This window comes from Cesiribacter sp. SM1 (genome assembly GCF_020178975.1).
In the GTDB taxonomy this organism is placed as follows: Bacteria; Bacteroidota; Bacteroidia; order Cytophagales; family Cyclobacteriaceae; genus Cesiribacter.
Window position 1 is genome coordinate 1 of sequence record NZ_JAHXBU010000016.1, and the last position, 42,503, is coordinate 42,503.

The 42,503-nt window shown below is 49.0% G+C and carries 37 protein-coding genes and 1 pseudogene; 27 read left to right on the plus strand and 11 right to left on the minus strand.

Annotated elements, in window-relative coordinates:
- Positions 1 to 433: 433 nt before the first annotated feature.
- From KWJ01_RS03510 to KWJ01_RS03520, 3 genes are read right to left on the minus strand one after another with little or no spacing between them, the layout of a single operon-like run.
- Positions 434 to 2,104, minus strand: a complete 1,671-nt coding sequence (locus tag KWJ01_RS03510) for a response regulator receiver domain (protein WP_224995026.1) — start codon at positions 2,102 to 2,104, stop codon at positions 434 to 436.
- 2 nt (positions 2,105 to 2,106) lie between these two features.
- Complete coding sequence (locus KWJ01_RS03515) at positions 2,107 to 5,019, minus strand: ATP-binding protein (protein WP_224995028.1); 2,913 nt, start codon at positions 5,017 to 5,019, stop codon at positions 2,107 to 2,109.
- Positions 4,985 to 6,088, minus strand: a complete 1,104-nt coding sequence (locus KWJ01_RS03520; RefSeq protein WP_224995030.1) for a DNA cytosine methyltransferase — start codon at positions 6,086 to 6,088, stop codon at positions 4,985 to 4,987. Before KWJ01_RS03520 ends, KWJ01_RS03515 begins: the two co-directional genes overlap by 35 nt.
- A gap of 521 nt (positions 6,089 to 6,609) precedes the next feature.
- Here KWJ01_RS03520 and KWJ01_RS03525 point away from each other — a divergent pair.
- Positions 6,610 to 7,041 (plus strand): very short patch repair endonuclease, encoded by a 432-nt coding sequence (locus KWJ01_RS03525; RefSeq protein WP_224995031.1) that lies wholly within the window; start codon positions 6,610 to 6,612, stop codon positions 7,039 to 7,041.
- Positions 7,034 to 7,780, plus strand: a complete 747-nt coding sequence (locus KWJ01_RS03530; protein ID WP_224995041.1) for a DUF3427 domain-containing protein — start codon at positions 7,034 to 7,036, stop codon at positions 7,778 to 7,780. Before KWJ01_RS03525 ends, KWJ01_RS03530 begins: the two co-directional genes overlap by 8 nt.
- Before the next feature lie 202 nt (positions 7,781 to 7,982).
- Here the strand turns inward: KWJ01_RS03530 and KWJ01_RS03535 are convergent, their stop codons facing one another.
- Positions 7,983 to 8,285, minus strand: coding sequence for a helix-turn-helix transcriptional regulator (locus tag KWJ01_RS03535; RefSeq protein ID WP_224995043.1), 303 nt, complete (start codon positions 8,283 to 8,285; stop codon positions 7,983 to 7,985).
- A 1,077-nt stretch (positions 8,286 to 9,362) separates the two neighbouring features.
- Here KWJ01_RS03535 and KWJ01_RS03540 point away from each other — a divergent pair.
- From KWJ01_RS03540 to KWJ01_RS03560, 5 genes are read left to right on the plus strand one after another with little or no spacing between them, the layout of a single operon-like run.
- Entirely contained in the window at positions 9,363 to 12,578 is a 3,216-nt protein-coding gene (locus KWJ01_RS03540; protein ID WP_224995044.1) for a SusC/RagA family TonB-linked outer membrane protein, read from the plus strand.
- An 18-nt stretch (positions 12,579 to 12,596) separates the two neighbouring features.
- On the plus strand, positions 12,597 to 13,961 hold the full coding sequence (locus KWJ01_RS03545; RefSeq protein ID WP_224995045.1) for a RagB/SusD family nutrient uptake outer membrane protein: 1,365 nt from the start codon (positions 12,597 to 12,599) through the stop codon (positions 13,959 to 13,961).
- A 29-nt stretch (positions 13,962 to 13,990) separates the two neighbouring features.
- Positions 13,991 to 15,313 (plus strand): TlpA disulfide reductase family protein, encoded by a 1,323-nt coding sequence (locus KWJ01_RS03550; RefSeq protein WP_224995046.1) that lies wholly within the window; start codon positions 13,991 to 13,993, stop codon positions 15,311 to 15,313.
- Positions 15,314 to 15,325: 12 nt separating this feature from the next.
- The gene (locus KWJ01_RS03555) at positions 15,326 to 17,611 is read left to right on the plus strand and encodes a cytochrome c biogenesis protein CcdA (protein ID WP_224995047.1); all 2,286 of its coding nucleotides are present in this window, start codon (positions 15,326 to 15,328) and stop codon (positions 17,609 to 17,611) included.
- A gap of 40 nt (positions 17,612 to 17,651) precedes the next feature.
- Complete coding sequence (locus tag KWJ01_RS03560) at positions 17,652 to 18,713, plus strand: PLP-dependent cysteine synthase family protein (RefSeq protein WP_224995048.1); 1,062 nt, start codon at positions 17,652 to 17,654, stop codon at positions 18,711 to 18,713.
- 79 nt (positions 18,714 to 18,792) lie between these two features.
- Here KWJ01_RS03560 and KWJ01_RS03565 read toward each other — a convergent pair.
- From KWJ01_RS03565 to KWJ01_RS03580, 5 genes and pseudogenes are all read right to left on the minus strand, one after another.
- A pseudogene (locus KWJ01_RS03565) lies at positions 18,793 to 18,996 on the minus strand (dienelactone hydrolase family protein); the annotation flags it as partial.
- 175 nt (positions 18,997 to 19,171) lie between these two features.
- Entirely contained in the window at positions 19,172 to 19,423 is a 252-nt protein-coding gene (locus tag KWJ01_RS03570) for a DUF6520 family protein (RefSeq protein WP_224995049.1), read from the minus strand.
- 125 nt (positions 19,424 to 19,548) lie between these two features.
- On the minus strand, positions 19,549 to 19,980 hold the full coding sequence (locus KWJ01_RS03575) for a MauE/DoxX family redox-associated membrane protein (RefSeq protein ID WP_224995050.1): 432 nt from the start codon (positions 19,978 to 19,980) through the stop codon (positions 19,549 to 19,551).
- A 156-nt stretch (positions 19,981 to 20,136) separates the two neighbouring features.
- Positions 20,137 to 20,280 (minus strand): transposase, encoded by a 144-nt coding sequence (locus tag KWJ01_RS28250; protein WP_370634645.1) that lies wholly within the window; start codon positions 20,278 to 20,280, stop codon positions 20,137 to 20,139.
- A gap of 52 nt (positions 20,281 to 20,332) precedes the next feature.
- Positions 20,333 to 20,671, minus strand: a complete 339-nt coding sequence (locus KWJ01_RS03580; protein ID WP_224995055.1) for a hypothetical protein — start codon at positions 20,669 to 20,671, stop codon at positions 20,333 to 20,335.
- A 515-nt stretch (positions 20,672 to 21,186) separates the two neighbouring features.
- Between KWJ01_RS03580 and KWJ01_RS03585 the strand changes: the two genes are divergently transcribed.
- The 6 genes from KWJ01_RS03585 to KWJ01_RS03605 all read left to right on the plus strand — a co-directional run bounded on the left by KWJ01_RS03585 (position 21,187) and on the right by KWJ01_RS03605 (position 26,309).
- Positions 21,187 to 21,720 carry a hypothetical protein gene (locus KWJ01_RS03585; RefSeq protein WP_224995056.1) on the plus strand — a complete coding sequence of 178 codons (534 nt, stop codon included), beginning with the start codon at positions 21,187 to 21,189 and terminating at the stop codon, positions 21,718 to 21,720.
- A 25-nt stretch (positions 21,721 to 21,745) separates the two neighbouring features.
- Complete coding sequence (locus KWJ01_RS03590; protein WP_224995057.1) at positions 21,746 to 23,029, plus strand: amidohydrolase family protein; 1,284 nt, start codon at positions 21,746 to 21,748, stop codon at positions 23,027 to 23,029.
- Between the two features lie 975 nt (positions 23,030 to 24,004).
- The gene (locus KWJ01_RS27915) at positions 24,005 to 24,130 is read left to right on the plus strand and encodes a hypothetical protein (RefSeq protein WP_255651017.1); all 126 of its coding nucleotides are present in this window, start codon (positions 24,005 to 24,007) and stop codon (positions 24,128 to 24,130) included.
- 35 nt (positions 24,131 to 24,165) lie between these two features.
- Positions 24,166 to 24,489, plus strand: a complete 324-nt coding sequence (locus KWJ01_RS03595) for a hypothetical protein (RefSeq protein ID WP_224995058.1) — start codon at positions 24,166 to 24,168, stop codon at positions 24,487 to 24,489.
- Between the two features lie 562 nt (positions 24,490 to 25,051).
- A complete protein-coding gene (locus KWJ01_RS03600; RefSeq protein WP_224995059.1) occupies positions 25,052 to 26,059 on the plus strand; it encodes a DUF932 domain-containing protein in 1,008 nt (335 codons plus the stop codon).
- Between the two features lie 40 nt (positions 26,060 to 26,099).
- A complete protein-coding gene (locus KWJ01_RS03605) occupies positions 26,100 to 26,309 on the plus strand; it encodes a hypothetical protein (protein ID WP_224995060.1) in 210 nt (69 codons plus the stop codon).
- A gap of 611 nt (positions 26,310 to 26,920) precedes the next feature.
- Here the strand turns inward: KWJ01_RS03605 and KWJ01_RS03610 are convergent.
- Positions 26,921 to 27,505 carry a Fic family protein gene (locus KWJ01_RS03610; RefSeq protein ID WP_224995061.1) on the minus strand — a complete coding sequence of 195 codons (585 nt, stop codon included), beginning with the start codon at positions 27,503 to 27,505 and terminating at the stop codon, positions 26,921 to 26,923.
- A gap of 745 nt (positions 27,506 to 28,250) precedes the next feature.
- On the opposite strand from KWJ01_RS03610, the gene KWJ01_RS03615 reads away from it, so the two are divergent.
- From KWJ01_RS03615 to KWJ01_RS03670, 12 genes are all read left to right on the plus strand, one after another.
- Positions 28,251 to 28,838: a hypothetical protein gene (locus KWJ01_RS03615; RefSeq protein ID WP_224995062.1), complete on the plus strand. Its 588-nt coding sequence runs from the start codon at positions 28,251 to 28,253 to the stop codon at positions 28,836 to 28,838.
- Between the two features lie 30 nt (positions 28,839 to 28,868).
- Positions 28,869 to 29,129 carry a hypothetical protein gene (locus KWJ01_RS03620; RefSeq protein WP_224995063.1) on the plus strand — a complete coding sequence of 87 codons (261 nt, stop codon included), beginning with the start codon at positions 28,869 to 28,871 and terminating at the stop codon, positions 29,127 to 29,129.
- Positions 29,126 to 29,461, plus strand: a complete 336-nt coding sequence (locus KWJ01_RS03625; RefSeq protein WP_224995064.1) for a hypothetical protein — start codon at positions 29,126 to 29,128, stop codon at positions 29,459 to 29,461. The genes KWJ01_RS03620 and KWJ01_RS03625 overlap by 4 nt, the downstream gene beginning before the upstream one ends.
- Positions 29,418 to 31,913: a VirB4 family type IV secretion system protein gene (locus tag KWJ01_RS03630; protein WP_224995065.1), complete on the plus strand. Its 2,496-nt coding sequence runs from the start codon at positions 29,418 to 29,420 to the stop codon at positions 31,911 to 31,913. Before KWJ01_RS03625 ends, KWJ01_RS03630 begins: the two co-directional genes overlap by 44 nt.
- Complete coding sequence (locus KWJ01_RS03635; RefSeq protein ID WP_224995066.1) at positions 31,906 to 32,916, plus strand: hypothetical protein; 1,011 nt, start codon at positions 31,906 to 31,908, stop codon at positions 32,914 to 32,916. Before KWJ01_RS03630 ends, KWJ01_RS03635 begins: the two co-directional genes overlap by 8 nt.
- Before the next feature lie 32 nt (positions 32,917 to 32,948).
- A complete protein-coding gene (locus tag KWJ01_RS03640; protein ID WP_224995067.1) occupies positions 32,949 to 33,563 on the plus strand; it encodes a conjugal transfer protein TraK in 615 nt (204 codons plus the stop codon).
- A gap of 36 nt (positions 33,564 to 33,599) precedes the next feature.
- Positions 33,600 to 34,439: a DUF4138 domain-containing protein gene (locus tag KWJ01_RS03645; protein ID WP_224995068.1), complete on the plus strand. Its 840-nt coding sequence runs from the start codon at positions 33,600 to 33,602 to the stop codon at positions 34,437 to 34,439.
- Positions 34,429 to 35,442 (plus strand): conjugative transposon protein TraM, encoded by a 1,014-nt coding sequence (gene traM, locus KWJ01_RS03650; protein WP_224995069.1) that lies wholly within the window; start codon positions 34,429 to 34,431, stop codon positions 35,440 to 35,442. Before KWJ01_RS03645 ends, traM begins: the two co-directional genes overlap by 11 nt.
- Positions 35,443 to 35,460: 18 nt before the next feature.
- Positions 35,461 to 36,321, plus strand: a complete 861-nt coding sequence (locus tag KWJ01_RS03655) for a DUF4141 domain-containing protein (protein ID WP_224995070.1) — start codon at positions 35,461 to 35,463, stop codon at positions 36,319 to 36,321.
- 169 nt (positions 36,322 to 36,490) lie between these two features.
- A complete protein-coding gene (locus tag KWJ01_RS03660) occupies positions 36,491 to 36,940 on the plus strand; it encodes a hypothetical protein (protein WP_224995071.1) in 450 nt (149 codons plus the stop codon).
- Positions 36,941 to 36,950: 10 nt separating this feature from the next.
- Entirely contained in the window at positions 36,951 to 37,976 is a 1,026-nt protein-coding gene (locus KWJ01_RS03665; protein WP_224995072.1) for a DUF5712 family protein, read from the plus strand.
- A gap of 9 nt (positions 37,977 to 37,985) precedes the next feature.
- Positions 37,986 to 39,854: a type IV secretory system conjugative DNA transfer family protein gene (locus tag KWJ01_RS03670; protein ID WP_224995073.1), complete on the plus strand. Its 1,869-nt coding sequence runs from the start codon at positions 37,986 to 37,988 to the stop codon at positions 39,852 to 39,854.
- A gap of 42 nt (positions 39,855 to 39,896) precedes the next feature.
- Here the strand turns inward: KWJ01_RS03670 and KWJ01_RS03675 are convergent, their stop codons facing one another.
- Positions 39,897 to 40,265 (minus strand): hypothetical protein, encoded by a 369-nt coding sequence (locus tag KWJ01_RS03675; protein WP_224995074.1) that lies wholly within the window; start codon positions 40,263 to 40,265, stop codon positions 39,897 to 39,899.
- 85 nt (positions 40,266 to 40,350) lie between these two features.
- Here KWJ01_RS03675 and KWJ01_RS03680 point away from each other — a divergent pair, with 85 nt between their 5' ends.
- Positions 40,351 to 41,715 carry a tyrosine-type recombinase/integrase gene (locus KWJ01_RS03680; RefSeq protein WP_224995075.1) on the plus strand — a complete coding sequence of 455 codons (1,365 nt, stop codon included), beginning with the start codon at positions 40,351 to 40,353 and terminating at the stop codon, positions 41,713 to 41,715.
- A gap of 134 nt (positions 41,716 to 41,849) precedes the next feature.
- Complete coding sequence (locus tag KWJ01_RS03685) at positions 41,850 to 42,281, plus strand: hypothetical protein (RefSeq protein WP_224995076.1); 432 nt, start codon at positions 41,850 to 41,852, stop codon at positions 42,279 to 42,281.
- Positions 42,282 to 42,503 lie beyond the last annotated feature (222 nt).

A 42,503-nucleotide genomic window follows, 5' to 3' on the forward strand; every position in this document is an offset into this window, starting at 1 on the left:
CCTGAAAGGAGAGTCATTAAGAAAAGGAATTTTGAAAAACGAGTAACTAATTTTCACTACTTTGCAGCATCTTTCAAAGTGGCACTGTTTGACCGAAATCCCTGGCATGGTCCCACCGAAATAGCCAAATGTTACCGCATTGTATTTATTAGTGTCGCAACCGCCCCATTCAGTACCTCTTGTTTAGCAGTCTCCATGTTCTCGACTAATATCGGCTGCACTCTTACCTGTCGCACCGGCGCCCCGGCTCGAATTCTTTGTGGATCTTGGCAATTTTTTCTGGGGTAAAGGTCTCTCTTTTCATTGTTTACAGTTTAAAGCCGCCGGGGCCCGGCGAAGGTGATTTCCTCTACAGCTCGGCTGGGGCAGCCCCACTGCCGCTTTTAAACTGTCCTATTTGCCGGGAAGCTTACAATTAAAGATAGCTATCAATCTACTTTAGGCTTTTGGTATCTGCAAAATAAATTCCAACATGAAAGGGATAAACAAAAGCATTATTAGCAATTCTCTGAGCATAATTTTCTTTCAAGGTACTGTGGTAAATTAAGTTCCGTCTATCAGCACCGAGATCTACCTCAATAGAATTTTGAATATTGTTGAACTTTGGGGAAATATATACAGTGAAAGGCTTGTTGAACCAATTAATTACATCTATAGTGCCTGAATTCGTTATGTAGGAATTAAATTCTGTATCACCACCTCTCAAAGCATTTTGAAGATTACCCTTGCTACCTTTGACGAAGTAAAACATATTGTTAATTTTATCTTGAGCATATAAACAATCGCAATGTGCTGTAATACATAATAAATATTGATCAGTGATATCATCACCATTATGTATTCTAAAGATGTCACCAAATCTTACTTCATCATTTTTTTTCCTTGTTGTAACAAGATTGTTGTAATAAAAATTTAGTTTACCTAAGTGCTGCTGATATTCTTGCGGCGATGCCAAAAATTGAGTCATTTGCTCATTAATCCCTTTTTGGTCTTTATATTCATCCAAAGTGCGAAATATTTTTGGTTGCCTCTCTTCATCATACAAAAATGAAGCAGCCTGACTTTTCCATAGCTCTCTTAAAAAATCATAAAACGATTCGGATGGGATTGAATTTTCTCTGTGATGAAAGAAAGCTAACTCATTTATACTGTCAATATCTTTGCCAATAAAACCCGAGGATTCTTTAAATAGATTTCTCATCTCAAGAGCCATGAGGGTTAAAAAGTTACCTGAGTTATGAATTATAGCCTGTTTAAATCTTTCATATAGGTTCTGAGGCTTTATTTCCGTCTTATTATTGATTACAATAATTGTATGGTTGACAACTAAAAAATTTTGCTTGACATTATTTTTTATTTCTTCAGCTTCATTGATTGAAGAGCCTCTAATATCTTCACCAGCTAATAGAAAGCCTAGTCCACAGAAGCAATATGGCAAACTATTATAAACCTTCTTTTTTATTCTTTCAATGAAATGCTGCCTGATTTCTTTGAAAACCTCATTATTTGACTTCTCTTGTATTTTATTAGTTAAATCCTTAAAAATTATGCCGGCTCTGTCTTTATAGAGAACCATTTCCTTCAATAGTGCTTGAACATCTTCATCAAATATCTTTTTGAATTCAAAGCCATTATTTTCTAATATTTCTTCAATAGCCTTTTTATCTTCTTCTAAGATATCTTTTGAAAAAGGTGCAAAGTAACTGTTGATAGCATAAATAATCTCCGAAAAGTCTCTGCTTGGTGTACTTGTATATATACAAATGAAATGCAAGTTTGGGCGTTTAATAGCTTCAGCAATGATGGCCACAGTTGGTGAATGTTCTACCCCAACTTTAGAAAGTTGCCAATCTAAAATCAATAAATCACGTCCTTCTAAAGTATAATTAGATCTGTTTTGCCAGTCTTCAAAATCCTTGAACTTATATAAATCAATTGACCTATCTTCCCTTCGAAAGCTTTGGTAAACTCCTCTAGAAAGCTCAGTCTCTGAATCAGTGGAAGGCTCAAAAGGTTCAGCTAAATCATCGTCAATGAACATTATAGATCCAATAGATTTACTTATTATCTCATTTGCAACATCTTCAAAACTATTCAATTTCATACTTATTTATTTATTGCTTCAATGATAAAACAAGCACCATTAAGGATATTATATTTTCTGTCATTAGTTGCATAGATATTGAATCCAATCCCATTTAAACTTTTTTTCGCGAGATACAAACCAATTCCTCGGCCTTTGGGACGATCAGAGTAAAATAACTTAAAAATGTTTTCTAGAAGATGTTCATCAATAGGAAGGCCAGAATTTAAAATTAACAATTTTTGATCTTGAAAATCAATCAAGATTCTCTTGTCTTCCACTGGTTGTAGCCAATATATTGCGTTATTGATTATATTAATTAAAACTGGCTTAAATACTGATTCGTATGAGAACTCACTCCAATCCGATGCTTTATCTGTTATCTCAAAATGGATATTATTCTCTTTAAGCTTAGTACCAAAAAAATCTTGGATGTAATTAAATAATTCCTTGCCAGTTACATCTTTCCTAATTCTTCCAGTTGTTCTGTATAAAGGTTGTAATAATTTGTAGTTGTCTTCGAGATGATTAAATGCATTTACTAGAACGTTGTACCTCAGTAATGCTTCATTGTTATTTACTAAATTTATCTTTAGAGATTTGATGCTTTCTGATAATTGAGAGTATAGAGTATTGAATTGATGATCTATTATTTCAACAGCGATTCCTAGTTGAGCTAGCTCATAAGTTTTATTCCACTCTTCTTTCATTTCTTCAAATTGCATTTTATAAAAACCAACTAAATCATCCTCTTTGACATCAAAGTTTACTCTTTCTAGGTGTGATAAATAAGGAGCAATTCTATTAGAAACCTTCTCTCTAGTATCCTTAAAAATACTTTCTAATAATTTCAAGCTAAGAAATATTTCATCAACATCAGTTTTTGGCGGAATAATAGCTTGATACTTAGCTTCGTAATCAGAAAGAAAAATGGTTTCTTCATTGGCCAATTCTTTTATGAACTTATTATTTATAAACTTTAACCGATTGTCATATTCAGAGAATTGGTTCTTCAATGTATTTGAAAATAATTTGTGCTTGCTTTCAAATTCCACAAAGAGATCTTGTACTTTTAATTTCTCTTGTACAGAGTTGATTACTCTATCTGAAATTTCAACTGTTTTTTGAAACTTTGATAACTGTTTCTGATAAGCATAATAGTTCTTTTCTTGTAATGGAGTAGGTGCAAATCTGGCTGGTTTAGATATTTTGAATGCTTGTGCCTTGATTTTACATTCATCTAGTTCTTTTAATATAATACGTACTTCATCAAAGGCTACATCTGAAGTGGCTGTTTTTTCCTCCAAGCTCTTTATGAGAGTCACGTAATGTGTCTCAAGAAAGTCTAATGCCTGTGGATATTCTTTTAAATTCTTCGAAAACTGCTTTCTTGCTTCTTTGTCTCTTTCTTTTTCTTGGGATTCAGCTTCTGACATCTTTCTAATCTCTTCCTTCTGTTGATTCTTATAATCAAACTCTGAAGAAGTAGCAAAATATTTCTTTGCTAAATCTTTAAAAAAAGCTATCAATTCAGACTTAAAGTCTCTATAAGCGAGGTTATTTACAAATCCTTCTCTACTAGACTTATCTACTAATCTTTTATTTAAATCTCGTGATATTTCAATATATCCAAACATTCTTCTCTTTGCGAAGAAGTTATCCCCTGCTGATTTATTTCTTCTCTCTTCAAACTCTAAAAAATCATTCTCTGCTCTTCCATAAGGTAGTACTCTAAAATGATCTCTGTAGATGTACAATCCACCGTATAATTCCAGCTTTTCGCCGAAAATACGCCATTGTTCATCATTCAAAGATGTTTCTTCTTTTTTGCCTACTACATATCCTAATTTAATCTCGAAGGGACCAAAACTTGTAAGTTTTTCCTTTCTAATAGGCTTATAATTGTGTTCAATCTCTTTTTTATAGATCCTTACCTTACCAAAGAAATTGCCTTTTTCATCAAATCTCCCATCAATCATGTGGTCACTGTGATGAAAATCTTCTGGAGTGAAAAATTCTTTAAAATTTAGAAGATCATATTCACCATTTTCGCTATCCTTGATCCAAAAATGAGTTTTATATATTGGATCATCTGTTTTGAATAAATTAAATAGTCCAACAAGAGCAGAAACTGTATGATTTATAGAGTTTTCATCTTGCTTATCTTGATTTTCATCTTTTTTAGAAAAATTCTTTAAATCTAATATTTGTTGTTCTGGCTGAAAAATTATAAAACGTGTTGCGTGGGAACCTAGAGGATCATTTGCAAGATCATTTATATGGTTATCAATAATAAAGTCGGGTAAAGAAAGATCTAAACAATCAGAAATTATTGTTCGCCTTAAATCTTGTTGATCACTCCAAGGATCCCTTTGACCTGGATTAATCGCAGGAAAGTTTAATAAAAATTCGTCTTTTAAATCATTGAAAATATTAGCAGCGGTAGAACCGGATACAATAGTTTTATTAGGTATATGAATATCCTCTAGAAATAAGTTATAATTCTCTAAGATCCTCCAATCAAAAAATATTGCCTCCAGTTGGTGCTTTTTTTTCTTAGTTAGCATTAACATTTGAGGACCAAGGTAAGCTACAGCCAGTCGACCGATGCCCTTCTCACCCATTTTAATTCGTGGCTCTTTATGAAGAGTATCCTCTCCCTTGATATCAATCTCTCCTCTTGATTTTGAGTCTGTGCCCAATACAAACCATTTATCAGTAATATCTTCTTTTGTCATTCCTTTACCATCATCAGAAATAACAAAAACAGGTTCAGAAGAATCTACATACCCATCCAAATAAAGAAAAGCTTGTAATTTATCCCCATATGCATCATAGCCATTCTTCCATAACTCAGAAATTGCTGTAGGCAAATCAGCAATTTGTCCTTTTCCTAGAAGATCAACTGCTCTTGCTTTGGCTCTGAATTGAGGCATTTTTTCTAGCTTTTATAATTTCCTGACCAATTTTTCTTGCCATGTTAGGTGGCACGGCATTTCCAATCATCCTTGCAGCTTTTTCAATACTATTCGAATAAAATTTATAATCTAAAGGAAAAGATTGAAGTACAGCGCCCTCTCTTATAGAAATTGCCCGATTTTGTTCTGGATGTGCAAATCGGCCATTAGATGTACTGTAAAATTTTGTTGTTATAGTAGGGGATGGTTGGTCCCAATACATTCTTCCGTATACATCATAAAATAAATCATCCTTGCCTACATAACAAGGTAATTGTAACTCTGGATCATCTTTCCATGCAAGCCTTGTTCCACCATCTGGAGGTGTACTTCTTAAACGAGCGATGTTGATAGCTTGTAAGCCAGCACAAGAATGTTGAAAGTCAGTTAAATCTTTGTGCCCGGCAGGAATTCTATCAAAACCTTTTTCTTCTGATATAAAATTGCGTACAGTCATTCCCTTTCCACATTTCAATTTAGGAATAGCTATTACATTAGTTATTCTAGATGCTAAAAGGACGTATCTTTTACGATTCTGAGGTACTTCATAATCTAATGCATTTATTATTTTATCATCAATAAAATAACCTGTCTCGTATAGATACTGCTTAAATGTTTGAAGCGGACTTTCCTTCTTCGACTCAAGACCTGGTACATTTTCAATAAAAATAAATCCTGGCCTAAAGTAATCTACAAATTTTTTAAAATCTTCAAGTAGCAATCTTGATTTCGCAGACTTTTCTTTTGATGTATTTATTATTGTATAATATTGACAGGGAGAACAACCAATAAATATCAGATTATCATCGTTGGGTGTAATATTTAAATCTTTTTGAAGCTGTTCTGGCTTATATTTAGAAATGTCTGAGTGTATGAATTTTGAGTTATTATTCTTCTCATATGTTTCCTTACAAGTTTCATCTATGTCTATTCCGCCAAGAACATTTATACCTGCTTTTAGAAAACCACAAGTTACACCACCAGCACCGCAAAAGAAGTCCACTGCTTTCAAAGCGCTAGTGTTGTTCTCAGTATTTTTTTTTGGCATATCTGACTACTTATTTATAGGCTTTTCTATAACCTGTAAACATAGGAATTATTAATTTCTTTATCAATCCCATGTTGTTAAGTAGACTTCAAACAAAAAAGTGAACAAAAGATTATAAATGGATTAGATGTAAGGCTAGCAGGATATAAGCGAGGAGGCCTTGCATTAGCATCAAAGAATCAACCCTAATGCCAGATTCACTGCCTCACTTGCCTATAGATAAAATTGTCTTAGTCCCATAAAAGAATGGAGAGTTTTTGAAACAGAAATCAGAAACTTTAAATTAGGGAAATATGAGCAAATCGTACAAGAGACGGAGTAAGCAGGAGAAGTTAAAAATCGTGCAGGCAGCAGAGCAAGAAGGAGCCATTTCAGCCTGTCGTAAGCACAGCCACCTTTTACAGCTGGAAAAAGATATATGATCAGCATGGTAAGGCAGGTTTTCAGCAGGAAAATATTAAATGAGCATCTTTGTGATTACCGAGTAATGTTGAAGAACTTCTCACTTACTAGATCTGCAAATGACTGATATTTATTCCCAACAAAAGCGATCGAATATTATGGCTAAGATATTCGGAAAGGAAACAAAGCCAGAAATAACAGTACGGAAGTTCTTATTTGGAAAAGGGTTTCGGTATAGGAAGAACGTTAGCGATTTGCCTGGTAAACCGGATATTGTTTTACCAAAGTACAACACCACAATATTTGTAAACGGATGTTTCTGGCATGGGCATCAAGGTTGTAAAGCAGCTAAACTCCCTAGAACGAGACATGAGTTCTGGAAAGAAAAGATTGGTGCAAATGTAGAACGTGACACACGGAATACAAGACAGTTGGAAGAAGAGGGCTGGAAGGTAGTTGTGGTTTGGCAATGTGAAATCAAATCTAAAGAGAAAAGAGAAAAACGGCTGGAGGGTCTAATTTCAGAAATCAAAAGCAAAAAGGATGTTTAAGATTGGCGCTACCTACACAAAAAAGGAAATATATCATATATTGAATGTACCCAAGGAATTACAACGGGGAGCCTGGGATACAGGATATAGAAAGTATGAGAATGATGTGTTTATTTTTTCTAATATAGGTGTTGCAGGAAGAACAGGGCACGATTATGATAATTATTGGAATGGTGATGAGCTAGTTTGGTACGGCAAAAGTCAATCTAGATTGAACCATCAATCTATTCAAGAGCTCCTTTATCCTAGTGGCAATGTTTATCTGTTTACAAGAAAGGGAGATCGAGATCCTTTTGTTTTTGAGGGTTGTGGAGTTGCGAAAGATTTTGAAGATACTAGACCTGTGAAAATTACCTGGTCACTTCGATACAATGAGCAAGTAAACCCTGTAATCTTAGCTGAGGAATTAGTAACACCTGATTTTTATTATGAAGGTGCCTGTAAATTAATCAAAGTAAATAAATACGAACGAAATATTGCGGCTCGTAGAGAGTGCTTGGAATTTCACGGAACGTCTTGTAAATGCTGTGGATTTAATTTTGAGAGTGTGTATGGCGAATTGGGCAAGGACTTTATTCATGTGCATCACGTTAAACCTTTGTCTGAGGTAAAGGAAGAATACATTGTTGATCCTATCAAAGATTTGATTCCCCTTTGCCCTAATTGTCATGCAATGGTTCATAGAAAAGTGCCGGCTTTGTCGGTACAAGAGTTGAGAGAAAGACTGTCTATCCATTAGTAAATGCCAATAATGACACAATATTCATTAATGAGATATTTAAAATTCTCAATCAACATTTTGTGAAAAATCAGGCACATCTACAACAAGATTCAATACTTCGGAAAGGGGAATTTCTGACGCATAGTGTATTAACTATTAATTGGGGAATAGGAATATTATGTAGATCAGTTGGAAATAAATGTTAGATTGTAAATAGTCTTTATTCTGGGCTACCTTTCATTCTCTTACCACCTTTTTCAACTGGAGGGACATATTCATCTGGTATATCGAATTCAAAATTAAAAAGCACAGAAGGGTGAACACCAATAGCCCTGGATATTTGGGCAATGTTGCTAATGGATGTATTTGTTTCTCCCCTTAAGATTCGTCCTACCTGCCTCAAATCAAATCCTGTTCTGTCACTTAAGCATTCCTGGCCAATATTTTTTTCCTCGCAAATTTCTAGAATTCGTTTGCGAACTTTATCTATAAATTCCTGGTCCTTGTAATTTGGTTTTTTCACAAGGACAAATTGTTACAGGCTATCAAAAATTGTTAGGACATATTTGTCCTATATTTAAAAATTGCTTACCTTTGATCTAGTTAGTCAAGGCTTCTAAACTGCTAACTAATTCCAGTTTAGAAGAATTTTGATATTGAATTTTATATTTGCGATACTTCAAAATTTATAGCATTTGAAGCAGTCGCACTGATTGTCTCGTCTTAGAAAACTGGCACCTTTCATTGACCACGAGACGGTAAGTGAGAAGCTCACGCTATGGGCGTGGGCCCACTTATTCGTGGTCGGGTATGCAAGTACCTCAGTAACGGGTTAAGTTGGGTTCCACGCCTCTTTCATGGCGCAAGTTTGTAACCCGGCTTTTCCTTCGATGATGACCTGATATATGCACTCCCGGCTGCTCCTGTTAACCACTGCAGACAGTCTGGCTCTAAACTTTTCGCAATGGAACACGCTCGTCACATCTGGCTGCACTGCCACCGTCCTCCACACTGATCTGCTCCCCCTTCGGGTGGTGCGATTATGTATGCACTGCCTCTTCCTGTGAAGGTTGGGCTTGCCGGCAGCGCTTCTCTTCCAGCACTTTCCCCTTTTTGACACATCAAACTCCATCCGCATGAACACCATTTTATGCAGACTGGCCCTGCTATGCCTTTTCGGGAGGCCGTCGACCCACTTTCCCATGATGTCGACACCGCCGCCCCGCTTCTGGTGGTAAAGGGCTAAGGTGTAGACACTCCTCCTTTGGCTGTCTACAACAATACACAAGATCCTCTTCAGGAGGGGTGTGTCACGTTTAGTTGCTTTCGGGCCGTGCAGGCCCGACAGGGGTCGCTTTGCCTTTAGGTTAGTAAGTATTTCGGCAGGGCCTGCCCCGGCACCCTACGCGGGCCGCCCCTTTTTTACCATTGTTTACCCGCAGATGCCTTCTCCAAGCTTCCCCCAATTCCCCAGCTGCAGCCGGCAAGCCCAGCGGCAGGGGAGGGGGAAGCTCCGGGAGAAGCCCGGTCCACCTGTGCCGTATCCCTGTAACTCTTATCCAGGCTCCTGGGCCTGTTCCAATACCCAACCCACACGAATATGAAGATCCATTTACTCATCTTTTACTTCCTGCTCTTCCTCCTGCGCTGGTCACTTCCCGCCCATGCCCAGGAAGAGGCGGAGCGGGATGCCCGCATCCTCCGCGGAAAGGTGCTCGACGAAGGGGGACAGCCCCTGCCGGGCGTGAACCTCCTGCTCAAGGCCAGCCGCGGGGGCACCGTTACCGACAGCGATGGCCTTTTCAGCCTGCGCCTGCCTCCTGGTGTACGTCCGGGAGCCGATACCCTGCAGGTTTCCTACATCGGCTACACCACCGAAGAATTCCCCTTGCCGGCCACTGATTTCCTGGAAGTGCGCCTGCTGCCCGACATCGAAAATCTCATGGCCGTGGAGATCGTCTCCACCGGCTACCAGCAGCTGCCGAAGGAACGGAGCACAGGCTCTTTTGTGCAGGTGGACGAGGAACTCTTCAACCGCAGCGTGAGTCCCGATATTCTTAGCCGTCTGGACGGCATTGCTTCGGGCCTGCTCCTGCAGCCGCAGGCCGGCGGACGGGAATTGAGTATCCGCGGCCGTTCCACGCTCTTTGCCAACAGCGAGCCCTTGATCGTGGTCGACAACTTTCCTTACGACGGCGACCTGGCCTCCATCAACCCTAATGATGTAGAAAACATTACCCTGCTGAAGGATGCGGCAGCTGCCTCCATTTGGGGTGCCCGTGCGGGCAACGGGGTGATCGTCATCACCACCAAACAGGGCCGCCATGGCCAGGCCCCGCAATTATCTTTTAACAGCAATGTAACGGTAGGGGAGCAGCCCGATGCTTTTTATATCCCCCGCATGTCGACAGGCGACTATATGGCGACCGAGCAGGCACTCTTTGAAGGGGGCTACTACGGGGCTTACGAACGGGCGGCCGATAAACGCGCCATCAGCCCCTTTGTAGAGCTCTTGATCCTGCACCGCGAGGGCCGTATCACGGATGCGGAACTGGAAGCGGAGCGGGCCCGGCTGCAGGAGGGGGACGTGCGCAAGGACTTTGAACGTTATCTGTACCAGCAGCCCCTGCACCAGCAGGTTGCCGCCAGCCTCCGGGGTGGCGATCACCGCCAGCGCTACTACTTCTCGGCGGGCTACGATAAAGCCCTGGAACGGCTGATAGGGGATGAAAACAGCCGCATCACGCTTAACGCCAAGAACAGCTGGGCTTTCTTCCGCCAGAAGCTCCGCTTCTCTACCGATCTCTACTATATCGAGGGACGTACCGTGAATAACGGGCTGGATCCGCAGGGCCTGCGGCAGTCTAATTTTGATGCGCTGCCGCCTTACAGCCGCTTGGCTGATGAAGGGGGAAATCCGCTGCCGCTGATCCGCGACTACCGTCTGGGCTTTGTGCAGGGAGCGGAAGCGGCGGGTTTGCCCGACTGGCGCTACCGACCCCTGGAGGAGCGGGAACTGGTAGACAGGTCGAACCGCCTGCGGGACTTCCGCGCCAACCTGGAACTGGGTTACCAGCTGCTGCCGGAACTGCAGGCCAGCCTGCGCTACCAGTACTGGAACAGCAACGGGCTGGGCCGCGACCACTATGGCGCTGACAGCTACTACGCCCGCGACCTGGTGAACCGCTTCACCCAGCTGGAGGACGACGGCAGCTTAAGCAGGGCTATTCCCATGGGCGGCATCCTGGACGAACGCAGGCGGCTTTCTCAAACCCACAACCTGCGGGCACAGCTCCTTTTTGCCAAATTGTGGGGAGATCGCCATGAGCTGAACGCCCTGGCGGGCTGGGAGATGAAAGGGATGGAAACGGGCGCCAGCAGCTTCCGCTATTATGGCTACCAGGAAGAGGGGCTCTTAGTGGCGCCCTACGATGGGGTAACGCGTTATCCGCAGTACCAGCAGCCCAGCCGGCGGCAGATCGTTCCGGGCGGGCAGCAGCTAAGCCTGCTGCATGATCGCTTTATTTCCTACTATGCCAATGCGGCTTATACCTACCACCGCCGCTACCTGCTCACCCTAAGCGGCCGCCGCGACCTTTCCAACCTTTTCGGAGTAGAAGCGAACCAGCGGGGGGTGCCCCTTTGGTCGGCGGGCCTGGGCTGGAACCTGCACGGGGAAAGCTTTTACCGCTGGAAGGCGCTGCCCTACCTGAAGCTGCGGGGCAGCTGGGGCTACAACGGCAATATCGACAAGAGCGTAACGGCCTTTACCACCGCCCGCCTGCAGGGCCGCAGCTGGGATACGGGCCTGCCCTATGCCAGCATCACCAACCCGCCCAACCCCGCGCTGCGCTGGGAGCGGGTCAGGATCCTGAATGGGGGCCTGGACTTTGCCACCCGCAACCACCGCCTAAGCGGCAGCCTCGAGTATTACCTGAAGCGGGGAGAGGACCTGATCGGCGATGCCCTGCTGTCGCCAGTGACCGGCCGCAGCCAGTTCCGGGGCAATGTTTCCTCTACCGAGGGCAGGGGCGTAGACCTGACCTTAAGCAGCCTTAACCTCCAGGGGAACTTCCGCTGGCAGACCGACTGGCTGTGGAGCCATGCCAGGACCCTGGTGACCGGCTACGAGGCGGAGGCCGGGCTTTACCAGCTCCTTAGCTTCGGTTTGTATCCCAGAGAGGGCTATCCGCCCCTGGCCATATATTCCATTCCCTGGGCGGGCCTGAATCCCCTCAACGGCAACCCACAGGGCTGGCTGAATGGGGAAAGGAGCGAGGACTGGAGCGCCATCATCAATAACATGACGGGCGACAGTCTCCTGTACCACGGCCCGGCACAGCCGCAGCATTTCGGGGGGCTGCGGAATACCTTTAGCTGGAAGGGGATTTCGCTCTCCTGCAACCTTACCTACAGCCTGGGCTACTACTTCCGCCGGGAGTCAATACGCTATGGCAACAACAGGGGGCTGGGTGGCCATGGCGACTGGTCCTATCGCTGGCAGCAGCCGGGAGATGAAGTCTTTACACAGGTGCCTTCCATCCCGGAAAGGGGGAACAGCTACCGCGATGACTTTTATCTGTATTCGGAAGCCCTGGTAGAGCGGGGCGATCATCTCCGCCTGCAGGATGTAAACCTTAGCTACACCCTTAGCCGCGAGCAGTGGGAGCGCCTGCCTTTCCGGCAGCTGCAGCTCTACGCCTATGCCCGTAATTTGGGAATTCTCTGGAAGGCAACGGATAAGGTGCCGGACCCTGACTACCGTACCATGCCGGCACCACGCTCCCTGGCCCTGGGCCTGCGGGCCGATTTTTAACCTAACCCCTTCAAGAAGATGAAAAAATACACCATACCCTGTTGCGGCCTCCTGCTGCCCTTCCTGATCCTGTTGCTTCCCGGCTGCGGGGATTACCTGGACGTGAAGCCGGACAGCGCGCTGATCGTGCCCCAAAACCTGCAGGATTACCAGGCCCTGCTTGACAATGACTTTTACATCATGAACCAGGAGCCGGCCCTCGGCTTTATGGGTGCTGATAACTATTACCTCTCTGACGATGACTGGGCCTCGCTCTTCACCGATACGGAGCGAAACACCTACATCTGGGCGGAAGAGATCTTCGACAGCTGGCTGCCCCAGGACTGGAGCCTGCCCTATGAGCAGGTGTTTTACGCCAATGTGGTGCTGGAGGGCCTGGAAGAACTGACTGTAAGCCAAGCGGAGCGGGCGGAATGGGAAGGGCTGAAGGGCAGCGCCCTTTTTTACCGCAGCTATGCCTTTTATGCCCTTAGCCAGCACTTTGCCCCTCCCTATGACCCGAATGGAGCGGCGGACACCCCAGGCATTCCCCTGCGGCTCCGTTCGGAGCTGGAGGCGCCCGTGAGCCGGGCCAGCCTGCAGGAGACCTACGCAGAAATCATCCGTTCAGGGGAGGCTGCAGCTGCCCTGCTGCCAGAGCACAGCACCTACCCGACCCGCCCAGATAAGGCGGCGGCCTGGGCACTGCTGGCCCGCGTGGCGCTCATCATGGGAGCGTGGGAATCGGCCGAAGACTATGCAAGCCGGAGCCTGGGCCTCCGGGACCAGCTGCTGGACTACAACAGCCTGGACACAGCGGCTGCCCTGCCTTTTGCGCTTTTTCATGAGGAGGTGCTCTTCCATAGCGTGCTGCTGCCTTACAACCTGTCTTCCTCCCGGGCGCGGGTAGAAGGGAACCTCTACGACAGCTATGCCCAGGAGGACCTGCGCAGGCAGCTCTTTTTTACCGAAGAAGAGGATGTACTGCGCTTCCGGGGCCATTACTCGGGGCAGGGAAACCTCCTGTTCGGGGGCCTGGCCACCGACGAGGTCTACCTGATCCGGGCTGAAAGCCGTGCCCGCCTGGGCAATGTAGCTGGTGCCATGGAAGACCTGAACCGCCTGCTGCGTACCCGCTGGCAGGCGGGTAGCTTTGTACCCTATACCGCGGCCAGTGCTGCCGAAGCACTGGATCTGGTGCTGGCGGAACGGCGCAAGGAGCTGCTCTTTCGCGGCCTGCGCTGGAGCGACCTGCGTCGCCTGCAGGGAACGCCCCACGAGAAAACCTTGGTACGCGAGCTGATGGGTGAAACCTATATGCTGCCGCCCCATAGTCCCCGCTGGGTGTACCCGATCCCGCAGCAGGAAATTGACATCAGCGGCATCGCCCAGAACCCCCGCTAGTATCTGTTCATCTAATTACCCCAAAGACTATGAAATACACACACGTACTATTGATACTCCTCCTGCTGCTGCTGATACGTACACCCGCTGCCGCCCAGACAGAAGGGGGGCTTACCCCTCTGAAAAGGGGCGATACACTGCCGGCCATCACCCTGGCGGGGGTGATCAACCACCCTACGGGCAGCCTGAACCTGGCGGATTACCGCGGCCGCTGGCTGATCCTGGACTTCTGGGCGACCTGGTGCGCTCCCTGCATCGGCATGTTTCCAAAAACAGATTCCCTGGAGCGCCTCTTTGAAGGCCAGCTGGCCTTCCTGCCGGTGACTTACCAGGACGAAGCTGCTGTAAAAACAGCTTTCGAAAAGCGGAAGCTGCTGCAGGGCCTTAGCCCTGCCATCGTTACCGCAGACAATACCCTGCGCTACCTATTCCCGCATCAGCAGCTTCCTCATTATGTTTGGGTAGATCCGCAGGGGGTGGTGCAGGCCATCACGGGGCTGGATGAAGTAAATGCCGGTCACATACAGGCCGTGCTGGGGGAAAGCGGTGCTGCGAAGGTGCTGCGTCAAAAGGAGGATAGCTTTCTCGACTTCGGCCGCTATGACCGTCTGGTAGCCCTTAACCCCATGCTGCCCCAGGAGGAGCTCCGCTACAGCTCGGTGCTGACAGGTTACGTTGAAGGGCTGGATGGCTTCTATGCCTGGGAGCCTGCCACTGCTGAAAAAGGGGGGCGCATCATCATGACGAACCATTCGCTGCTGGGGCTTTACCGCAAGGTCCACAGCACGGCAACAGAATATTACGGCCTGAACCGGGTGGTCTATGAAGTTAGGGACCGGAATGCCCTGGAGCACCTCGACCGGGAGCAATCCTACAAGGACTGGCTGAAGGCAGGCAACGGCTACTGCTATGAACTGCAGGTAGGCCCGCAGCTGGCCGGGCAGGAGTGGGCGCTGGCCCGGCAGGAGCTGGACCGCCTCTTTCCCCAATACAGCGCGCGGGTGGAAGTGCGCAAACACCCGGTGATTGCGCTGGTGCGTACGGGGAAGGGGAAATCCTTCAGCAGCCGGGGCGGTCAGTCCCGTGCACAGACCGGCCCCTACGGCTTGCGCCTGCAGAATGTGCCCTTCAATGTGCTGCTCATGCGCCTGAACACCATCTACCTGCAGGAAACAGAAGCGCCTCTGGTAGACCTGACGGGCTACGAGGGCGGGGTGGATCTGGAGCTTGCCGGTGACCTCTCTGACCTGGAAGCGGTGCGCAAAGCCCTGCAGCCCTATGGCCTCGACCTGGTGGAGAAGAAAGCAAAGGTAAAAGTGCTGGTAATCCGGGACAGGTCGGCCGGTAATTAACATAACAGCGATATGAAATCTTTATTTGTTATGCTGGGCCTGCTACTGGCAGGGCTGTCGGGCACAGCCCAGGTGCTGAAGCCTGCCGAATGGCGCTATTATCCTGCAAAGAGCGTAGTGGAGCAGGGGGAGGAGGTCGATCTTTTTCTGGAGGCCAGTCTGGAGGAAGGCTGGCAGCTCTATGCTACGGATATGGATCCCGAACTGGGGCCCCTTCCCGCAGCAGTTACATTTGTGTCAGATCCGGATTATGCCCTTGTAGGGGAAGTGGAGTCGGTGCGACCCAGCCGCCGTTTTGATTCGCTGTGGGAAGGAGAGGTAAGCTATTTTGAGGGAAAGAGCCTGTTCCGCCAGCGTGTCCGGATTCTGGGGAAAGATCCACGCATCAGGGGCACCCTTACCTATCAGCTCTGCAGTAAAGAGAATGGCCGCTGCGTAATGGGCGAGGAGGAGTTCCGCTTCTCTTCGCTGCAGGTAACGCAAGCAACTCCCAGGCCCCGGTTGCAGGAGGAGCGGGAGATGGAGCAGATTCCTGCCGGTGAACCGGCACGGGGAGCGGGAGCCGATGCAACACCCGTGGCACCGGCGACAGATAGTAGCGGGCAGAAAGTGTCGACATCGGCAGCAGTGGACACGCCTGCTGTTCCACATCAGGGAGGGAGCGTTGGCTACCCTGCGGATACCTCTCCGATCAGTAAGGGAATAACCAATGGAATGAGCCTCTGGGGTTTTGCCCTGCTGGCCTTCGTAGCAGGGCTGGCAGCCCTGCTCACCCCCTGTGTATTTCCCATCATTCCGCTAACAGTGGCCTACTTCAGCTTTCAGGAGCCTCGGGCAAGCACCGGATCAGGGAGTGTCCACTCGGGGAGTCTCCACTCCGGGAGTCTGCGGCGTAAAGCCGTCAGCAGGGCGCTGCTATACGGCCTGTCGGTGGTGCTGATCTATACAGGGGTCGGCACGGGGCTGGCCTGGCTGAACGGGCCGGCATTCGCTAACTTCCTAAGTACCCACTGGCTGCCCAACCTGCTTTTCTTTGGGATTTTTACGCTCTTTGCCCTGTCCTTCCTTGGCATGTTTGAGATTCGCCTACCTCTTTCCTGGATCAACAGGGCAGACCGGCAGGCAGACAAAGGAGGGTTGCCGGGTATTTTCTTTATGGCCCTCACGCTGGTACTGGTTTCTTTTTCCTGCACCGGCCCTATGGTGGGTTCCCTGCTGGTGGCCTCGGCCGGAGGGGCGGTGCTGCTGCCCCTGGTGGGCATGGCTGCCTTTGGACTGGCATTCGCCCTGCCTTTTACCCTGCTGGCGCTCTTTCCGGAAGGGCTCAAAAAGCTGCCAGGCTCGGGGGCATGGCTTCATACGGTCAAGGTGGTGCTGGGTTTCCTGGAGCTGGCCCTGGGCCTGAAATTCCTAAGCGTGGCCGACCAGGTCTACGGCTGGGGCCTGCTGGACCGGCCCCTCTACCTGTCCCTCTGGATTGCCATCTTCTCCGCCATGGGGCTATACCTGCTGGGCAAGCTCCCGCTGGCGCAGGAAAGCGGTACTGCTCCGGGGGTACCTGACCGGCCGGGAGTGCTTCGCCTGTTGCTGGCGATAGGGGTGTTTGCCTTTGTGCTGTACCTGCTGCCGGGCCTGTTCGGTGCACCACTGGCACCGCTGGCAGGCTACCTGCCACCCCATAAACAAACTGCCAACTGGAGTAGTGGGTGGGGCGGGACGGACAGCAGTGAAGCCCCGCCGGCGGCTGGAATGTGTGAACCTCCCCGTGGGGGTGAGCGGCTTAGCTGGCCGCACGGACTGCAGGGTTACTTTGAACTGGAGCAGGCCCTGGCCTGTGCCCGGGAGCAGGGCAAGCCGCTCTTCATTACTTTTACGGGACACGGCTGCGTTAACTGCCGGGAAATGGAAGCCCGGGTGTGGAGCGATCCGCGGGTACTGGAGCGCCTCCGGAAAGATTATGTGCTGCTGGCCCTCTATGTGGATGATAAGACCGAGCTGCCTGAAACCCGCTGGTACCGCTCCACTTTTGACGGACGGATCAAAAAGAGCATCGGCATGCAGAATGCCGACTACCAGGTGCGCCGCTTTGGCGCCAATGCCCAACCCTTTTATGCGGTTCTGGACCCGGAAACTGGAAACTCACTGCTGGCACCGACGGCTTATGACCTGTCTGTGCCCCGGTTCCTGGAGTTTTTGGAGCAGGGCACCGCAGCCTGGCAGAAGGTGCGGCAGGAAGTTAATTCCAGTCGGAAACAGGCTTTATCTGCTGTTTTTGCCGAACAGAGTACAGCCTATTGAAAACTATTTTTCAACAATTTGTTTAACCTTCTAAACCAACATGATACGCATGCTGGAACAAAATACAAAGATCACTTCCGGGAATCGACATGTTCTTCTGCGAAACTTCCGCTACCTGATCGGAAATACTCCTATGCTGGAGCTGCATTATCGCTACAGGGGCCAGCCGGGGCGGATCTACGTTAAGTGTGAATATTATAACCTAAGCGGGAGCATCAAGGATCGTATGGCCCTCCACATCCTGCAGCAGGCCTATGAGCAGGAGCTGATCCAGCCCGGCGACACGATTGTGGAGGCCACCAGCGGCAATACCGGCATTGCCTTTGCGGCTCTGGGCAGAGCACTGGGACACCCCGTGCGCATCCTCATGCCCAACTGGCTTACCCGGGAGCGGGCCGAGCTGATGCAGAGCATGGGCGCGGAAGTAAGCCTGGTCAGCCGGGAGGAGGGGGGCTTTATCCGCAGCATTCAGCTGGCCGGGGAAATGGCTGTTGAAGATCCGCATGTTTTTCTGCCGCGTCAGTTTGAAAACAGGCTGAATTGTGAAGCCCATGAACAAACAACAGGTCCCGAAATCTGGGAGCAGCTGCAGCTTCTCGGAAAAACACCGGATGCTTTCGTGGCAGGTGTTGGCACCGGGGGCACCATCATGGGGGTGGGAACTTACCTGCGCAGCCAGAATCCGCAGGTCCGCCTGCATCCGCTGGAGCCGGCCCAGTCACCCACCCTCTCTACCGGCTGTAAGGTAGGCATGCACCGTATTCAGGGAATTTCTGATGATTTCATCCCGCCCATCCTGCAGCTGCATAAACTGGACACCATCGTACAGGCCCATGACAGTGATGCGATCCGCATGGCCCAAAAGCTGGCCCATCAGCTGGGACTGGGGGTCGGTTTTTCCTCAGGCGCCAATGTGATCGGTGCCATCCACCTGCAGCAGGAGCTGGGGCGGGAATCAACGGTGGTAACGGTACTGCCAGACTGCAATAAGAAATACCTTAGCTCTGACCTGCTCTGGGTGCAGCCGCTAAAAAAGGAGTTTGTAAGCCCCTATGTAGAGTTTGAGCGCTACAGGCCGGTTGCCAGACTTAACAGACAGTAAGCCCTGGGCCAACTGCTGCTGACAGGTGCGCTGCAGCGCTGCAGAGCACCTACATCTGATGCCGGGAATGATGTGCTGATTACACCAGCCTTTCTTTAAAGAAGTCTATGGTGCGCTTCCAGGCCAGTGCTGCAGCTGCTTCGTCATAACGTGGGGTTGTATTATTATGAAAGCCATGGTTGGTGCCTGGGTACAGATAAGCGATAAATGTTTTATTGTGCTCTTGTAAGGCTTTTTCATAGGCTGGCCAACCTTCGTTCACACAGGTATCATGCTCTGCATATGTGATACTGGCCCTTTTGGAGTGTCAGGTTCAGGATCAATTTCTTTTTTTGTCAAGAAGCCCCTCGGGCCCTCACGTGCGAACCCAAGCACAGAAAAAAGCACGGAAGCAAGGGCTCCCGTGCCATTGGGCCACTCTCCTGTGCTGTAAACAAAGGAGAGGTCAGGGTACTGTATTAATCGGTAAAGCGACCTTCCCTGGAATAGGTCATTTGCTGTCCGGGGACATCATTCTGAAACTGGGCCACGCAAATGCTGGAGGCGGATTCGCAGCGGTACTGCACTCCCTCCTCCAGCTCAATCCAGGTGCCACCCTGGTTGGCAAACAGGGTTTTGTTTGGATCGGGATTTTGTGCCTCAAAGGCAAACGCTCCCAGGGAGGCGGTGGCGAGGGCCATCACGGCCAGGTAATTTTTAAACTTGTTCATGATATGGCGGATTTTTAACACTCAAAAGGCCGCAAACGTCTTGTGAATTAAACATATGCCTACTCTTTTCAGGGTTTTCAGCATCCCCCTCTGCCTGCCGGGGCAGGACTTTCGCGCGCGATATTTTATGCTTTACGGAGCGTCGTGTTGGGCCTAAGGGTGGTGTAGAACCCGTACAGAGACAGGGCCCAGAATAGGAGATTAACCCCCAGGTGCTGCTCCCATGAGAGTTGCTCCAGCATGCCTCCGCAGGAGCAGGGTACATAATCGAAGTACCCTAACAGGATGAGGCATACATAGCTGGTGAAGCTTGTCATTAATCCGGTAGCCAGGGCAAAGCCCCACTTCTGAAGGGGCGGATAGAGCAGTAGTCCTGCGGTCAGCAGCTCTGCCAGCGGGAGTAGCCACACCAGCTGATGGCTGAAGGCCTCCGGCAGCGGCTGGTTCAGCATGGCCCTCCGGAATGCTTCCGGTGCCAGCAGCTTGCTTAGGGCCGTATAGGCAAAGAGCATGATCAGGGGGAGGGACAGGTACAAGAGGCGGTCTTTTGTTTTCATAGTTGGGATAGGGGAAGAAGCGCCCCGCCTTCTATGGTACAGGACGCCCTTCAATATGATAGACCCGAATCAATGGATGATCCCTACCACCGCCTGTAAAGAAAAATGTTCTTTGTTTTAAGAAGCCTGAGCTGGCATTTTTCCAGATATCTGCTGCTATACTAGCAGCACTAATGCTCCCATGTGAAAGAGTTTCTTCATTTTCTTATTGGCAAACTGGCTTACCCTAGTTTTGCCTCTGATGCTCGTACCTGAAGAATGCGGCGTCGGCCGTCCGATCAAAGGGAGATACACCTGCATAGCAGCGGACGCCGCGCGGGCAAATTTTCTAGGACAGCTAAACAGCTTAAACTCATTGCGGGGCCGCCCGGCGGTGGTAGTAATAATCTCCCAGAAAATCACAGCGCGGCTGGGGCAGCCCCGCTGCCGCTTCACCTACGCCATCTACAGAAGTGACTAAAGCAAATAAATTATTCAGCTGCTCATCTTTCTTAATCAGGCTCCTAATCTTTTTCTCTATCTCTGTAATTTGATTTTTCAGAGCCTCAACAGGTTTTTTATTCAGCTTCTCCAACTCTTTGAGAAGTTTCTTGTTCTGAAAGCCAGCCAATTCACCTAAAGGTACCTTTAGTGCATTCTTAGCATTGAGAAGCCTTTTCCTCAATGAAACGAGCTCTTTGATCTCCAGCAACACCTCTCGCTCTGGTAACCAGAGCTGGGCTTTGTCAGCGTAGCGGAAGGCATATTCACTGATTCTGATGGCATCTACTCTATCATTATTTCCTCTTTGCAAGCCTATGGATCGCAATGCCCTGCTGTTGCAGAGCCTGATCTAAAAGATCAGAATCATAGGCTTTAACACCGATAAGCCGCACTGGCAGTTCCTCAATAAAACGCTCCTCTATCACATTATCCAAAGTTTTACCTCGTGGGGAGATGCTGATTGGATTGAGACAGATAACACAGTACCACCAGTGTCCCCGGGAGGCCCGCTGTGACTACAAGGGTGGCCCGCCTTGATCTTGGTCATCTTCCCTCATTTATTCTGCGCGTCCCGATCCAGGCGACCCTGTCTCACCAACAGAAAAAGAATTGCATTACTCGAAAAATCATAGTTCAAGACATCAAAATCACATATAAAACCGTCTAAAAGGGTATATTGCAGGATAATCTTTTTGCCTCTTTTTTGAAAATAAACTCAAAAAAATGGATGAAAGTACTTCAAGTCCCAAGAAAAAAATCAGTATTGAATTATTGCTTGGTATTTCTGCCGTATTCTTAAGTACGTCGGCATTAATAGTCTCTATTATCCAGACTAACATATTAAGGGAACAACAATATGCTTCGGTTTGGCCCCATTTGGAGACGCTAGCCAGCTCTAAAACTGGGCACTACGATTATGGTATTGAAAACAAAGGTGTGGGCCCAGCTATTATTAAAGACTTTGAATACATCTATAAAGGTTCAGTATATAACAATACCAATGAGCTTTTTTTAGCAATTTTTGGAAGAAATACCAGAGGAGCTGGTTTTAGCAGTACAAAAAAAGATTACGTCTTCAAACCTGGTGAATCCATTTCTTTATTTTCCGTTAATCTTCCTGATTCACTGATCAATGAAATTATCTACCGTTGGCAAAGTGATTCGGTTCAGCTTAAAATCACCTATTCGGATGTTTATGGTAACTGCTGGAAACTAGAGGGGGATGTTACAACCCGTCTTTCATCATGTCCTGATTAGATCGATCACCACTTAACACTTTTCCATGTTTAAGACAGTTCACCAGACAATTCTCTTTCTTTTGTTGGCAAGCAGCCTGGTTTATTCTCAAGCTTCTGATAAGTATTATCTACTAAAAGCCGAGCAATTCTATGATTCAGAAAAAAATGCATTTGTGAAAAATCAGGAAGTATTGATAAAAAACAATCTGGTCATTGAAGTTGGAAATCAGCTCACCCTCCCGCCTAATACGGTGGTGCTTGATTTTGGCAATGCCACCATTACTCCTGGGCTGATAGACGCCCACTCGCATATTTTATTAGAGCAAAAAATAGATGAACCTCTTGCCGTGGATGCGATGCTGGTTTCTTCAGAAACCAGAGTTTTAAGAGCTGCCAAATTTGCCAAAAGCTATCTGAAAGCAGGTTTTACTACCATTAGGGATGTTGGAAATTCGGGACAATACCTCGATCTGGAGGTAAGAAACGCCATCGATAAGGGATACATTTTGGGACCCCGCATGCTGGTATCAGGACCAATTATAGGTTCAATGGATGGACAGATCGACGGTATTCCCCTGGCTGATTTTGAGCGGATTTCCCGTCAGGAGTATAGTATGATCAGCGGCGTGGAAGAGGCAAAAAAAGCAGTTAGAGAACATATTGCAAGGGGAGTGGACGTAATTAAAATTCTGGCAATTGGAAACAGATTGGTGCTAAGCCTGGATGAAATGAAAGCCATTGTAGAAACGGCCCATAGTGAACGTGTAAAAGTCACGGCCCATTGTGACCGGGATTGGGCGGCTCAAAATGCAATAGAAGCTGGCGTGGATGGAATAGAACATGCATATGGGTTCAAAAAGGCAACCCTTGAAAAAATGGCCGGTAAGGGAATCTATGTAGTTCCTACTTATGGTTCAACCGAAACCATTAGACAGTACTTTGAACTTCAAAAACAATCCTATACGGATGAGGATTTGGAAAATTCTGCGTCTAGTTGGAAAAAATGGATCAAAGAACTGAAAGCAGCTGGAGTATCCATTGTTGCTGGTTCTGATGCATACTTTGATTTAAAAGCTTCACGAGGTGATGTTGCCAAACAAACGATCTGGGGTTATGCTGATTCCGGACTGTCGCCTGAAGAGGTTTTGCAAACGGCCACTATCAATGCGGCAATCGCATTGGATATGAGGGACAAAATTGGTGTGATAAAACAAAATGCGTTTGCCGATATCGTTGTTTTTGAAGGAGATATGAAAAAAAACATTAAGAAATCACTGTTTAGCGTAAAGATGGTGATGAAAAATGGAGAAATTCATTTGATGGAGTAATGATTCCTTATCCCTGAAAACATGCTGTGTATTGGATTAATATGGCTTATACAGGCTACGAAAAAGGGTAATGTCACGGTTTGAGTGCTTTGTTATAATGGAAAAGGAAGAGTTTTGGATAAAGGAAGTGCATAAGATCGGGCTTTGAGAATGAGATAGTTTTTCTTACATATCTTGTGAGGGTATGAAAGAGGCAGATTCCAAGAGCGGACGCCGCCTTTAGCTTTGGGAGGTAGTACAAAACCAAGATAGGCAGTAGTATCTTTAAAACATACCGGCTCAGACGGTCCAGATTGGCACTCACCAGTAATGCTTGATTCTTTTTTGCATGGGCAATGGCTTTCTTCAGTTATGGTCTGGTGTTGTTCTTTCCTGATTCTATATCAGTAAATTCTGAAAGGATATTCCCTTCCCTACAAAATTGTTCGACTGTTCTTTTTTAGGCTTCAAGTCCAAGACTGGACTGTCCCTGTTCTGGGTCGACACCCGATAATAGGCAACGTACTTTTTCATCTTAGGCTAAAAGTAGCAAAATTCTAGAGCTGTTACAATCCTTGAACGTCGCTGCAAGTTATGTACCACCAGTACACAGGCGCACATTCCTCTCCGCTAGGTCCCAATGAAGACGTCAAAAAAGTAAGGTCTCCCTAAAGAAATCCCTCCTGACTTTTTTGCCGCTCCTCCGCAGCGGCGGACCGCATTGCCTTTAGTCCCGGGGTGTACATGGAGAGGCTGCCACAATAAATCAATGTTCTACTTAAATGATTTAATCATGGCACTCTTGACAAAAGAAATCGAAGCAAAGCTACAGGAGCAGTTCAGCTATATAGCGAGCTGGAAGCGCAGAACATCATCTGCAGGGTCTACAATGCCTTTGAACCAGGATGCTGATACCTCATCAACCAGGATCCCGAGGATAAAGACTACCTCTGGTGCATCGCCAGCTTTGATGGCAAGCTTTGGGAGATAGGCTCTGTGCTGAAATCAGAACTGGAAAGCATAGAGATCGAAGGAGTACCGCTCATCGTCCGGGACCGGCACTTCCGGGAAATCAATGCCGCAGCAGCATTCGAGAAACTTTACCACGAAGGGCACCTTTAAGGTGCTCTTCTTTTTTAGCCTTAACACTTAAAGCAATGGAAACAACAGAAGACTTTCCAATCAGGGGTTGTTACAGCTTCCGCATATGGCTGTGGTCCTGGCCGGTAGGGGTAACCTACACAGGGCTGCCAGGAGAGGGGGCGCTTTCTTTTATCAGGGCAACCTATGCCAAGGTGATGTTTGAGTTCAAAGGTGTGGCTGTCAGTGAGCACAGCTACAGATGTTACAGCTGTGCTGCTGACCAGCTGGAAAGAAACGTCTGCTATACGGCTAAAAAGCTGGCCTGGAACTTTCACCTGGACATGCAGAAGAAGTATCCTTACTTGTTCCGCAGCAGCATTGAGCTGCCTCCTTATTAGAAGTGGGAGCTTTACAGATCCCCTTTTTATATAGATGCTTCTACAATGGTCACCTTCAAAAGAAGAAGGGTAGTAGCACGTCCCTTTTAACAAGCTCCTTTGAAATAACCCCTCTCCGCTACCCACCGCTCCAGCCAAACGCCAGCCCCTGCGTTCCATGCTTCCACTCCGGGGCAGTCGTTCCGCCTTCACTCCTGCAGCCGCCAACCTGTCAGCCCCGCAAAGGCGCCCCGCCATCCAAAGCTAACATGTTCGCGGCGCTACCTGCCACCTAACCAGCCTCTTCTTCATTTTGCAAGCAGGCATCGAACCTTAAGCAAAATGGATAGCTTTTCGCAGGCGTCACTGCCAGGAGAAACAGAACATTTATCTATCGTAGCTGCAAGTTATGTACCCGCCGGGACACAGGCGCACTGCCCTCCCCGCAAGGCCCCAATGAAGACCGAAAAAAATCTCCACCCTCCGGGTCGTATTTTTTTCGGCTCCTCATTGCCTTTAGTCCCGGCGGGTACATGGAAACGCTGCTATAACAAATAAATGTTCCATCTAACCTTTTACAATCATGGCACACAATCTTGCACAAAACCCCAAAACAGGAGCAGCAGCCTTCTTCACCGTACGCGAAAAAGCCTGGCACCGCCTCGGCCTGGTGCTGGAAGACTGCCCCACCTCCGCTGATGCTATTGTCTATGCAGGCCTGGACTATCGGGTAGAGAAGACCTCCCTGCAGGCCTTCACCCTTCCCTTTATGCCCCACCCGGTTCCCCTCAATGACAACTGGCCTTATGCCACTGTCAAAGACCGCTACGCCACCGTTCGTACCGATACAGGAGATCCCCTGGGTGTAGTAGGCAAGAACTACCAGGTGGTGCAGAACAGGGAGGCCTTTGGCTTCTTTGATTCCATCGTCGGAGAGGGCGCAGCCATCTACGAAACAGCCGGTGCACTGGGCAGGGGAGAGGTTATCTTTATTTCGGCCAAAATACCTTCCCACATTAGGGTCCGCTGCAACGGCAAAGAAGATGCCGTAGAGCAGTACCTGCTGCTGATGAACTCCCACAACGGAGGCTCTGCCATCCGCATCCTCTTCACACCCGTCAGGGTAGTGTGCAACAACACCCTGAATATGGCCCTGCACAGCAAAGAAGGGGTATCCGTCCGCCACACTTCCAGGGTAGGAGATGGGCTGAAAAGAGCTGCCCGCCTGCTGGGCCTCATCCATAGGGAGTACAGCGGAACAGGGGAGGCTTACCAGCAGCTGGCGAAGACTAAAATCACAGACAAAATCCTGCGCCACTACATCGAGGTGCTCTTCCCTGCCAAACAGGAGAACGAAGAAGTCTCCGCCCGTATGGCAAAGATGCGCGACCAGATCTTCGACTATACCCAGACCGGAGCAGGACAACAGGAGATCCGGGGCACGGCCTGGTGGGCCTATAACGGCATCACCGGCTACTTTCAGAACGTGCGCCCCTTCGGTAGCTATGAAAAGCTCTTCAAAAGCAACCTGCTGGGATTAGGACATGCCCTGATGCAAAAGGCACTGCAGCAGGCACTGCAGCTTGAATGATCAAAGGGGGTATTCCCCCTTTTTTATAGATGCGGTGGTAATGAGGAATTCACAAGGAAAGAAATTGCTGGTGTCTCACTCCCGCCCACCGGCCATGTGGAGAAAGCCTGTTCATTGCGTTCGTTCCTCCCTGCATTCACACGCTTTCTCCACCGCACGCAAGCGTAGCACAGTTTTTCGTTCCGCTGCGCTGCTCTCCTCTCCAAACCGCACTACCCTTGCCCTGCCTCCCCGCAGCCAGGCCGCCTGATGGAGCAAGGGCTGCAAGCAAAGCGGGATACAGGATTGTTATTAATTCGCAGAAAACCATAGGTTTATGGGTGGAGACAATATTGCCTTTAATATCGACACCCACCCTTAAGAAAGCTTGCAGATACAGAAATTTGTCTACCCTGGTGTCTACATCTGTAGGTGAGAGAAAGGATACAGAAGTTTAGGAATGCAGCTAAAAAGCTAAATTAGGTCTGATGCAGCTTTTCCGCTTCTGTGATACAATACTAATACTTTAGAAGAAATGGAAATATCCCGGAAATTTTCAGCTTACATCTATCGTTATGATGATGTAAGGATGTTATTAGCTGTGGATGTGGTGGTTAACTTAAGGGTCCATTTCCCGTAAAGAATATAAGCCGGGGAAGGTTTCCTTAAGTTGTCATTCCTTTCCTATATTTACGTACCTTTTGTCCAAAGCAGACCATGAGAATAATTGATAAATATAAAAAATTACAGGATGATCGCTTCGTGGTAGCGATGATCTCGGAATCTGTCTATGGTACCATGGTCTTAGAGGATCAAAAAGTCCCTATGGCAAAGGTTAAAGAAATTGTTCAGAAGACGCATAAACGCAAAAAGCGAGCACGCTTAGAGTTGGCGTAGTTGTCGCTTAATAATATTTTCAAGAGGCTGATAATCATGGTTGTCAGCCTTTTTTACTGCCTGTATGTATTCTTCCCTTGAAGTGCCTTCCCGGTGATAAATCTGCACAGCCTCATACCCGTGCATATATGCAATCAAGTTAGTCACCAATCGAGCTGTTCTGCCATTGCCGTTATTAAAAGGATGAATCGCTAGTATCCTGTGGTGGGCGTAGGCTAATGCATACACCAGGTCATTTTCATTTTTTATGCTATTGATGAGGTACTGTAGCTGATCACTGAATTCAGCCATCAAGTTTGGGATCTTGCTGTAAGGAGGAGGCGTAAAGCTACCCACAGTGACATCAACAAATCTTAATTTTCCGGCCCATTCGTACAGGTGGCCAAAGGCTGTTTTATGAATTTCTAAAATCAGGTAGGTATCTATCTTGGTGTCAGTATCATAATGAAGCAGGCTTTCTTCTGCTTCAGCGACTCCCTGGGCTTCAGCAAGATTAATGGCTTCCGTTGTGTTGAGTCCAAGTAAATTCTCCTCAATGTTACTCCCTGTTGTAGTATGGTCTCTTTCCAAGGTTATCAGCTAGCTTGTGTTGGTTCTATATTAGCAAAAAGCCTGGAATTACCGGGCTACTTTGTTAAGACTTTTTGGGTGATATGATAGGGTAAAATTCGGGTGTAAAATACCTGTGGCAACAGCGTTGAAAAAAAGAGCAAGAAAGCATTTGAAAAGAGGGTGTCGACAGCCTTCTCGGGCCTGTGGTGGCTGATATTAGTGTGAGGGTGTCGACAACTGCACTTCCAAGGCCCCTGGCATCTACAAATGTGTATCCTTCCAAGTGTCTATATCTACTTATTAGCATGGAAATAGCCTGAAAAGTGTTGAATGACACGAATAAGGGTGCTTTGATGGCTTCATGCAGAAGTATAGTAGTCCTGCTGGCTGTACCAGTACAGCTACGCAATGGCGAAAGAGATTCTTTGAAGGGATGGAATTGGCCCTTTTCGATGTTAGTCATCAGTTTTATCGCTGGGAAAAAAACGTTTCTGCTACAGGTTGCTGCTGAATAGTGAAAAAAATAAAAAATTCTTAAAAAATTTTTTAGATCTCCAAACCAGATCAAAAACCATCAAAATAAATTAAGTGCAATTATTGTCTGATGCTAAAAGCGCCTATTTGCGCACTTCTGACTGATACTTTTATTCCTGAATAGCCTCTTTTAAAGGTTTTATAGACCTCTTGTTGTGCTGGTGATTTGTGTTAAAGCAAATTTTTGCGCACATTTATTCTGTAGGTCATTATTTGAAAAGTTATATTTATGGAGTCGTATTTTTTAGCCAGGGATTCCAGGTTGTGGCCCGTTGCTGGAGAAGGGGGAGGGATGAACGCTGCAGCACAGGGAGTGTTACTTGCTGCTGAAACGCCTGACGTGATGCAAGGCTTACTGATGCTGTTACTGCTGCTCTTTCTTTTTCCCATGGCCAGGCGGCTATATCGGAATTGCTGTTCCCGAAGGCTGGCAGCCCGAATGAGGGGCCATAACCATCCTGCCATTCCTGCTATTACTTACCCCTCTGCCCGGCATCCACCCTCCCCTGAAAAGGGAAAGCAAAAAAAGCACACGGCAGCAGCATCTGCAGCAGTTCCATCCCCGGAAGCTTTCCAGGGAAGAGATTCTTCGGAAGAACCTCCTCCCAAAGTGGATGCTCCCAAAGTGGATGCTCCCGGAGTGGATGCTCCCGGAGTGGATGCTCCCGGAGTGGATACTGCGGGTAATGAGGAAACACGAACTGAAATCCAGGGGGGCACCACCTCGGCAACAGAAGAACTCCATGATACGGATGCTGCCGCAGAGCTGGACGATTATACCTTCTACAGCCTGCTCGACAGGATGGATATAGAATAGACTTTTTTTTCACCATAATCTGTAAGTGCTATGAAACTATTATTTATTCTGCTGCAGCAGCAGACTACGGTGGCCCTGGAGGACTTTTCCGCCTTTGTCCTCATGGCCGTTAACATCATCTTTATCATCATCCTGGCACTGGGGCTTATCAACACCGTCAGGAAATTTATCATGAGCGACCCCGGCGCCATGAGCAGCCTTGGACAACTGGTGATCGGTGTGATCGTCTTCCTGGTCTTCAACATCTTCAAAGATGATCTTACCGGCATTTTCGGGGAGTTTGGCCTATGAGAACCTATCCCGCTATCGAACGCAAAAGCATCATCCTCGGCATGCCTGCAGGCGACCTGATGCTCTTGCTCTGCGTGCTCGTCGTCCTCGTTCTGCTGGGCGGAATTATGGGTACTTTCTTTCAGGTATCGAAGTACTACTACTTCGGCTCCCTGCTCTCCGTAATTGTCCTGCAGTTTGTTCTGCGCTACCTGCACCGCAGGCGGCACCCCAGCTTCCTGGCCTCCTGGATATCCTACTATTTCCTGCAGGCCCGCCGCATTACCATCACAGCGAAACCAGGCTGCCATGAAAACAAATCCCGGAACTGCAAGCGGGAAACCCGCCGCTAAGAAAATGGCTGCTTTTCACCAGCTGATGCCGGTATATGCCATGGAAGGTCATAAACTGATCTTCAGGGACGGCCGTATTGCCCTGGGCTTTGCCATGGAAGGCGTTGAAGCAGAGCAGTGGACGGAAGACCAGTACCGGCAGTTGAACCTGCTTTTAGCAGGAGCTCTGAAACCTCTGCCAGTGGGCACAGTCGTACAACGGCTGGATTTCTTTTACGACCAGGCTTACCGGAACTATCAAAAAGATGGTGCTTACTTTCAGGGAAAGGCTGATGCTCACTTCATGGATCGGCTGATGCTGTTCCAGCAGAGCTACCTGTTCATCACCTTTCCTCCGGAAAAAAGCGATTCACGCAGCAGCCCGACGAACAACCTTTTCGTGCAGCTACACCGGCGGATCTTTGATAACCCCCTTGCCGGTATCGGAAAGCGGCTGGAAGAGGGGGAGGGCCTGGCCCTTGAACTGGCAGCTGCCCTGGAGACGGCCGGCGGCATCAGCCTGAAAAGGCTCCTGGATGATGAACTGTACAAGCTGTACCTGCAGTACTTTAACCTGACATTCGACACAGCCCCCGCCACTTTTCAGCGGCCCATCCACAACCACCACCAGTCACTGGCAGTGGGCGAAAAAAAGCTGCGGGTGTTAAGCCTGTCAGGACAGGGATCACAGGTGCTGGATGCAGTGCGCAACGGCTATGGTGTAAACGTACCGATGATCTACCCGCTTACGCAGGCCCTGCAGTTTCCCCATATCCTTAGCCAGAACATCTTCATCGAAGACACAGACACCTGCCTAAAGCAACTGGACCGGGAAAAGAAGATCAACAGCTCCCTGCACTTTCTGGCGACCCAGGACAACCGCATCAAGTCCGCCGAAATCGATGCGTTCACGGCAGAGGTGCGGGGCAACAACCGGCAGTTGGTGTCCCTGAACCTGACCCTGCTGCTGTATGATTCTGATGACAGGCGCCTGCAGCAGTGCCTGGAAAAAGCTGTTACCGCTTTCCGACAGGTGGGGGGATGCGAATGCCTGGTAGAGTCTTATGATGCGGCAAGCCTGTACTTTGCCAAAGCCCCGGGCAATGCAGCCCAGAACTACCGCTGGCTGCTGATGCCTGCCTACTATGCGGTTACCTTTGCACACTTCACCACCAACTACCACAGCAGCGAGGAAGGTGAATTGCTGTGTGACCGTTACCGTAATCCGCTCCGGGTAAACCTGTTCAATACCCGCCTGAATAATCAGAACTGCCTGGTGATCGGCCCTTCCGGTTCGGGCAAGTCTTATACCATGGGCAACTTTATCTGCCAGCGCTTTGAGCGGGGTGATAGCCAGATCATCATCGATGTGGGGGGAACCTATAAAAATGTAATCGAGAGCCTGGTGGGGCTGGAGGCATACTTTGAGTATGACCTGGCAAGCCCCCTGTCCTTTAATCCTTTTCTGATTGAACGGCAGGCAGGGCGGTGGATGCTTGGCGGCGACAAGCTTAATTTCCTGACAGCCCTGCTGGCCATTTTGTGGAAAGGCCCTTGCGGAGCCCCGGCTCAGGGAAACAAAGCACTCTTAAGCCCGGCAGAAAGGGCCATTCTGGTGAGGCTGATCCCTGCTTACTATGATTTCCTGAACGGAGAAAAGCAACGGCAGACGCTTCCTTCACTGGCTGGCTTTTATCACTGGTTCAGGTGCTACCACCGCACCCATGCAGAGCAGGAAGAATACCGCACGGAAATGCAGTTCTTCAATGTGGCACAGTTCCTGGTGGTGCTCCGGCCCTTTGTAGAGGGTGAGTACAGGCGGGTGTTAAATGCCTCCCGCGAACTGGACATCTCGGACCTGCCGCTGGTGTGCTTCGACATGGCCCGCATCAAATCAGATCCCGGCCTCTACCCGGTTATTTCCATGCTGATCACAGAGCTGGCGCTCGACCAGGTGCGCAAGTTTCCCAATGACCGGAAGTATCTCTACATGGATGAGGCCTGGTCCATGCTCTCCGATGCCATGGGCGAATGGGTGGAAAGCATGTACCGCACCATCCGTAAGAACAACGGAGCAATGTGCATCATCACCCAGGGGATCGATGAGATCATCGGCTCCCCGGTAGGGGCAGCCATCATTCAAAATGCCCAGACCCAGATCATCCTCAACCATACGGATGGAAGCCAGGTGAAAAAACTGGCCCTCCACCTGGGTTTTACCTCCCACGAGCTTGATAAGATCCACTCTCTGCGCATCGGGAAAAATTACCGCGAGCTTTTCATCAAACAGGGCGATACGGCCAAGGTCTACTGCCTGGAGGTGTCGCCCCACCTGGATGCGGTGCTCTCCTCCAAACCGGCAGAGCGCAACTACCTGCGTAAGCTCACGGAACAGTTCAGGGGTAACATTCACCATGCCGTGAACCAGTACGTGGAGGACCGGCAGCTGAAGAAAGGAGTATTCTATGAATAATATTTCCATTAATCCCAGTTTCCTGGCCATCATTAAGGAGATGGCCAGTGTGGTGCAGTTTCCCTGTATCCTGCTGATCCATACGCTGATGGCCGTCACCCTCATCATTACACTGGCCAGGGGCTTTACAGCACGGGGAGGGGTTTCAGTTGACTATGGTGTTGTGGTGAGGAGTTTTATTCTGCTGGGGCTGCTTTATTTTTACCAGGAGCTGATGGAATTGATCAGTGGCACCATCGGCGCCTTTGCCGGATACCTGAACCAGCCTACCAATATTTATGCGGCGCTGGAGGATTTGCCGGGCGGAGAAGCATCGGTTACTGACCGCTCACTGACCGACTATGTGGAGGAAGCAGTGGACTACATCAATTCGTTCAACCTGCTTAGCCTGCTGCAGTCGGTTGCCCTCGGTGGGATAGCAAGCATTGCCCGGAAGCTGATGGAGTTGGTCCGGCAAACACTGCTGGGCCTGCTCTATGTCACAGGACCGATCGCTATCAGTTTAAGTGTGCTGCCCTTTTTCGGGCAGCTGGTACAGAAGTGGTTTCAGAACTACCTGGCCGTGCAGTGCTGGAGCATCACCCTCATCATCCTGGACAACATCGTCGTCCTGTACCGGCACCTAAGCCAGCACCGCCTGGGGCTGATGCATGGACTATCGGTGTCGGAGGCGGCGGAGAAGCTGGACATGATCCTGATCACCCTGGTCATTGCCATGTTGTACTTCATGGTGCCCTATATCACCTCCCTCTTTATCGGGCAGGCACAAAGTGCGCTCTACCCCTCCCGGGTACTGGCGACGGGGGCTGGTGCGGCAGTTCTCACGGCCCAGGGTGCTGCTGTGCTGGGGGGTGTCACAAGTATGGCATCAGGTGCCGCTTCGACCATCAGTGAAACGTGGAAAGACAGATTTTCCAGGGAAGAAGACAGTAGCAGCCCCGGAGCAGAGCCGCCTTCTGCTTCCCGTGGCGGTACCGGGCAGTCCATCCCTGTTCGGCAATAGGCATATGAATGTAAAACCTTAACTTTTAGTGTATGGCATCCTCTTTGAAAGATTTCGACAGCAGTTTTGAGGTGTTGAAGAAAATCACCATCGGCACCATCCTGCTTTCCTTTTTGCTTATCCTGCTCCTGTGTACCTATGTGGTGCTGCAGGAGCGTAAAAAGAGTGAACGGGTCTATGTGGTGACTGATCTGGGAACGCTCCCTGCCATCCGGCAGCAGGAGCGGGAGATTTCTGTATACGAAGTGCGCAACCAGATAAAAACTTTTTTGCACACCATGTTTGCCCACCATGCTGCCAACTACCAGGAGCAGGTAGAGGCTGGTCTCCACCTGATCGATAAGGAAGGAGGGCAGCGCATTTTGCATGATTTTACCAGGGGTGAGGTTTACCAGAACTATGTGCGGCTGGGTACCCAAACGAGTGTTGTGGTTGATTCGGTGCTCATCGACATGAAAGCCCGGCCAATTGCTGGGCAGGCATTTGCCCGGCAGACGATCTACCTGGGCGAAAAGAAACGGGAGTTTCCCATCGGCGTCCGGTTTGAAGTGATCGAAACCTACCGCAGTGAACAGAACCCCTACGGACTCCTCCTCCAGAAGTTCGATTACATCCTCTATGAGCCTAAAGTGGCTGCGGCGCATTAAGACCGTGATTGTTTGTATGATACTTATTCATCGCTTATGAAAACCTTTTTGTTCTTATTATTATGGATTCCCTTTGCCCTGGCTGCCCGCCAGCACCTGGTTGGGAATGTAGGCATTCGTGCCTATCCCGGTGCTGATACAGTCTTTGTATCGGACACGGAAACCACGTACCTGATTTTTCCAGAGGAGGTTCAGCTGGTGGACATCGGCCGTACCGGTGAATATTTTGCCAGGATTGAAGGTAAAAGTGTATTCCTGAAAGCACGTAGCAAAACCTCCGGACCTACCAATATCTTTGTTCGGTTCGGAGGCGCCTACTACACGGCCAGGATCGCCTTTGCCCTCGTGCCGGCACAAAGCCTGTATGACTTCAGCAAGCAGCCAGCTGCTGGACAGGAGCCTTCTGGCGGCAGTCCGGTAGCTGCAGTACTCCTGGAAAAGCTGGCTCAGCAGGAGGCAGTCATGCAGAACAGGAGCCTCCGGCAGCGTGCTAGGCATGGCCTGGCGCTCCGGCTTATGCACTTACAGAATGACAGGCAGCTGCTCCTGCTGGGCATGTGCCTGGCAAACAATTCCTCCATCGATTACCGGCTGGACTTTGTAGGCTTCAGCTTTCAGGAAAAGCGGGGAAAACTGTTCTCCCGCAACAACAGCTATCGCAAGGAGGTGCGTCCTGTTGCAGAAATAGTACCGCAGCGCATCTCCGCCCTGGAGCAAGGCTCGTTGTATTATGCACTACCTCTCTTTGCCATGACCCGGCGTGGCAGGCTGGAGATCCTGATCCGCGAACAGGAGGGGGCCAGACTGCTGCGCATAAAAGTCCCTGCCCGCCTGATCAACAAAGCGCCCCTTTATGCGGATGGCCATGGACACTAAGCAGGGAAGATGGCGGCAGTGGCTGCGGAAAAAGGGGTGGGTACTGGCCTTGGGTGTGGTGGGCCTTGCCCTGCTGGTGCTGTTTGGGTTCGCCAGCATAAGGCGCTACCAGGCAGCTACGCCGATTGCAAGTATCAAACCTGAGGTGCGGCTTCCCGGGGAGAGCCCCCCGGAGCAGGCGCTTTCAAAGGAGCCTTCAAGGCTGGAGCGTTACCACCGGGAGCTAGAGGAGGTTAAGAAGGAAAACGCCAGGCGCCGCCGCACCATGGAAACCATTGTGGCCATGGACTTCGGGCGCATGAGCCGGGAAGCCCCAGCCGCGGAAAGATCCGCAGACAGTACAGCTGTACCCGAAACTGCGGTAAAGCCTCCAACAGCACAACATTCCCGGATAGAGGAAGCGGTTGAATCTGATCTTCAATCCCCTGCAAATCCCCGCCCAGCCAGGTCACGGCAACAGCCGGTGGGGCATGCTGCCCCTGCCCGGCGGGAGGAAGCTCAGGCAGATCCTTTCTACACTGTCAGGCCGCAGCAATCTGCTGTTGTTGTGCCGCAGGAGCAGCAGGGGTTATTTCGTGCAGTGGTCCATGGTGATCAGCAACTGCAGCCACAGGCGACGCTGCTTCTGCGCCTGCTGGAGGAAATGCAGGTAGGCAAACAGCGCTTTCCAAGAAACAGTCTGCTCTATGGAAAGCTTAGCGGTTCCGGTGGCGGACGTATCAAAATCCGTATCCTGCGTGTGGATGCCGTGCCTGTACGCATGCAGGTGTACGATCATGATTACCAGGAAGGGATTTTCTACCGTCAGGAGGAACCCCTGCCTTCGGCACTTGCGGAAAGCAGGGAGGATGCCATGAACCAGTTGCTGCATGCAGTGCCTTATGGCGGCGTGGCCGGAGGCCTGGCAGGGCTGGGGAGATCCTTCCTGCGGAAGAACAGGAAAGACAAATCCCTCTTCCTGGCGGACGGCTACCCGCTCTTTGTAGCCCCTGAACCACAATAAACCTTAAACTTTTAAGCGATGAACCCATCACTCTTGAAGAAAATTATGCTGCCGGCTTTTATGCTGGTACTACTCGGCCAGCCCCTGAAAGCCCAGTGGGTGGTCTATGACCCGGCCCAGTTTGCTAACATGATCAAAAGCATTGCCAATGAGGTGGAGCTCATCTCCAAGGCAGGCAAAACCTTGCAGGAAACTAAAAAGATTCTGAACGCAGCCGTCCGGACAAAGGAAGAAATTGAGAACATCTACAGCCTGCAGTGGGAAGTGCAGGAAGCACTGAAAATAGCCCGTGGTATCCAGGACCTGAAATGGTCGGACCTGGACGGTGTTACCCGCTCGGCAATGGGCATTTCAGTGGATCCGATGGTGTACCTCCCCGAGCTGCCCGAAACAGACTGGCTGCGCCCGGCGCTGCGTGCGAAGCCCAATCCCCATAATGCGCGGCTATTGTATGGCCTATTAACAGGTCTTCATGCGGCGAGTGATCCAGTGCCGGACCTGGTCTCCTATGATGCGCTAAACCAGCAGACACTGCTCAACCAGTTTGCCTTTACGGAAATGAGCGCGCAGAAGAAGATGCAGGCGGCACTGTCCTATCATGAGCTGGCCGAAGAAATGATCTACGGGGCCAGGGAACTGATGGAGGCTGTAAAAAGGGACCGGCGCCTGACGATGAACGAAGCAGAAAGGCTGAATGCCCTGAAACAGTGTCGGGAGGTGATTCAGCAGAGTATTGAGCTCAAACTGGAAGCCGACGAACTGCTGCGCACGGCAACCGAACAGCCCTCCGCCTCTAAAAAGGCCCTGCTGGAGGCCTACCGGAATCACCTGGTGCGCAAAGCCCTGGCAGAAGAACCGCAGATGAAATACGGACAGTAATTTCATGTTCGCTATGTTTTTCCCTTTCAGCCCATTTGTGTACCCGATGCCCTTGTTCCGTTGCATTGCTGCTGGTCAGCAACGCCGGAACAGGGCTTCTTGCATACCAGGCTGTTAGTCATGATACAAGTAGTATATCCTTCAGCGCATTTACACCATACTGAATAGCATGAAAACAGCCAGAAAAGAGATAAAAATAGGAGCTGCCGTCCATGAACTGCTCATGAGGGAGGCTGGAGAGTTTCAGCTGTCTCATAGGGAATATACCGAAGCGGTGATCCGCTATTTTGCCAGCCGACGGCTGAACCCGAAAACCGTCAGGGAAGGGCTGGCGTGGGGGCTGCACGATGCTTTTGATAAAGGAATCACGAAGATCCTGGACATGCTGAACCGGCAGGAGCAGGAAAGTATGGCGCTGATGGTGGCAAGCCTGAAGGAAATCCTGCATGAGCAGATTAACACCCGCATCCTCATTGAGGTCCTGCTCAACAACCTCCATCAGCTCTCTGAAATGAACCGGGAGGAACTGCAGCAAATGGTGCAGAAAAACAGCCAGTATGCGCTGCAGCGGAAGCAGGAGATACTAAAGGCCTATAATCATGAGAAAGAACAACCTTAACCTGTAGCCAATGCATTCTAAGATCATCCAGCCCCTTATTCACGGCAAAGGAGTTTATGAAAACAAGGGGAGCAGTGGGCTGCTGATCAGGTATCTGCAGCATGAAGCTAAGGAAAAGGGGGTAGCACTAACCTTCTTTTCTGGGGAAGGAGATGGTATATCTCCTTCGGAAGTACGCAGACAGATCGACGAAAATATAAAGGGCCTGCAGCGACAGGAGAGCAAGTTTATCTCCCTGGTGCTGTCGCCTGGGAAGGAGGAACTCCGGCATATTGACAATGACCCCGAAAAGCTAAAAGAGTTTACACGGCTGGCAATGCAGCAGTATGCAGAGAACTTTCGGCTAAAAGGGGGGAAGAGAGTCTGTGGGGAAGATCTGCTCTGGTTTGCAACCCTCCATCAGGAAAGGACCTACAAGGGCAGGGAAGAGGAAGTTAGGCTGGGACTTCATGAATCAGGAGATTTGAAGGCTGGCTACCACATGCATGTACATGTGGTAGTCTCCAAAAGGGACCGGGCACAGCAGCTTACGCTAAGCCCTTTCGGGAACAGGGAGCGCTTTGATATGGGGGCCTGGCAAAGGGACAACCAGTGGTGCTTCAATAGTATGTTTCACTACTACCCCCTTGATAAAGCACCAGCCTGCAAAGTCCCGGGAGTGCAAGAGGTGAAACGTTACAGAGCCCGCATTACTGCCAGGGTAGAAACCATCAATCTATACCTGGATAAAGCGCATAAGCTGAAGCCGGAACGGGTGCTGGAGGTCGCGGAAAAGCGGCAATGGGACAGGACTTTTTTCTTCAACCTGAACAGGCTGGAACAGAAGCTGAAAAAGGAGCAATATGTGCGTGACCCCCTGCATTTGCTGGAGCATAACCGCGACCGCAAACCAGAGCAGCTGCGGGTAGACCAATCCCTGGCAACGTCGCTGAAGCAACTGGCCGCAACCGGCAGGGGTATGGGATTTACTGAATCGCTGAACCTGTATGAATTTACACCACGTAGGCGTAAGCGTAACACAATGTCCTTGAAATAAAAAATCCATATGCAACACCATCAGGCTATTTTCTTTCTGCTGATCCTGATGCTGGCCATCCTGGCAGGGGAATATGCGGTCTATGTGCAGCTGGACCCCCTGCTGGCCCTGCAGACAGATGACAGGGCTGCCCTGGTTTTGTTGAAACTGGCCGCTGGTGCTGGTGTGTGGTGCAGGCTGAGTTTTATGATCTGTTTTCTGGGTTGGGTAATGGGGAATCCCGGAGGTATGGCAGGTACCGGTAAAAAGCAGATCCCTGGCAACGTGAAACTGGGGGTAATTATTGGCTTCCTGTTGTGTGTTTACTTCTTGCTTCGGGTGCATGTTTATCCACTGGTAGTGATCCGTTTCGGATATCCTGCCATACTTTGCTGCTTTATCCTTACAGCTTTGCTGCTTCCTGCCGTGTGGAGCCGGAGACAGGGGACACATTTCGGAATCAGGAATGAAAAGAAAAAGATGAAAAGGGCTTTGGGATTTAGCTTCAGGACAAGGGCGGGGTATATCAATGTGCCCAATCCTTTCCGGGGTATTTTTATCAGCGGTGCGGCCGGGGCAGGAAAGAGCGAATCCCTGGCTTTTCCCATCATACAGCAGGCCATCGCAAAAGGGTATACGGGGCTGGTGTATGATTTTAAGTTTCCGGTGCTGGCAGAGCAGGTGCACCTGGCGTTATGGAAGTGCAACAGGAGGGAACTGGACTGTTATATGCTTAACTTCCACGACCTATCCAGGAGTCACCGCCTGAACCCGCTGAAAGCGGAGCAAATGCCAGTGCTGGCATTTGCGGAAGAGTACAGCCTGGCTATCCTGAACAACCTGCTGCCGGAAACCATCCGGAAGAAGGATTTCTGGATACGATCTGCCAATGCCCTGCTGTCAGCCGTGATCTGGTTCCTCAAAAAGCACCACCCGCAATACTGCACCCTTCCCCATGCTGTGAACATCATCCTCTACAAAGACTATATGCGCAGCCTAAGCATGCTGGCCTCCGATCCCGAAACAGCCGGTATGGCCAGGAGCGTGATCAGTGCCGTAGAAAATGATGCCGAGGGGCAGATTGCGGGGGTGATCGGTTCACTGCAACTCTCCATTGCCCGTATCAACAGCCCGGAGATCTGCTGGGTGCTGTCGGGGGATGATTTCGAGCTTGACATGAACAACCCGGACAAACCTAAACTACTGGTACTGGGGACCCTTCCCACGCTGGTGGATACCTTCAGTCCGCTGATTTCCTGCATCATTACCGTTGCCCTGAAACAAATGAACCGGCCGGACTGCCTCCCAGCTGTGGTGCTGCTGGATGAAGCCCCCACGCTCTATATTCCCAGGCTGGAAATGATACCGGCTACGGCCAGGAGCAACCGGATTGCTACGGTTTATATGGCGCAGGATTATAGCCAAATGGTCGACAGCTATGGGAAGGAAAAAGCTGATGTGATTATTGCTAACCTGAATAACCAGTTTTACGGAAGGGTGGGGGTGGCCAGCTCTGCCAGGATGATCAGCGATTTTTTTGGACGGGAGGAGAAGGAAATGGAAAGTCGGTCCACCAGCCAGAATCACTGGGGCGGGCGGCTGACGAATAACCATACCATTTCCATCAACAGGCAGGAAAAGCAGCTAGTCCGGCCACAGGACCTTAGTAGCTTACAGGTAGGTGAGTTTTTAGGCACGACTGTAGAAGGTAAGGAACCTTACTTCTGGAGCAGGATCCGGGTAGGGAAAGCGTATAAGCAGGCGCCAGCTATACAGCCATTTGCCTCAAATGTGCAGGTGGAGCAGAACTTTAAGAAGATCCATGCAGAAGCCGAGCAGATCGTTACTTCTTACAGGCAGTCGGTCCGGAAGCCTGCCAGGGGGAAACGCAGGGCCTGATTAAGGTAGAAAAATGGTAGCCTCACTGTAGGCTGTTCATGGTTAGCTGTTCATATAGGGCTGCCAGGTAACGAGAACATATTTCTCCTTTCCATTCTCGTTCCGGGAAAGGAAGCCATATTCATAGCAGAAGAGGTACACATCTCCCTTGCCGTTTTTCCAGTAGTGGGTGAAGAAGCGTGGTTTGAACCCCTCCTGTAACAGCACCTCTTTTCTTAGAGTGGTTTTCCCTACCTGGTTGTATCGCCTTAAGATGCTGCGATTTTTTTTCAGCTGGCGGTCCACTTCGAAGAAAAAACTATCCTGCTCCAGTCGCTGCTCATATTGAAATGAGGATTTGCAACTGGGTGAGCAATAGACTTTATCCCTTCTACCCACCACTTCTTTTTTACATACCGGACATACCTTCATAAGAAACAGAAACTTAACCGCATACTATACGAATCATAACCGCATAAAACACCTTTTGTGTTGTAGCACCTGCGTATTTTTAGCTATGCAACAGCACCAGCACAGGAAAATCATGCTTCAGCACCTGCTCATTGGAGGTGTACAAAAGATAGGGCTGCAGTTTACTGCTGATGAGCAGATTCATCTGTGCATCAAGCAGTCTCTGTCTCATGCACGCTGGTCCAGGGAACATCAGATGGTGACATTACCCAATACACCAGCGCAGTTGAGCCAACTGTTTGCTGTTTTTCGGGGAATAGCCTGGATCGATGGCAGTAGCTTTTTTTCTGCAGGGAAGTCTTTAGCTGTGCAACCCCTTGCGGATATAAGGGTTGAAAGAAAGCAGGAGGAGCTACCATTCGTGACTATCTATCCGGCAGCAGAAGGAAAAGTAATTCTTCGCCACCGCTTTGACCATACCCTCTATAGTGCATTGAAGCAATTGGCCTATCTAACTTATAGCAGAACGGAAAGAGGCTGGCTAGCTGACACTGGACAAATAGCTTTGCCCCAGCTTCTACAACAAGTGAAAAAGATTGTACAAGTGCGCCTGGATGCAAGACTGGAGTTAAGAGAAGTAGCGGATATTCAAGAGGCATTCCGGGGCAATGCTGCTGATACACTGCTTTGTCCGCAAAGGTTTTTAGTGGTACTTTTCGCCAGGGGCTACAGTCGCAATACCATTCGCTCCTACCATAGCCTGCTGCTTCGCTTTATGCGGCAGATGAAGCTCAAAGACGAAGCTGCTTTAGCAAAGGTAACGGCAGAACAGGTAAATGGCTATCATGCCAGGTGGATGGCTAGCCAGGAAGCGGTGGCTTCAACAGTCAACCAGTCGGTGAATGCACTTCGTTTTTACTACCGCTATGTAACTAAAACACCATTAGCGCTTGAAGATGTGATTCGTCCGCAAAGACTGCGGCAACTGCCAAAGGTCATGAGTCGTGAAGAGGTCGTGGCCCTGATCAGAGCAGCTGGTAATGTAAAGCACCGGGCGATGCTGGGCCTGATTTATTCAGCGGGTCTTCGATGCGGAGAACTGCTAAACCTGCAGGCAGGAGATGTTGAGCTGGAGCGTGGGCAAATCAGAATCAGGGCAGGTAAGGGTGGAAAAGATAGGATCACACTGCTTTCTAAACGAGCCGTTGCCCTGCTCAAGCAATACCTGGAGAAGTACCAGCCTAAGAAATATCTCTTTGAGGGGCAGTGGGGAGGACCCTATACAAACTCAAGTTTGGGGAAAGTACTTAGACATGCTTTACAGCGAGCAGGTATCTCTGTTCCCTATACACTTCATTGTCTTAGGCATAGCTTTGCGACACATCTTTTAGAAGATGGTACGGATCTGCGTACATCCAAACCCTGCTGGGACACAACAGCTGCAAAACTACTGAAATCTATACCCATGTAAGTCAAACTGCCTTAAACAACATACAAAGCCCGTTGGATCGCTTGGATTTCACACAGCCCCGCCGTATGTTAGGGTCATGATAAAACAAAAATATACGCCACTGTGGCGTATATCCAGTAGTTAGGCATAATCCAATGATCGATATATTCCTTATAGCAAGAGATGAATTTGATCCCAGTGTTATCCTCAACCCTGATGAATTCCTAGATCATTATTTATTTGAGGATGAAGATGAAAATCTTAGCCTCGCCCATATGACCTTGAACAATAAAGAGGAAATAGAGCTACTAATAAAATACTTATTTAATTCATTGGAACCGGTTTCTGTAAAGCATGAGACGGATCAAATTGAGATCATAGATATCAGTGATTTAAAATCAAGCATCGCTTCATATGAGCAGCTAAAGGAGTATTATCGAGATTGGATTAATGAATCTGGGAGAGATAGCCATATGGATGAATATGGGGCTTTACTAAGCATTATAGGATATGTACAAAGGAATCAAGACAAGAAAAATCTACTCATTGTCAATGATAAAAAAAGACTATGCCTAACAACAGAATAAAGCAAGGGCTGTAAGAGCTCATTGTCATTGAACTACAAAACATCTACATTATGTCCATAGAGAAGCTGCGGTGAGCAGCCCCTGCTTTATTCAACGGACGTTGGTAGTCATTATGAACAGGAGACACTACATATTAGAAGTAGCTAAAGAAGTATGGACATTTGGTCATCACATTGACCTGCCAGACGATTATGACTTTGAAGGGGCTAATTCATTGTACAA

Bases quoted from the DNA above. Each gene is read 5' to 3' on its own strand.
- KWJ01_RS03525 (WP_224995031.1), top strand. From the start codon at position 6,610: ATGACTGATATTTATTCCCAACAAAAGCGATCGAATATTATGGCTAAG.
- KWJ01_RS03530 (WP_224995041.1), top strand. From the start codon at position 7,034: ATGTTTAAGATTGGCGCTACCTACACAAAAAAGGAAATATATCATATA.
- KWJ01_RS03655 (WP_224995070.1), top strand. From the start codon at position 35,461: ATGAACCCATCACTCTTGAAGAAAATTATGCTGCCGGCTTTTATGCTG.
- KWJ01_RS03665 (WP_224995072.1), top strand. From the start codon at position 36,951: ATGCATTCTAAGATCATCCAGCCCCTTATTCACGGCAAAGGAGTTTAT.
- traM (WP_224995069.1), top strand. From the start codon at position 34,429: ATGGACACTAAGCAGGGAAGATGGCGGCAGTGGCTGCGGAAAAAGGGG.
- KWJ01_RS03630 (WP_224995065.1), top strand. From the start codon at position 29,418: ATGAAAACAAATCCCGGAACTGCAAGCGGGAAACCCGCCGCTAAGAAA.
- KWJ01_RS03570 (WP_224995049.1), bottom strand. From the start codon at position 19,423: ATGAACAAGTTTAAAAATTACCTGGCCGTGATGGCCCTCGCCACCGCC.
- KWJ01_RS03520 (WP_224995030.1), bottom strand. From the start codon at position 6,088: ATGCCAAAAAAAAATACTGAGAACAACACTAGCGCTTTGAAAGCAGTG.
- KWJ01_RS03540 (WP_224995044.1), top strand. From the start codon at position 9,363: ATGAAGATCCATTTACTCATCTTTTACTTCCTGCTCTTCCTCCTGCGC.
- KWJ01_RS03660 (WP_224995071.1), top strand. From the start codon at position 36,491: ATGAAAACAGCCAGAAAAGAGATAAAAATAGGAGCTGCCGTCCATGAA.
- KWJ01_RS03585 (WP_224995056.1), top strand. From the start codon at position 21,187: ATGGATGAAAGTACTTCAAGTCCCAAGAAAAAAATCAGTATTGAATTA.
- KWJ01_RS03590 (WP_224995057.1), top strand. From the start codon at position 21,746: ATGTTTAAGACAGTTCACCAGACAATTCTCTTTCTTTTGTTGGCAAGC.
- KWJ01_RS03680 (WP_224995075.1), top strand. From the start codon at position 40,351: ATGCAACAGCACCAGCACAGGAAAATCATGCTTCAGCACCTGCTCATT.
- KWJ01_RS03620 (WP_224995063.1), top strand. From the start codon at position 28,869: ATGAAACTATTATTTATTCTGCTGCAGCAGCAGACTACGGTGGCCCTG.
- KWJ01_RS03675 (WP_224995074.1), bottom strand. From the start codon at position 40,265: ATGAAGGTATGTCCGGTATGTAAAAAAGAAGTGGTGGGTAGAAGGGAT.
- KWJ01_RS03555 (WP_224995047.1), top strand. From the start codon at position 15,326: ATGAAATCTTTATTTGTTATGCTGGGCCTGCTACTGGCAGGGCTGTCG.
- KWJ01_RS03685 (WP_224995076.1), top strand. From the start codon at position 41,850: ATGATCGATATATTCCTTATAGCAAGAGATGAATTTGATCCCAGTGTT.
- KWJ01_RS03575 (WP_224995050.1), bottom strand. From the start codon at position 19,980: ATGAAAACAAAAGACCGCCTCTTGTACCTGTCCCTCCCCCTGATCATG.
- KWJ01_RS03515 (WP_224995028.1), bottom strand. From the start codon at position 5,019: ATGCCTCAATTCAGAGCCAAAGCAAGAGCAGTTGATCTTCTAGGAAAA.
- KWJ01_RS03605 (WP_224995060.1), top strand. From the start codon at position 26,100: ATGAGGAATTCACAAGGAAAGAAATTGCTGGTGTCTCACTCCCGCCCA.
- KWJ01_RS03615 (WP_224995062.1), top strand. From the start codon at position 28,251: ATGGAGTCGTATTTTTTAGCCAGGGATTCCAGGTTGTGGCCCGTTGCT.
- KWJ01_RS03645 (WP_224995068.1), top strand. From the start codon at position 33,600: ATGAAAACCTTTTTGTTCTTATTATTATGGATTCCCTTTGCCCTGGCT.
- KWJ01_RS03600 (WP_224995059.1), top strand. From the start codon at position 25,052: ATGGCACACAATCTTGCACAAAACCCCAAAACAGGAGCAGCAGCCTTC.
- KWJ01_RS03560 (WP_224995048.1), top strand. From the start codon at position 17,652: ATGATACGCATGCTGGAACAAAATACAAAGATCACTTCCGGGAATCGA.
- KWJ01_RS03510 (WP_224995026.1), bottom strand. From the start codon at position 2,104: ATGAAATTGAATAGTTTTGAAGATGTTGCAAATGAGATAATAAGTAAA.
- KWJ01_RS03635 (WP_224995066.1), top strand. From the start codon at position 31,906: ATGAATAATATTTCCATTAATCCCAGTTTCCTGGCCATCATTAAGGAG.
- KWJ01_RS03545 (WP_224995045.1), top strand. From the start codon at position 12,597: ATGAAAAAATACACCATACCCTGTTGCGGCCTCCTGCTGCCCTTCCTG.
- KWJ01_RS03625 (WP_224995064.1), top strand. From the start codon at position 29,126: ATGAGAACCTATCCCGCTATCGAACGCAAAAGCATCATCCTCGGCATG.
- KWJ01_RS03640 (WP_224995067.1), top strand. From the start codon at position 32,949: ATGGCATCCTCTTTGAAAGATTTCGACAGCAGTTTTGAGGTGTTGAAG.
- KWJ01_RS28250 (WP_370634645.1), bottom strand. From the start codon at position 20,280: ATGCAGGTGTATCTCCCTTTGATCGGACGGCCGACGCCGCATTCTTCA.
- KWJ01_RS03670 (WP_224995073.1), top strand. From the start codon at position 37,986: ATGCAACACCATCAGGCTATTTTCTTTCTGCTGATCCTGATGCTGGCC.
- KWJ01_RS03595 (WP_224995058.1), top strand. From the start codon at position 24,166: ATGGAAACAACAGAAGACTTTCCAATCAGGGGTTGTTACAGCTTCCGC.
- KWJ01_RS03550 (WP_224995046.1), top strand. From the start codon at position 13,991: ATGAAATACACACACGTACTATTGATACTCCTCCTGCTGCTGCTGATA.